At 48.1% G+C, this 57671-nt stretch carries 57 protein-coding genes and 1 other annotated feature (2 of these 58 cut by a window edge); of the genes, 48 read left to right on the top strand and 9 right to left on the bottom strand.

Annotated elements, in window-relative coordinates:
• From ytaF to thrS, 11 genes are all read left to right on the top strand, one after another.
• A protein-coding gene (gene ytaF / locus NSQ39_RS14125; protein WP_202049374.1) for a sporulation membrane protein YtaF crosses the window boundary here: on the top strand, positions 1-658 show its 3' portion. The gene continues 26 nt to the left of window position 1, outside the view; 658 of the gene's 684 nt are visible here — the last part of the coding sequence; its start codon lies off the left edge, out of view; its stop codon occupies positions 656-658.
• A gap of 17 nt (positions 659-675) precedes the next feature.
• On the top strand, positions 676-1281 hold the full coding sequence (gene coaE / locus NSQ39_RS14120; RefSeq protein WP_175076792.1) for a dephospho-CoA kinase: 606 nt from the start codon (positions 676-678) through the stop codon (positions 1279-1281).
• A 175-nt stretch (positions 1282-1456) separates the two neighbouring features.
• Positions 1457-2479 carry a glyceraldehyde-3-phosphate dehydrogenase gene (locus NSQ39_RS14115; protein WP_175076791.1) on the top strand — a complete coding sequence of 341 codons (1023 nt, stop codon included), beginning with the start codon at positions 1457-1459 and terminating at the stop codon, positions 2477-2479.
• A gap of 226 nt (positions 2480-2705) precedes the next feature.
• A complete protein-coding gene (gene speD / locus NSQ39_RS14110; RefSeq protein ID WP_046129648.1) occupies positions 2706-3092 on the top strand; it encodes an adenosylmethionine decarboxylase in 387 nt (128 codons plus the stop codon).
• 168 nt (positions 3093-3260) lie between these two features.
• Complete coding sequence (locus tag NSQ39_RS14105; RefSeq protein ID WP_046129647.1) at positions 3261-3644, top strand: hypothetical protein; 384 nt, start codon at positions 3261-3263, stop codon at positions 3642-3644.
• A gap of 25 nt (positions 3645-3669) precedes the next feature.
• Complete coding sequence (nrdR, locus tag NSQ39_RS14100; RefSeq protein ID WP_046129646.1) at positions 3670-4128, top strand: transcriptional regulator NrdR; 459 nt, start codon at positions 3670-3672, stop codon at positions 4126-4128.
• A gap of 118 nt (positions 4129-4246) precedes the next feature.
• Positions 4247-5653, top strand: coding sequence for a replication initiation and membrane attachment family protein (locus tag NSQ39_RS14095; RefSeq protein ID WP_175076790.1), 1407 nt, complete (start codon positions 4247-4249; stop codon positions 5651-5653).
• A 21-nt stretch (positions 5654-5674) separates the two neighbouring features.
• Complete coding sequence (gene dnaI / locus NSQ39_RS14090) at positions 5675-6607, top strand: primosomal protein DnaI (protein ID WP_046129644.1); 933 nt, start codon at positions 5675-5677, stop codon at positions 6605-6607.
• A gap of 27 nt (positions 6608-6634) precedes the next feature.
• Entirely contained in the window at positions 6635-7267 is a 633-nt protein-coding gene (locus NSQ39_RS14085; RefSeq protein WP_175076789.1) for a TVP38/TMEM64 family protein, read from the top strand.
• 77 nt (positions 7268-7344) lie between these two features.
• Positions 7345-8187, top strand: a complete 843-nt coding sequence (ytxC, locus tag NSQ39_RS14080; protein ID WP_046129643.1) for a putative sporulation protein YtxC — start codon at positions 7345-7347, stop codon at positions 8185-8187.
• A 338-nt stretch (positions 8188-8525) separates the two neighbouring features.
• Complete coding sequence (gene thrS, locus NSQ39_RS14075; protein WP_175076788.1) at positions 8526-10457, top strand: threonine--tRNA ligase; 1932 nt, start codon at positions 8526-8528, stop codon at positions 10455-10457.
• 29 nt (positions 10458-10486) lie between these two features.
• Here thrS and NSQ39_RS14070 read toward each other — a convergent pair whose 3' ends face one another.
• Positions 10487-11278, bottom strand: coding sequence for an HAD family hydrolase (locus NSQ39_RS14070; protein ID WP_175076787.1), 792 nt, complete (start codon positions 11276-11278; stop codon positions 10487-10489).
• 174 nt (positions 11279-11452) lie between these two features.
• Here NSQ39_RS14070 and NSQ39_RS14065 point away from each other — a divergent pair, with 174 nt between their 5' ends.
• A complete protein-coding gene (locus NSQ39_RS14065; RefSeq protein ID WP_175076786.1) occupies positions 11453-13228 on the top strand; it encodes a sensor histidine kinase in 1776 nt (591 codons plus the stop codon).
• Positions 13213-13935: a LytR/AlgR family response regulator transcription factor gene (locus NSQ39_RS14060; protein ID WP_046132156.1), complete on the top strand. Its 723-nt coding sequence runs from the start codon at positions 13213-13215 to the stop codon at positions 13933-13935. Before NSQ39_RS14065 ends, NSQ39_RS14060 begins: the two co-directional genes overlap by 16 nt.
• An 8-nt stretch (positions 13936-13943) precedes the next feature.
• On the opposite strand, the gene NSQ39_RS14055 is transcribed toward NSQ39_RS14060, so the two are convergent.
• Positions 13944-15503, bottom strand: coding sequence for an alkaline phosphatase D family protein (locus NSQ39_RS14055; protein WP_175076785.1), 1560 nt, complete (start codon positions 15501-15503; stop codon positions 13944-13946).
• Between the two features lie 243 nt (positions 15504-15746).
• Between NSQ39_RS14055 and lrgA the strand changes: the two genes are divergently transcribed.
• The 6 genes from lrgA to NSQ39_RS14025 all read left to right on the top strand — a co-directional run bounded on the left by lrgA (position 15747) and on the right by NSQ39_RS14025 (position 18653).
• Positions 15747-16166, top strand: a complete 420-nt coding sequence (lrgA, locus tag NSQ39_RS14050) for an antiholin-like murein hydrolase modulator LrgA (RefSeq protein WP_175076820.1) — start codon at positions 15747-15749, stop codon at positions 16164-16166.
• A 15-nt stretch (positions 16167-16181) separates the two neighbouring features.
• Positions 16182-16865: an antiholin-like protein LrgB gene (lrgB, locus tag NSQ39_RS14045; protein WP_048353891.1), complete on the top strand. Its 684-nt coding sequence runs from the start codon at positions 16182-16184 to the stop codon at positions 16863-16865.
• 136 nt (positions 16866-17001) lie between these two features.
• Positions 17002-17134, top strand: a sequence feature (ribosomal protein L20 leader region).
• 68 nt (positions 17135-17202) lie between these two features.
• Positions 17203-17721 carry a translation initiation factor IF-3 gene (gene infC / locus NSQ39_RS14040; protein WP_087962510.1) on the top strand — a complete coding sequence of 173 codons (519 nt, stop codon included), beginning with the start codon at positions 17203-17205 and terminating at the stop codon, positions 17719-17721.
• 17 nt (positions 17722-17738) lie between these two features.
• The gene (rpmI, locus tag NSQ39_RS14035; protein WP_003152493.1) at positions 17739-17939 is read left to right on the top strand and encodes a 50S ribosomal protein L35; all 201 of its coding nucleotides are present in this window, start codon (positions 17739-17741) and stop codon (positions 17937-17939) included.
• A gap of 32 nt (positions 17940-17971) precedes the next feature.
• Complete coding sequence (rplT, locus tag NSQ39_RS14030) at positions 17972-18331, top strand: 50S ribosomal protein L20 (protein WP_006637946.1); 360 nt, start codon at positions 17972-17974, stop codon at positions 18329-18331.
• A gap of 58 nt (positions 18332-18389) precedes the next feature.
• Positions 18390-18653 carry a DUF1294 domain-containing protein gene (locus NSQ39_RS14025; RefSeq protein WP_046132159.1) on the top strand — a complete coding sequence of 88 codons (264 nt, stop codon included), beginning with the start codon at positions 18390-18392 and terminating at the stop codon, positions 18651-18653.
• A 16-nt stretch (positions 18654-18669) separates the two neighbouring features.
• Here the strand turns inward: NSQ39_RS14025 and NSQ39_RS14020 are convergent, their stop codons facing one another.
• Positions 18670-19071, bottom strand: a complete 402-nt coding sequence (locus NSQ39_RS14020; protein WP_175076784.1) for a sigma-w pathway protein ysdB — start codon at positions 19069-19071, stop codon at positions 18670-18672.
• A gap of 166 nt (positions 19072-19237) precedes the next feature.
• Between NSQ39_RS14020 and NSQ39_RS14015 the strand changes: the two genes are divergently transcribed.
• The 12 genes from NSQ39_RS14015 to NSQ39_RS13960 all read left to right on the top strand — a co-directional run bounded on the left by NSQ39_RS14015 (position 19238) and on the right by NSQ39_RS13960 (position 33420).
• Complete coding sequence (locus NSQ39_RS14015; RefSeq protein WP_046132161.1) at positions 19238-20323, top strand: M42 family metallopeptidase; 1086 nt, start codon at positions 19238-19240, stop codon at positions 20321-20323.
• 128 nt (positions 20324-20451) lie between these two features.
• Entirely contained in the window at positions 20452-21408 is a 957-nt protein-coding gene (locus tag NSQ39_RS14010; protein WP_175076783.1) for a glycoside hydrolase family 43 protein, read from the top strand.
• 221 nt (positions 21409-21629) lie between these two features.
• Positions 21630-23111 (top strand): L-arabinose isomerase, encoded by a 1482-nt coding sequence (gene araA, locus NSQ39_RS14005; RefSeq protein ID WP_175076782.1) that lies wholly within the window; start codon positions 21630-21632, stop codon positions 23109-23111.
• 16 nt (positions 23112-23127) lie between these two features.
• Positions 23128-24807, top strand: a complete 1680-nt coding sequence (gene araB / locus NSQ39_RS14000; RefSeq protein WP_175076781.1) for a ribulokinase — start codon at positions 23128-23130, stop codon at positions 24805-24807.
• 28 nt (positions 24808-24835) lie between these two features.
• Positions 24836-25522: an L-ribulose-5-phosphate 4-epimerase gene (araD, locus tag NSQ39_RS13995; RefSeq protein ID WP_175076780.1), complete on the top strand. Its 687-nt coding sequence runs from the start codon at positions 24836-24838 to the stop codon at positions 25520-25522.
• Between the two features lie 18 nt (positions 25523-25540).
• Complete coding sequence (locus tag NSQ39_RS13990; RefSeq protein ID WP_046132166.1) at positions 25541-26737, top strand: sn-glycerol-1-phosphate dehydrogenase; 1197 nt, start codon at positions 25541-25543, stop codon at positions 26735-26737.
• Positions 26738-26740: 3 nt separating this feature from the next.
• Positions 26741-28048 carry an ABC transporter substrate-binding protein gene (locus NSQ39_RS13985; RefSeq protein WP_046132167.1) on the top strand — a complete coding sequence of 436 codons (1308 nt, stop codon included), beginning with the start codon at positions 26741-26743 and terminating at the stop codon, positions 28046-28048.
• 30 nt (positions 28049-28078) lie between these two features.
• On the top strand, positions 28079-29023 hold the full coding sequence (locus tag NSQ39_RS13980) for a carbohydrate ABC transporter permease (RefSeq protein WP_046132168.1): 945 nt from the start codon (positions 28079-28081) through the stop codon (positions 29021-29023).
• The gene (locus NSQ39_RS13975; protein ID WP_046132169.1) at positions 29023-29862 is read left to right on the top strand and encodes a carbohydrate ABC transporter permease; all 840 of its coding nucleotides are present in this window, start codon (positions 29023-29025) and stop codon (positions 29860-29862) included. Before NSQ39_RS13980 ends, NSQ39_RS13975 begins: the two co-directional genes overlap by 1 nt.
• Positions 29863-29897: 35 nt before the next feature.
• Entirely contained in the window at positions 29898-31412 is a 1515-nt protein-coding gene (gene arfA / locus NSQ39_RS13970) for an arabinosylfuranosidase ArfA (RefSeq protein WP_175076779.1), read from the top strand.
• A gap of 81 nt (positions 31413-31493) precedes the next feature.
• A protein-coding gene (locus NSQ39_RS13965; RefSeq protein ID WP_341014364.1) for an IS3 family transposase occupies positions 31494-33049 on the top strand; the annotation gives its coding sequence in 2 pieces (ribosomal slippage) (positions 31494-32151 and positions 32151-33049; 1557 coding nt in all).
• A 98-nt stretch (positions 33050-33147) separates the two neighbouring features.
• On the top strand, positions 33148-33420 hold the full coding sequence (locus NSQ39_RS13960; protein ID WP_046131918.1) for a hypothetical protein: 273 nt from the start codon (positions 33148-33150) through the stop codon (positions 33418-33420).
• A gap of 101 nt (positions 33421-33521) precedes the next feature.
• On the opposite strand, the gene NSQ39_RS13955 is transcribed toward NSQ39_RS13960, so the two are convergent.
• From NSQ39_RS13955 to NSQ39_RS13945, 3 genes are read right to left on the bottom strand one after another with little or no spacing between them, the layout of a single operon-like run.
• The gene (locus NSQ39_RS13955; protein WP_175075738.1) at positions 33522-34973 is read right to left on the bottom strand and encodes a PH domain-containing protein; all 1452 of its coding nucleotides are present in this window, start codon (positions 34971-34973) and stop codon (positions 33522-33524) included.
• Positions 34960-35439, bottom strand: coding sequence for a PH domain-containing protein (locus tag NSQ39_RS13950; RefSeq protein ID WP_175075737.1), 480 nt, complete (start codon positions 35437-35439; stop codon positions 34960-34962). Before NSQ39_RS13950 ends, NSQ39_RS13955 begins: the two co-directional genes overlap by 14 nt.
• A gap of 10 nt (positions 35440-35449) precedes the next feature.
• Positions 35450-36043 (bottom strand): TetR/AcrR family transcriptional regulator, encoded by a 594-nt coding sequence (locus NSQ39_RS13945; RefSeq protein ID WP_175075736.1) that lies wholly within the window; start codon positions 36041-36043, stop codon positions 35450-35452.
• A gap of 181 nt (positions 36044-36224) precedes the next feature.
• On the opposite strand from NSQ39_RS13945, the gene cstA reads away from it, so the two are divergent.
• Positions 36225-38021, top strand: a complete 1797-nt coding sequence (gene cstA / locus NSQ39_RS13940) for a carbon starvation protein CstA (RefSeq protein ID WP_175075735.1) — start codon at positions 36225-36227, stop codon at positions 38019-38021.
• A 34-nt stretch (positions 38022-38055) separates the two neighbouring features.
• On the opposite strand, the gene sspI is transcribed toward cstA, so the two are convergent.
• Positions 38056-38271 carry a small acid-soluble spore protein SspI gene (sspI, locus tag NSQ39_RS13935; RefSeq protein WP_046131922.1) on the bottom strand — a complete coding sequence of 72 codons (216 nt, stop codon included), beginning with the start codon at positions 38269-38271 and terminating at the stop codon, positions 38056-38058.
• Positions 38272-38385: 114 nt separating this feature from the next.
• Between sspI and NSQ39_RS13930 the strand changes: the two genes are divergently transcribed.
• The 3 genes from NSQ39_RS13930 (at position 38386) to pheT (ending at position 42951) form a co-directional block, all read left to right on the top strand.
• On the top strand, positions 38386-39132 hold the full coding sequence (locus NSQ39_RS13930) for a TrmH family RNA methyltransferase (RefSeq protein WP_046131923.1): 747 nt from the start codon (positions 38386-38388) through the stop codon (positions 39130-39132).
• Between the two features lie 354 nt (positions 39133-39486).
• Positions 39487-40521 carry a phenylalanine--tRNA ligase subunit alpha gene (pheS, locus tag NSQ39_RS13925; protein ID WP_046131925.1) on the top strand — a complete coding sequence of 345 codons (1035 nt, stop codon included), beginning with the start codon at positions 39487-39489 and terminating at the stop codon, positions 40519-40521.
• Positions 40522-40536: 15 nt separating this feature from the next.
• Positions 40537-42951, top strand: coding sequence for a phenylalanine--tRNA ligase subunit beta (pheT, locus tag NSQ39_RS13920; RefSeq protein ID WP_175075734.1), 2415 nt, complete (start codon positions 40537-40539; stop codon positions 42949-42951).
• 50 nt (positions 42952-43001) lie between these two features.
• Here pheT and NSQ39_RS13915 read toward each other — a convergent pair whose 3' ends face one another.
• Complete coding sequence (locus tag NSQ39_RS13915) at positions 43002-43805, bottom strand: zinc-dependent metalloprotease (RefSeq protein WP_175075733.1); 804 nt, start codon at positions 43803-43805, stop codon at positions 43002-43004.
• A gap of 511 nt (positions 43806-44316) precedes the next feature.
• On the opposite strand from NSQ39_RS13915, the gene NSQ39_RS13910 reads away from it, so the two are divergent.
• Positions 44317-44544: a hypothetical protein gene (locus NSQ39_RS13910; protein ID WP_053071197.1), complete on the top strand. Its 228-nt coding sequence runs from the start codon at positions 44317-44319 to the stop codon at positions 44542-44544.
• 600 nt (positions 44545-45144) lie between these two features.
• Here NSQ39_RS13910 and rnhC read toward each other — a convergent pair.
• Positions 45145-46086 (bottom strand): ribonuclease HIII, encoded by a 942-nt coding sequence (gene rnhC, locus NSQ39_RS13905; RefSeq protein WP_175075732.1) that lies wholly within the window; start codon positions 46084-46086, stop codon positions 45145-45147.
• A gap of 150 nt (positions 46087-46236) precedes the next feature.
• Between rnhC and zapA the strand changes: the two genes are divergently transcribed.
• The 12 genes from zapA to uvrC form a co-directional block, all read left to right on the top strand.
• Positions 46237-46494: a cell division protein ZapA gene (gene zapA / locus NSQ39_RS13900; protein WP_006637920.1), complete on the top strand. Its 258-nt coding sequence runs from the start codon at positions 46237-46239 to the stop codon at positions 46492-46494.
• An 8-nt stretch (positions 46495-46502) separates the two neighbouring features.
• On the top strand, positions 46503-47036 hold the full coding sequence (locus tag NSQ39_RS13895; protein ID WP_046131929.1) for a CvpA family protein: 534 nt from the start codon (positions 46503-46505) through the stop codon (positions 47034-47036).
• Between the two features lie 120 nt (positions 47037-47156).
• The gene (gene polX / locus NSQ39_RS13890; RefSeq protein WP_175075731.1) at positions 47157-48872 is read left to right on the top strand and encodes a DNA polymerase/3'-5' exonuclease PolX; all 1716 of its coding nucleotides are present in this window, start codon (positions 47157-47159) and stop codon (positions 48870-48872) included.
• A gap of 16 nt (positions 48873-48888) precedes the next feature.
• Complete coding sequence (locus tag NSQ39_RS13885; RefSeq protein WP_175075744.1) at positions 48889-51246, top strand: endonuclease MutS2; 2358 nt, start codon at positions 48889-48891, stop codon at positions 51244-51246.
• A gap of 17 nt (positions 51247-51263) precedes the next feature.
• Complete coding sequence (locus tag NSQ39_RS13880; protein ID WP_046131931.1) at positions 51264-51668, top strand: DUF350 domain-containing protein; 405 nt, start codon at positions 51264-51266, stop codon at positions 51666-51668.
• 222 nt (positions 51669-51890) lie between these two features.
• Positions 51891-53570 carry an AMP-binding protein gene (locus NSQ39_RS13875; RefSeq protein ID WP_175075730.1) on the top strand — a complete coding sequence of 560 codons (1680 nt, stop codon included), beginning with the start codon at positions 51891-51893 and terminating at the stop codon, positions 53568-53570.
• A gap of 137 nt (positions 53571-53707) precedes the next feature.
• Positions 53708-54304, top strand: a complete 597-nt coding sequence (locus NSQ39_RS13870; protein WP_175075729.1) for a TetR/AcrR family transcriptional regulator — start codon at positions 53708-53710, stop codon at positions 54302-54304.
• Positions 54305-54306: 2 nt separating this feature from the next.
• Positions 54307-55083, top strand: coding sequence for an enoyl-CoA hydratase (locus NSQ39_RS13865; RefSeq protein ID WP_175075728.1), 777 nt, complete (start codon positions 54307-54309; stop codon positions 55081-55083).
• Positions 55084-55114: 31 nt separating this feature from the next.
• Positions 55115-55888, top strand: a complete 774-nt coding sequence (locus NSQ39_RS13860; RefSeq protein WP_175075727.1) for an electron transfer flavoprotein subunit beta/FixA family protein — start codon at positions 55115-55117, stop codon at positions 55886-55888.
• 39 nt (positions 55889-55927) lie between these two features.
• A complete protein-coding gene (locus tag NSQ39_RS13855; RefSeq protein WP_216899127.1) occupies positions 55928-56905 on the top strand; it encodes an electron transfer flavoprotein subunit alpha/FixB family protein in 978 nt (325 codons plus the stop codon).
• A gap of 179 nt (positions 56906-57084) precedes the next feature.
• Positions 57085-57399: a thioredoxin gene (gene trxA, locus NSQ39_RS13850; protein ID WP_003184189.1), complete on the top strand. Its 315-nt coding sequence runs from the start codon at positions 57085-57087 to the stop codon at positions 57397-57399.
• 145 nt (positions 57400-57544) lie between these two features.
• Positions 57545-57671, top strand: the 5' end (the start) of a protein-coding gene (uvrC, locus tag NSQ39_RS13845; RefSeq protein WP_046131937.1) for an excinuclease ABC subunit UvrC. Its footprint extends 1646 nt past the window's final position; the window shows 127 of its 1773 coding nt (coding positions 1-127); it begins with the start codon at positions 57545-57547; its stop codon lies off the right edge, out of view.

The following is a 57671-nucleotide window of genomic DNA, read 5'->3' as shown; positions in this document are numbered from 1 at the left end:
CATCAACAGAAAGGAAGAACCGGATATGATGTTTGCATCTTTCTTGCTGCTGGCTATTGCTGTCAGCCTGGACAGTTTTTCAGTCGGATTTACTTACGGGTTAAGAAAGCTGAAGATTCCTTTCAAAGCGATTTTGATTATCGCCTGCTGCTCGGGAGCCGTCATGCTGGTCTCCATGATGATCGGCACCCTTTTGATGAAGCTGTTTCCCGTCGTTTTGACGGAAAGGCTCGGGGCCATTATTTTAATGGGGATCGGCGCTTGGGTGCTGTATCAGTTTTTCAGGCCGGAGAAAGACCAGGAACATTCTCTCTCAGAGAAAACGCTCGTGAATCTTGAATTGAAATCGCTCGGAATCGTCATCCATATATTAAGGACGCCGACGAGCGCGGACATCGATAAATCGGGCATCATCACAGGCATCGAGGCCTTCCTGCTCGGTTTTGCCCTCTCAATCGATGCCTTCGGTGCGGGAATCGGGGCAGCTGCGCTGGGATTTCCGCCCGCTCCGATGAGCGTGACGGTCTCCGTCATGAGCTCTTTGTTCGTATTTATGGGCATTCAGGCCGGGCGCTTTTTATCAAGGTGGAACTGGATGAATAAACTGACGTTTCTTCCCGGCATCATGCTGATTTTGATCGGAATTTGGAAACTGTAAAGAGGGGTGTGGGCCTAATGACTTTGGTCATCGGATTAACCGGCGGTATCGCCAGCGGAAAAAGCACTGTCGCGCACATGTTTCAGAAGCGCGGCATCACGGTTGTCGACGCGGACGTCATTGCGAAAGAAGCCGTCGAAAAGGGAATGCCGGCATATCGAAAAATCGCTGAAACATTCGGGGAGGGCGTGCTCCTTGACAACGGCGGGATCGACCGGAAAAAACTCGGAGAACTTGTATTTCAAAACGAAGACAAAAGGATGCAATTAAATGCGATCGTCCATCCCGAAGTAAGAAAAACGATGATCAAAGAGCGGGATGAGGCCATTCAGGCCGGAGAGCGTTTTGTCGTTCTCGATATTCCGCTTTTATACGAAAGCGGGCTTGAGCACCTGACAGACAAGGTGCTCGTCGTCTGGGTGCCAAAAGAGCTTCAGCTCGAGCGGCTGATGAAACGAAATTCACTAAGCGAAGAAGAGGCGCTGAATCGGATTCATGCCCAGCTTCCGCTTGATGAAAAAAGAAAAAAAGCAGACGCCGTCATCGATAACAGCGGCGGCCTGAACGATACCGAAAACCAGCTTCAGGAGCTGATTGAAGCATGGTCGCATCTGAAAAAGTGAGCGCGGGAATTCCCGTGCTCTCTTTTTTTAGCCCGTAAAACAGCTAATCCATAGTTTATCGTGCGCATTTTACCTGAAAAAGAATAAATGGTATAGCTAAAATCTTATAATGTGTTATACTTATTTTGAATAAAACATGATATGGAATGACATAAAAATAAGGGGTGTTTGTTTGATGAAGGTAAAAATTGCGATAAACGGATTCGGCCGCATCGGCAGAATGGTGTTTAGAAAAGCGATGCTTGATGATCAGATCGATATTGCGGTGATCAATGCGAGCTACCCTGCGGAAACGCTCGCTCATTTGATAAAGTATGACACAAATCACGGACGGTATGAGCCCGATGTGAAAGCTTGCGGCGATCATCTTTTGGTAAACGGCAAAAAGGTGCTGCTGACGAGCCAGAGGGATCCGAAGCTGCTTCCGTGGGCAGAGCATGAAATCGATATCGTCGTTGAAGCAACCGGGAAGTTTAACTCGAAAGAAAAAGCTGAAGCTCATATTGAAGCGGGAGCGAAAAAGGTGATTTTAACGGCGCCCGGAAAAAATGAGGACATTACGATCGTCATGGGCGTTAATGAAGGGGACTTTGATGCTGAGCGCCATGCGATCATCTCGAACGCGTCCTGTACGACGAATTGCCTGGCGCCCGTTGCAAAAGTGCTTGATGATGCGTTCGGAATTGAAAACGGCCTTGTCACGACCGTACACGCCTTTACAAACGATCAAAAAAATATCGATAATCCGCACAAAGACCTGCGGAGAGCGCGCGCCTGCGGTTCTTCGATCATTCCGACGACCACCGGAGCAGCAAAAGCGCTGTCGCTCGTCATGCCTCATTTAAAAGGACGAATGCACGGCCTTGCTTTGCGGGTGCCTGTTCCAAACGTTTCTCTCGTTGATCTTGTAGCGGATTTAAAAAGCGATGTAACCGCCGAGGACATCAATGAGGCGTTCCGTATGGCGGCAGCGGGTTCCATGGCCGGAATTATCGATGTATGCGATGAGCCGCTCGTGTCTTCGGACTTTAATACAAATCCGTTTTCTGCGGTCATTGACAGCCTGTCAACGATGGTGCTCGAAAACAGGAAAATGAAAGTGCTTGCATGGTATGACAATGAATGGGGATATTCGTGCAGGGTCGTCGATCTCATCAGATACGTTGCGTCGAGAATGAAACATCCATCAGCTGTATAAAATAAAAGCATGGACGGATAAAAATAAAAAACCCCTTAACCATCAAAACCGCCTTGCAAAAAATATTCAAACAAAGTATACTATTTTTCGTGAACTTCTAGTCGTGAGCGCTTCGGCATTACTTAAAGGGTTAGGACCTCTCCGGACTAACTTTCCCCCGTGGTAAATGACCGGTTTAGTTGCTTGGAAATTCACTTTTTAATTCTTGTTAAGGGGGGTCCATGCTATGGAAACAATGGGGCGTCACGTCATCTCCGAACTGTGGGGATGCGATTTTGATAAGCTGAATGACATGGATTTTATTGAAAAAACGTTCGTAAATGCTGCACTGAAATCAGGTGCTGAGGTGCGGGAGGTTGCGTTTCATAAGTTTGCGCCTCAAGGTGTAAGCGGGGTTGTCATTATTTCTGAATCTCATCTGACCATCCACAGCTTTCCTGAACACGGATATGCCAGCATTGATGTTTATACTTGCGGAGATTTAGATCCGAACATTGCTGCGGATTACATCGCAGAAGAATTAAGAGCGGAAACAAGAGAGAATATCGAAATACCAAGAGGCATGGGGCCTGTACAGATCAAGCAGGCAAAAGCCAAAGCACAGGCGCTTTAATGCCTTTTAAGAGGAGCCGGATGAAAAAGCGAAAACCGCTTTTTAGATCCGCTCCTTTTTCATTTCCTGCAAAATGTCGCCCGTATTCTTTTGCCATTTTGTTTTCTCTTGGAAATAGAGAGTTTTTTTAATAAAATATAGAGAAGAAAGGCAAAGGGGATATGGCGTATGAGCGTTTTCCAAAAGGTTCAGGGATTTTTTTCGACCCATGCCGAAACATCCGACCATCATCATTTGGACGAGCTGAGGAGCCGTTACTATAAAGCGACTGCAAAACAGGCCCTGGAAGCCGTAGCAGAAGTGCTGGACGGAATGGGCGGCTGCACCGTCACTTCGGTGTCGGAAGAAAGAGGGGAAATAAGCGCAGAGATTACAAAGCCGAAAAAGGCTTTTTTGGTGGCGACTGTCGTATCGATCCGCCCTTTTGAGACAGCGGTAGATTTTAATGTATCGACGGAAACGGTTATGCCGACTGATTTTGGATACAGCCGCAGCATGGTTTCGTCGGTTTATCGGGAATTGGACCGAAAGCTGGCTCCTGCTGTAAAATGAAACAACTGAATAGGGAGCTGAAAAAATGAAATGTCCAGCGTGTCAGCATAATGGGACGAGGGTTTTGGACTCCCGTCCCGTTGATGAAAGCAGATCGATTCGCAGAAGACGCGAATGCGAATCTTGCAGTTACAGGTTTACAACATTTGAAAAGGTGGAAGAAATTCCGCTGATCGTCGTTAAAAAAGAAGGAATCCGTGAAGAATTCAGCCGGGAGAAGATGCTCCGCGGCTTGATCAAAGCGTGCGAAAAGCGGCCTGTCGCTTTAAAGCAGCTTGAAGATATTTGCTTTGAAATCGAAAAAGAGCTTAGAAACCAAGGCGTTTCAGAAGTGAAAAGCGAGAATATCGGCGAAATGGTGATGGACCGCCTGGCGAAAATCGATGAGGTCGCATACGTCAGATTTGCGTCGGTATACCGCCAGTTTAAGGATATCAACGTATTTATCGAGGAACTGAAAGATTTAATAAAGAAAGAACGGTAAAGAGCTGAAAACTTGATCCAGCTCTTTTCTCATGACAAAAATCGCGGGCGGATGACATCCTGCCCGAAAAAAGGTGTAAAATGAGGACAAGAAACAAATTGGAAGGTTGACAATCGATATGAGTAATTACTGGAAAGATTTGCTTCCCGTTGATCCTTACGTCGTCAAGAGCCACGGGCTGCTTCAGGATTTGGACCGGCAAATTGTCACCCTTTTGTATCAGCCTTTGATCGGGTCTTTCTCGCTCAGCCTGTTTTTTACGCTCTGGGGAGAGCTTGAGCAAAACAGGATATGGGGGAACAGCTCGACCCACAGGCAGCTGATGGGGACGATGCAGGCCAGCCTGAAAACGATTCACGCCGAAAAAGAAAAACTTGAGGGAATCGGACTGCTGAAGACATATGTAAAAGAAACGGAGCAGGAACGCTTATTTATATACGAATTGATCGCGCCGCTCAGACCGGACGAGTTCTTTCAGGACGGAATGCTGAATGTGTTTTTGTACAACCGTGTCGGAAAAGCGCGGTTCCAGCAGCTGAAAGATTATTTTTCTCATCCGTCAGTGCCTGAAGAGGCGCGTGATGTCACGCGCTCGTTCAACGAAGTCTTTGCAGCCGTGCAGCCGAGCGAATGGAAGCTTTCGGATGATATGGCGGACGCTATGAAGCTTGCGGATGACCGGGAATATACAAAAGAGGGGCAAAGCAAACCGGTCACGGTGACAGACGACGCGTTTGATTTTCAGCTGTTTCTGGCAGGGCTGTCCGAAACGCTGATTCCAAGAAAGGCGCTGACCGGCCAAGTAAAAGAAACGATTAAAAAACTTGCTTTTCTCTACGGAATCGAGCCGCTCGATATGCAGAACGTCGTCATGTCAGCCGTTGACGAACATGATATGATCACGACAGAAGCGCTGAGGAAAGCGGCGAGCGACTGGTATCAGATCGAAAGAAACGGCCTGCTGCCCGAGCTTGTCGACAAGGTTCAGCCGCTCAGGCTGCGCGAGCATACGAATGAACAGCCGGCGTCAAAGGAAGAAACGTTGATCGCCCTTTTGGAACAGGTGTCCCCGAGAAAACTGCTTCAGGATATAGCCGGGGGGGCGGAGCCTTCCAAAGCCGATTTAAAAATCATCGAAGAAATCATGCTTGACCAAAAGCTTGAGCCGGGCGTCATCAATGTCCTGATTTATTATGTCATGCTCCGGACCGATATGAAGCTTTCGAAAAACTACATTCAAAAAATCGCTTCCCACTGGGCAAGAAAAAAAGTGAAGACGGTAAGGGAAGCGATGAAGCTCGCAAAAGAAGAAAACCGTCAATATCTCGAATGGGCGCAAGGAAAGAAAAAGCAGGGGAATAAAAAAGTCATCAGGGAAGAGAAGCTGCCGGATTGGCTGCAAAACGAGGCGGCCGAAGCACTGCCTAAGGATGAGCAGACTGCGGCAAGCAAGGAAGATTTTGAATTGCAAAAGCAAAAGCTGCTCGAAGAAGTAAAGAAACTGAGAAACCATTCCGCCCTTTAAAAAGTGAGGTGAACAAGAGGTATGGAGCCGATTAAACGAGCTTTACAAGGCGTGACGACAAGGCCTGATTTCCAAAAGCGCCTTGAGGATATGAAGAAAAAAGTCCTTTCCGACCATGATGTTCAGGAATTTCTGAAAACGCACCGGACGGAAGTGGACGAAGGAATGATTGAGAGAAGCTTGAACAAGCTGTATGAATTTACGCAGCAAAGCAAAGCATGCAGCGGCTGTCCAAGCCTGAAAGAATGCAAAAACCTGATTCAGGGGTTTTATCCAAAGCTTGTGCTGAACGGAAAAACGATTGACGTTCAGTATGACACATGCCCTGAAAAGCGAAAAGCCGATGAAAGGGAAAGACAGCGTTCATTGATCAAAAGCATCTACATTCAAAAGGATCTATTGGAAGCTACATTTGCGGATATTGACGGAGACGATCCGAGCAGGCTGAAAGTTCTTCAGCTTGCGACTGAATTCTTCCACGACTATAATGAGACGGGAAAGGGAAAAGGAATTTATATCCATGGGAGATTCGGCGTCGGAAAAACCTTTATGCTGGCGGCCATCGCCAATGAGCTTGCTTCAAAGGACCATCCGTCGATTCTCGTTTATGTTCCCGAGTTTGTCAGGGAGCTGAAAAACGCGATTCACGACCAATCATTGGAGGAAAAGCTGGATATGGTGAAATCAACGCCTGTCCTCTTGCTGGATGATATCGGAGCAGAGTCCATGTCAAGCTGGGTCAGGGATGAAGTGATCGGCACGATTCTTCAGCACAGAATGGCCCAGCAGCTGCCGACGTTTTTCTCTTCAAACTTTGACCCGGATGAGCTGAAGCATCATTTTACGTATTCCCAAAGAGGGGAAAAAGAAGATGTAAAGGCGGCAAGGCTGATGGAGCGGGTGCTGTACCTGGCTACGCCCATCCGTCTTGATGGAAAGAACCGCCGTCAATAATTCCCTTTCATACCAGGAGATGAGGATATGCCGAAAAAAGCCCTCGCAAAGTGGGCGGCGGTGCTGGCGATAGCGGCTGCCGGATTGTGGTTTAACGCAAAGTACTTCAATCTGAATCCAAGCCATATCAGGGAAGGTGTTCTATCCTTCGGCGTTTTTGCCCCGCTCATGTATATCGGATTATTAATGGTCAGGCCGTTTTTGCTTCTGCCCGCCTCCGTTTTTGCCGTAGGCGGCGGACTCGCATTCGGCTCGGTCTATGGATCTCTGTATTCTTTTATAGGAGCCGCCGGCGGAGCGTTTTTATCGTTTGCCGTTGCATACAAGCTCGGCGGAAACATGAAAAACATGCCTTTGAAGCTTGATGCGTTCCGCGCTTTTTTGCAAAAGAACGGTTTTTTCAGCATTTTGCTTTTACGGCTTGCACCGATCCACTTTGATGCGGTCAGCTATGCGGCCGGCGTATCAAAAGTAAAACCGCTGTCGTATTTGGCGGCCACGGCTGCGGGCATTATCCCCGGAACCGTTATTTTAAACGCGCTCGGATCGAGCATCATGTCCGGTGACCTCCTGGCGATTTCGGTCATGGCCGTAATCTACCTCCTTTTTATCACCGTTCCGCTCTTGTTCAGAAAAAAAGTGCAGGAGCTGCTTGATTAAAGGCTTATCCTTTTTTTACGTCTATTTTAGTTGTCCCGCCCATATACATGTACCAGATGTTGTTAGGGGGGACAAACATGCTCGAAATTACATTTGAAGATGATTATGATACAGCCGCGTTTTTGCATCTCCTTCGCAATGCGGATGAAAACCGGCATATCAAGATTCACGAGGCGCCAGGGAAGATCGGAATTGAAAAGACCCATTCCTCTGTCAGTATTCAGGAATACATCCAGCCGATTTTGACGAGATTTTTTACGGAGTGCAAAGAAGACGAATACATGCTTTCGGTCATTGAAGGAGATTACTATTTTTTGGACCGGGATGAGCAGCAGCAGATTCTGCAGCTGGCCCACAGTATCATGGAGGGGGAGCTCGAAGGTCTTCCGCTAAATCATGATGATACCCCTCGCGAATATTTCATCGAGCAGGAGCTCAAGACGATCTGTCTTGAAGAAAACGTCTTTTCGATTCGCTCCTTCATGACGTTCCGGCTCGGAAAATATTATGAGCGATTAAAAGGGTATGTCGAGGCGGCGATCGATGAATACAAAATGGAACAGGAATACCAGACGTTCATTCAATCGCTGAGAGACTACGTGACGAGGAAAGAGCCGGTGCTCGATCATGTGCGCATCGTGCATGACGGCCATTTTGTACTGTGGGAATTGAAATATATTTCAGAGCGGGAACAAAAAAAATACATAGACAGGCGGTTCGTGAGAGAACACCCGATGTATATCGATTCCCATCTGCTCGCTCCGCTCGTGTCGATCGCTCCGAAAAAAATCGACCTGTATACGAAAAACAGCGAGCATGCCATGGTACAGACGATCCAAAATATTTTTCAGGAACGGGTCCGGATTTTTTCTCTTGAATCCTTTCATCCGCAGGAAAACATTTTGGAAGAGCGTTCTTGATTTTGCTTGCAAAACGATTTATAATACATTGTAAACTTTACATTCCATGTATTGATAAGGACACGAAAAAATGAACACCGGTTGGCAGAGAGGGAGACCAAGGCTGCGAGTCTCTTAACCAAGGATCATTTTTTTACCACCTTTGAACATCAGTTGTGAACGGCGTATTGTCAAGTAATGACTGACGGGGCTTCCCGTTACAGAACCGAGAGCCGAAAAAGGCAGGCGATTTTCTGCGTTTTCGGGAAAAAGGGTGGAACCACGAATTCCGTTTATTAATCCTCGTCCCTTTCTTAGGGGGCGGGGTTTTTATTTTGCATAAAAAAGGAGTGACTAGGATGTCAGATATGGTAAAAATCACATTTCCTGACAGAGCGGTTAAGGAGTTTGCAAAAGGGACGACAACAGAAGATATCGCGGCATCGATCAGTCCCGGCTTAAAGAAAAAGGCCATCGCCGGAAAATTAAACAGCAAAGAAATCGATCTGCGCACACCGATCCATGAGGACGGCGCGATTGAGATCATTACGGAAGGCAGCGACGAAGCGCTTGAAATCATGCGCCACAGCACTGCACACTTAATGGCCCAGGCGATTAAGCGGCTTTATCAAAACGTCAAGCTCGGCGTCGGCCCTGTGATCGAAAACGGCTTCTACTATGATGTTGACCTGGAAGAAGCGCTCACACCGGAAGATCTCCCGAAAATCGAGAAAGAGATGAAAAAAATCATCGGAGAAAATCTGCCGATCGTCAGAAAAGAGGTCAGCCGCGAAGAAGCGAAAGCAAGGTTCGCCGAAATCGGCGACGACTTGAAACTGGAGCTGCTTGATGCGATTCCTGAAGGAGAGACGGTATCGATCTATGAGCAAGGCGAGTTCTTCGATTTGTGCCGCGGCGTCCACGTTCCGTCGACGGGAAAAATCAAGGAGTTCAAGCTGCTCAGCCTTGCCGGCGCATACTGGCGCGGCGACAGCAACAATAAGATGCTGCAGCGCATCTACGGTACGGTGTTCTTCAAAAAAGCCGACCTTGAAGAGCATCTGCGCCTGCTTGAAGAAGCGAAAGAACGCGATCACAGAAAGCTCGGAAAAGAATTAAAATTATTCGCGATTTCGCAAAAAGTCGGCCAGGGGCTGCCGCTTTGGCTTCCGAAGGGCGCGACGATCAGACGCGTCATCGAGCGCTATATCGTCGATAAAGAAATCGCCCTCGGCTATGAGCATGTTTATACGCCTGTGCTCGGAAGCAAGGAGCTTTACGAAACATCGGGCCACTGGGATCATTATCAGGATACGATGTTCCCGCCGATGGAAATGGACAATGAAACATTGACGCTTCGTCCGATGAACTGCCCGCATCACATGATGATTTATAAAAACGACATTCACAGCTACCGCGAGCTGCCGATCCGGATCGCAGAGCTCGGAACGATGCACCGCTACGAAATGTCCGGTGCGCTTTCAGGACTCCAGCGCGTCCGCGGCATGACGCTGAATGACGCACATATTTTCGTCCGTCCGGATCAGATCAAGGAAGAATTCATCCGCACCGTCCGCTTGATTCAAGACGTGTACAAAGACTTCGGATTAAACAACTATACATTCCGCCTGTCTTACCGCGATCCGGAGGATACCGAGAAATATTATGATGATGACGAAATGTGGAATAAAGCGCAATCGATGCTGAAAGCAGCGATGGATGAGATGGGGCACGACTACTATGAGGCGGAAGGAGAAGCGGCGTTCTACGGACCGAAGCTCGACGTTCAAGTCAAAACAGCGATCGGCAAAGAAGAAACGCTGTCAACCGTTCAGCTTGACTTCCTGCTTCCTGAAAGATTTGACCTGACATATGTCGGCGAAGACGGCAAACCGCACCGTCCTGTCGTTATTCACAGGGGCGTCGTATCGACAATGGAGCGCTTTGTGGCGTTCTTAATTGAAGAGCATAAAGGCGCGCTTCCGACATGGCTTGCGCCGGTGCAGTTCCAGGTGATCCCTGTATCGCCGTCCGCGCACCTTGACTACGCAAAACAAGTCCAGGAACGGTTGCAGCGCGAAGGATTGCGCGTTGAAGTCGACAGCCGCGATGAAAAGATCGGCTATAAAATTCGTGAAGCGCAAATGCAAAAGATTCCGTACATGCTCGTCGTGGGCGACCAGGAAGCCGAAAACGAAGCGGTCAATGTCCGCAAATACGGAGAGCAAAAATCAGAAACGGTTTCGCTTGAAGATTTCGTAAAAAAAGCCGTTGCTGAAGCAAGAAAATAAAACGAAAAAAAGCATGATTCCATTCGGAGTCATGCTTTTTTTGCGGCCAGAATATCGAACAGTTCGCTTAAATGACGGATTTCGTGGTCGGGTTTTACTTCGGTTTCGTTCACATTGCCTTTGCGGTTGACCCAGACGGTCTGAATGCCTGCTCTGGATGCGCCGAGAATATCTGTGTTCAAATTATCCCCGACCATCACGGCGTCTTCTTTCGCAATGCCGAGAAGATGAAGACAGTGTTCAAAAATGCTCGGGTCAGGCTTCCCTTTTCCGAAATTTCCGGAAATGACGATTTCCTTGAAATAAGGGGCAAGCTCAGGCACGCCGGCCAATTTTTCTCTTTGCAGGCTCGGATCACCGTTTGTCAGCAATAACAGCTCGAATTTTCCTTTTAATTCATCCAAAACGGCAAATGTTTCTTCATAGACGAAAGGGCTCTTCCGGCGCACGGCCGCAAAATATTCGCCCAGCTCTTCCCCGAAAGCGGGATCATCGATTCCGGATGCTTTCAGCCCGTTTGTCCATGCGTTTTTTCTGTATTCAGGGACGATTTTGTTCAGCTTTTGAAATCCTTCGCTGATCGGGTCGCTGAAATTCGACCAAAGCCCTTCAAACGGATTGATGCCGATCATCACGGTGTAGGGATACGTTTCATAAGATGTGTAAAGATCGCGCGCTGCCCGGCGTACAGCGGCTTCGAATTCATCCGAGCCGATCCCGTATTTTTTTTCGGCTTTCATACACGTTTCGGCAAATGCCGTACTGACGCTTTTTTCATCCCAGAGCAATGTGTCGTCTAAATCAAAAAATACGGCTTTCATGATCGTCTCCTCTGTCATGGATTTATCAATGTCTCATTTATTTTACAATAGATCAATAGGATGATAAAGCAGAGATTTTAAGAATGTGATGTGATAAAGCGCGAAAGTTTGAATGGCGATAGATATGATAAAATGAGGGCGGACTCAAAATTTGTGAGAAAGCAAGGGGATAACATGATCCATTTAATGATCATGATGCTGGAAAGAGTGGGGATCATCGTGATCCTTGGTTTTATTCTCGCCCATATGAAGGTGTTCCGGCAGCACCTTCAGCATCCGGAAGGATATAAGGGGAAGGCCGTTCTCATTTGTATCTTTTCACTTTTCAGCATTATCAGCAACTATACGGGAATTGAGATTCGAGATCACGAGATTTTAAACAATGATTGGATTTTTGCGATCGACCCGTCGAGCTCGATCGCCAATACGAGAATTCTCGGAGTCGAAATCGGCGGCTTGATCGGGGGGCCCTTCGTTGGCGCCGGGGTCGGGATTCTTGCGGGAATTCACCGTTTTTCGCTTGGAGGAAGTACGGCTTTAAGCTGTGCGGTTTCTTCCGTGTTGGCGGGGGTTATATCGGGTTATATCGGGCGTTTTTTCCGGAAGAGGCACCAAATGGTGACGCCGCGGGTCGCGGCTCTTGCAGGCATTTCAATGGAAGCGCTGCAAATGATGATGATCATCATGCTTGCTGCGCCGCGGTCAGACGCTGTAGCGCTCGTTCAGATGATCGGCATCCCGATGGTCATCGTCAATGGGACAGGCAGTTTTATCTTTCTGTCGATCATTCAATCGATTATCCGTAAAGAAGAACAGGCAAAAGCCATGCAGACGCACAAGGTGTTTTCGATTGCCGATCAGACGCTGCCGTTTTTCCGCCAGGGGCTGAATGAGACATCGTGCAAAAGCGCGGCCCTGATTATTCATCAGATGACAGGCACGGATGCCGTGTCGATTACAGACAGGGAAACGATTCTCGCGCATGTCGGCGAAGGGGCTGATCACCATATTCCTTCGAGAAGCCTGATCACCGGTTTATCGAAAAAAGTCATCAAAACGGGGAAAGTCATGAAGGTGAAATCGCGCGACGAAATCGAGTGCACCCATCACTCTTGCCCGCTTCAGGCCGCGATTGTGCTGCCCCTGATCTCCAACCGGAAGACGATCGGCACTCTGAAGCTGTACTTCAAGAATCCGGCGGGGCTAAACCGCGTGGCAGAAGAGCTTGCCGAAGGCCTTGCGATGCTTTTTTCAACACAGCTTGAGCTCGGGGAAGCGGAGCTGCAAAAGAAGCTATTGAAAGATGCCGAAATCAAAGCGCTGCAAGCTCAGGTCAATCCGCATTTTTTATTCAATGCGATTCATACGATCTCAGCATTGTGCCGGACAGACGCCGAAAAAACGAGAAAGCTCCTGCTTCAGCTCAGCGTCTATTTCCGCTCAAACCTGCAGGGGGCGAGGCAGCTATTGATTCCGCTCTCAAAGGAGCTGAACCATCTTGAAGCATATTTATCCTTGGAGCAGGCGCGTTTTCCGGGAAAATATACAATCGATTTTCACATTGAGGACGGGCTTGAACATATGGAAATACCGCCATTTATTTTGCAGATGCTTGTGGAAAACGCGCTGCGCCACGCTTTTCCGAAAAAACAGAAGACGTGCAGGGTGACCGTTTGCGTCCGTTCGGAGCAAGGCGGCGTCCTCATGAAGGTGTCAGACAATGGCAGGGGAATCGAGCCCGGGATGCTGGAGCAATTGGGAAAAACGCCGTCGTCTTCAAAGGAAGGAAACGGGACGGCGCTTTACAATCTGAACCAGCGGCTGACGGGCCTGTTCGGACAGCAGGCCGCTTTAAAACTGTCCAGTGAACGCGATAAAGGAACTGAAGTGTCTTTCAAAATTCCTTTTAAATCGCAAAGGGAGGATGAAGATCGATGCTTAAGGTATTAATCGTTGACGATGAAATGTTTGCCCGCGACGAATTGAGATATTTGCTGGAGCGGACGAAAGAAGTGGGTACGATAGACGAAGCTGAACATATCGAAGAAGCATTTGACAAAATGGCGGACCAAAAGCCGGATATTCTTTTTTTAGACATCGATTTGTCAGGGGAAAACGGATTCGACATCGCCAAGCGCCTGAAAAAAATGTCGGCGCCGCCGGCTGTCGTGTTTGCCACGGCATATGACGAATATGCGCTGAAAGCATTTGAAGTCGATGCGATCGACTATTTGACAAAGCCCTTTGATGAAGAGCGCATCAGACAAACGATCAAAAAATACAGACGAATGCACCCGGAAAACAACGAGGAAAAGCCGCCGTCCGGCCATCAAAGGCTTGCTCTCAACGTTGACGAGTCGATCGTGATCCTCGACGCTGCTGAAATCGTCTATGCCGGATTGAAAGACGGCCGGGTCATCGTCAAAACCTTTGATACGTCGTATGCAGTCCACGATACGCTGGTCGTGCTTGAGCAAAAGCTTCCGCAATCTTTGTTTATCAGGGTTCACAGAAGCTTTTTGGCCAACATGGGCCATATGAAAGAGGTAAAGCCTTGGTTCAACTCGACGTATAATCTGCTGATGAAAGACGGCTCAACGATTCCTGTCAGCCGTACATATGCAAAAGAACTGAAAAAACTGCTTCATTTGATGTGAAGCAGTTTTTAATGAATCCTTTGCAGTCCCGGACGGCCAGCTTCAATGACAAAGCCCGCATATGTCGAGACAGGAGCTCCCGGGCGGGTAATGTAAGGAAGAACCTGAAAGTCGGCTTTGAGCTGTTTGGGAGTCATCGTACAGCGGACGTAGCCGCGCTGTGCATTGTACAGCTTGACATGGGGATTTCCCAGCCAGATCGGTGCCAGCGAATCGGTTTCTGACCCATCGCCGTCTGAGGAGATGGATGTGGTAATCAGCTCTGTGCCGATCGTTTTTGACTGAGGATCATTGAAATCTGCTTTCAGATCCGCAGCGGCGTGTCGATGGATGTCCCCCGTCAGAACGACGGGATTTTGGATGCCGCATGTTTGATATGCGGAGAAAAGCCTGTCGCGCGTAGCGGGATAGCCGTCCCACTGATCGACGCTGTACGCCGTTCCCGGTCCGGTGTCGCGGTCGATTTGCGCCAAAACGACCTGCTGCGTGAGCATATTCCAAATTGCATTCGACCTGCTCAGCCCGCGGAACAGCCACTGCTCCTGGGCTTTTCCGAGTATGGACCGGGACGGATCGAGCCGTTCCCGCTCGTTTGCCGGATATTTGCTGCGGTACTGCCGGGTGTCAAGGACGTTGAATTCAGCCAGGTTTCCATAGCGGAAACGCCGGTACATGAGCATATCCGGCCCCTTTGGAATCGAGGCGCTTCTGACCGGAATGTTTTCATAAAAAGCTTGATAGGCGGCTGCGCGCTGCTTGAGAAACTCTTCGACAGAAGGGTTATATTGCGAATACACGCCGGCATAATTGTTTTCCACTTCATGGTCATCCATGGTCACGATCCAAGGCGCTAATGCGTGGATCGCCTGGAGGTCAGGATCGGTCTTGAAAAGGGAGTACCGCAGACGATATTGGCTGAGGGTGACAGTCTTTGCATTGTGCACATCGGACAGCTTGACATCCCGGTAAAGATTGTTTTCATTAATGGGATATTCGTAAATATAGTCGCCAAGGAAAAACACGACGTCGGGATGGTCCGCGGCCATGTGGCGATAAGCGGTGAAATAGCCGTGGTACCAGGCCTGGCACGATGCAAGGGAAAATGACATCCCGGCAAGATCGGCATACGGAGGAGGCGCGGTTTTCGTGCGGCCGACCCGGCTGATCTCATCACCCGCTTTGAATCTGTACCAATAATATCTTGCCGGCTTCAGTCCGTTCACTTCGACATGGACCGAGTGGGCAAGCTCCGGGAGGGCTGATGCCGTTCCGCGCCTGACGATTTTGCGAAAATGCTCATCTTCGGCGATCTCCCACCTGACCGGCACACTCCTGTCCGGCATTCCGCCCAAACCGTCTTCAGCAAGCGGGTCCGGTGCAAGTCTCGTCCATAATACAAATCCGTCCGGGAGCGGTTCGCCCGAGGCCACTCCCAGCTTAAACGGGTCGTCCGTAAACACCGGTGATTCTGCGGCGAGGGAATCGTCTTCAGGTTCCAATCCCCGGTTGATCAAGGATGCAAGTTCTAAGCGCCGTCCGGGCATGCCGGTCTGTTTTCCGGTATGCATATTTTTCTTTAGGCCCCCTTTCTTTTTTCACGTTACTAACTATACGATGGATGCTTGCCAATTAGCACAAATTGGAATGGATATATTGTGAAAATCGGCAAGCGCCCATACCGGGGAAGATCTGTATTTCACCGCCCGATTTCTGCAACTGATCTTCGATATCCGGCGAGTTTTAATGAAAGCGCTTTTTCTCCGGGCTTTGTTTTATATAATGATGCCAACAAAGCCAAAGAGGTGATCGACATGAGTGCGAAAAAGGTATACGGCTTTTTAACACAGGCATGTATTTTCGCTGTCATTATGCTTGTTTCAAACGGAATCGCCGGTTTGCTGCCCATTCCGATTCCGGCATCAGTCATTGGGCTGGTTCTTTTATTCACGCTGTTATGCATGAAGGTAGTCAAGCTTGAGCAGGTCGAATCGCTCGGCGCGGCATTAACCTCTCTCATCGGATTTTTATTCGTTCCTTCGGGGATTTCCGTCATGAATTCGCTCGGTGTCATGGAAAAATACGGATTGTTGATCGTGTTCGTTATTCTTCTGGCTACCGTCATTTTGCTTGGCGCAACCGGACTGTTTTCTCAGATAATTCTGTCCGCCGGCGGCAAAAAGCGGGAAGCCGGGACGCTTGAAACAGAAACAGCCAAAAAAACAGCTTCTTAAAGGGGGTTTTCAGGTATGTCACCGTATTTCGGCATCGTCGTATCGCTTGCCGCTTTCGGGATCGGCACTTATCTTTTTAAAAAAACAAACGGATTTTTCTTGTTTACGCCTTTGTTCGTCGCCATGGTGCTCGGCATCGCATTCCTTAAAATCGGTGGTTTTTCGTATGAGGATTACAAAAGCGGGGGAGATATCATTAAGTTCTTTTTAGAGCCCGCAACGATCGCGTTTGCGATTCCTTTATACAAGCAGGCGGCTACATTGAAGAAGTATTGGTGGCAGATTCTCTCGGCCATCGTTGCCGGCTCCGTCTGTTCGGTCGCCGTCGTTTATCTCATTGCAAAAGGAATCCACCTTGACGACGCCGTCATGAAGAGCATGCTGCCGCAGGCTGCCACAACGGCGATCGCTCTGCCGTTATCAAAAGGCATCGGCGGCATCACGGACATTACGGCATTTGCGGTTATTTTTAACGCTGTCATCGTCTATGCGCTTGGGGCGCTCTTCTTAAAACTCTTTCGCGTAAAGAATCCGATCGCAAAAGGCTTGGCGCTTGGTACGTCAGGACATGCCCTCGGCGTGGCTGTCGGGATCGAAATGGGGGAAGTCGAAGCCGCCATGGCAAGCATTGCAGTCGTTGTCGTCGGCGTTGTGACCGTGTTCGTCATTCCGGTGTTCATTCAGATCGTCGGCGGATAAGAGGCTCGAAAAAAGAAAAATAAAATCAGCGTTGCGATTTTAAATACGACCTGTTATAATAACGAATGTTGCAATAAATTTTATATCTTGACTTGAAAGATTTATTTATGTAAGATGGATAATGAATTGAATATATATCAACAAGCAGAAGCACCCGCTTCTCACCTGATTGACACATTCTTGTAGTTGGCAGGTTAAACGTACATTCTTATTTTTTCATGCAGATGTTCGCAGTGTGGGTGTTTTTATGCCCGCACTTTTTGTTTGCCTGTGAAAATGCAATGAAGCGGTCAAAATGAGTTGTGAAATCAATTCAAAGATTCTATGGAGGTGGCTCATTATTAGCAAAGATCAATTGGTTAATGAGGGTATCCGTGCGCGTGAGGTTCGTTTGATCGGACAAAATGGCGACCAGCTTGGGATCAAATCCCGCCAGGAAGCACTTGAAATTGCCGGTCGCGCCAATCTTGACCTTGTGTTAGTTGCAGCAAATGCAAAACCGCCTGTCTGCCGGATTATGGACTACGGAAAGTACAGATTCGAGCAGCAGAAAAAGGAAAAAGAAGCACGCAAAAATCAAAAAATCATTAACTTAAAAGAAGTGCGGCTGAGCCCTGGTATTGAAGAGCACGACTTTAATACAAAGCTTCGCAACGCCATCAAGTTTCTGCAAAAAGGGGACAAAGTGAAAGCATCCATCCGCTTTAAAGGCCGCGCGATCACGCATAAAGAAATCGGACAGCGCGTGCTTGACCGTTTTTCGGAAGCATGCGCGGAAGTTGCGACCGTTGAAACGAAGCCGAAAATGGACGGCCGCAGCATGTTCCTGGTGCTTGCACCTAAAAATGAAAAGTAATTAAGGAGGAAACATCCATGCCAAAAATGAAAACTCACCGCGGATCTGCGAAACGTTTTAAAAAGACAGGTTCCGGGAAACTGAAACGTTCTCATGCATATACAAGCCACTTGTTCGCAAATAAATCTCAAAAACAAAAACGCAAGCTTCGCAAAGGCGCGATCGTCAGCGCAGGCGATTTCAAACGCATCAAGCAGCAGCTTGCTAACATTAAGTAATTCGGAAAAGGGATAATTAGGAGGGAAATCTAATGCCAAGAGTAAAAGGCGGAACTGTTACACGCAAACGTCGTAAAAAGGTTCTTAAATTAGCAAAAGGTTATTTTGGTTCAAAACATACATTATATAAAGTAGCTAACCAGCAAGTGATGAAATCCGGAAACTACGCTTTCCGTGACCGTCGTCAGAAAAAACGCGACTTCCGCAAACTGTGGATCACTCGTATCAATGCCGCAGCTCGTATGAACGGCCTTTCTTACAGCCGTTTAATGCACGGTCTGAAACTTTCCGGCATCGAAGTAAACCGCAAAATGCTTGCCGATCTTGCTGTAAACGATCTTTCTGCATTCAATCAGCTTGCTGACGCTGCTAAAGCTCAATTAAACAAATAATGAAAAGGGCCGCGTTTAAGCGGCCCTTTTCATTTAAGGGCAAGGGGAGAAACACCGAATGCATCTGATGCTGATATTCTTTATGATCATTAACGGATACGGCTTTTTCATGATGAGAGCAGACAAACGAAGAGCCGTCCAACACAAATGGAGGGTGCCTGAACGCCGCATCTGGCTTACTGCGGCTGCATTCGGTTCCGCGGGTGTCTGGCTCGGCATGATCCTTTTCAGACATAAAACGAAGCACTTGTCCTTTCGGCTCGGAATCCCCTTCCTCTTCGTGATTCAAGCCGCATTGGCGGGCTTTTATTTCATGAACTGAAAAAGCAGAAGAGGCGCTAATGCTCTTCTGCTTTTTTATGTTTCCATTTTTTAATCGATGAATCCCAATCGATTTTGCAATCGGGGTAGCGGGTTTTGATTTTGTTTTCCAATTCGCTGAAATCCTCATTTGTGAAAGTCCTGAGCTTTTCTTCTGAAGCATCCATCCACACGAAGATCGTATGGATAAACAGAGGGTGGTCTTTGGAAGGAATGTGTTTTTCCCCTTCGAACAGTACGCCTTTGAACGTTAGCTTGAAATTTTTGCGCGTGTTTTTTTGTTCGTCCAAAAAATAAAAACCTTTTTTTGCCTGCGCCGATTTCAGTCTGCGTTTCGGATCACCGAAAAACTGAACAACTTTGAATACGACATAGAGCAACAGCGCAAGCAAAACGATTCTCAGAATGATAACAGCCATTTTTAAATGAACCTCCCGTAAAAGAAATTCAGGTATATCTGAATATATACGAACGGCACAGCGGAAGGTTTCATTTTTTTATCCAAAAAAGCGGCTTGATCGTATTGAATAGGATTGTTTTTGTATAATAGTAATTGAGGGTTAATTAAAGGAGGCTGTAAGAGAAATGGCAAAGCTAGATGAAACGCTTACGATGCTGAAAGAACTAACAGATGCAAAAGGAATTCCAGCGAATGAAAAAGAACCCAGACAAGTCATGAAATCATACATAGAGCCGTATGCCGACGAGGTTACGACAGACAGACTCGGCAGTTTGATCGCCAAAAAGACCGGACAGACAGACGGGCCGAAGATCATGATTGCCGGCCACCTTGATGAAGTCGGTTTTATGGTGACGCGCATTGATGACAGGGGCTATCTTCGCTTTCAAACGGTCGGGGGCTGGTGGTCACAGGTCATGCTGGCGCAGCGTGTAACGGTCGTAACCAAAAAAGGGGACATCACAGGCGTGATCGGTTCCAAACCCCCTCATGTCCTGTCGCCTGAAGCGCGCAAAAAACCGGTTGAGATCAAAGACATGTTCATTGACATCGGGGCTTCAAACAGGGAGGAAGCGATGGAATGGGGCGTTCTTCCCGGAGATCAGGTTGTCCCGTACTTTGAATTCACAGTCATGAACAATGAAAAAATGCTGCTTGCAAAAGCGTGGGACAACCGTATCGGCTGCGCCATTGCGATAGACGTTTTGAAAAACTTAAAAGGCTCTGACCATCCGAATGTTGTGTACGGCGTCGGGACGGTTCAGGAAGAAGTCGGATTGCGCGGCGCCAAAACCGCCGCACATACGATCAAGCCTGACATCGCATTCGGGGTCGACGTCGGAATTGCCGGAGATACGCCGGGAATTTCTGAAAAAGAATCGACGAGCAAGATGGGGAAAGGCCCGCAAATCATTCTGTATGATGCTTCAATGGTTTCCCATAAAGGGCTCCGCGATTTCGTCACAAAAGTTGCAGATGAAGCCGGGATTCCATACCAATATGATGCCCTTTCAGGAGGAGGAACCGATTCAGGCTCGATCCACCTGACCGCAAACGGGGTGCCGGCTCTTTCGATTACGATCGCAACCCGCTACATCCATACGCATGCGGCGATGCTTCATCGCGATGATTATGAAAATGCCGTCAAATTAATTACCGAAGTTATCAAGCGATTGGATAACGAAACGGTCGAGCAGATTACATTTGATTGATGAAATAAGCTGACAGCTGCTAACATGCTGTCAGCTTATTTTTTTTGGAATATCATAGAAAGCGCTTACATATATTCCGGAATGACTTCTGAAAGAGGTTACAATACATCGGATGGGAGAGTGGTTTTGTGAAGCGCAAATTGCGGAGAATTTGTACCGCGGGGGCATTGATCATCGGTCTGGTGCTGGCGTCTGAATCGGCTTCAGCTGCATTTTGGGATACGAAGGGAGACAACGTCATTCATGATCCTTCCATGATCAAAGAAGGAAATACGTGGTATACCTTTGGAACGGGGATTGGAAATGGACTGCGCGTCATCAAATCGAATGACGGAATTACGTGGAGTGCGGCGCCGAGTATTTTTCCAGCGCCGTTGGCATGGTGGAAAACGTACGTACCAAATCATGAAAAGAATCAGTGGGCGCCGGATATCAGTTATTATAACGGGCGGTACTGGCTTTATTATTCAATCTCTTCGTTCGGATCAAATACTTCGGCGATCGGGCTCGCTTCGACAGACAGTCTCGCTTCACGGAAATGGCGCGATGACGGGCTTGTGGTCAGGACGACTTCAGCTGACAATTATAATGCGATCGACGGAGATTTAGTGATTGACAAAGACGGAAACCCGTGGCTTTCTTTCGGCTCTTTTTGGAGCGGCATCAAGCTGACAAAGCTCGATAAAAAAACGATGAAGCCGACGGGAACGCTTTATTCCATCGCCGCAAGGCCGAATAACGGCGGGGCTGTTGAAGCGCCGAATATTACGTATAAAGACGGCTACTATTATTTGTTCGTTTCATTTGACAGATGCTGCCTCGGGGTGAACAGCACGTACAAAATCGCTTACGGCCGTTCAAAAAATATCACAGGTCCTTACTATGATAAAAACAGCAAGAATATGCTCGAGGGAGGAGGAACGATATTAGACGCCGGAAATGACCGCTGGAAAGGGCCGGGGCATCAGGATGTAGTCGACAATTCCATCATTGTCAGACACAGCTATGATGCGCTTGACAACGGAGTCTCCAAATTACTGATCAATGATTTGTACTGGGATTCCGCGGGCTGGCCGTCGTATTAGCGATTGCAGCAAGCTAAGCAGATGTTTTGCTTGGCTTTTTTCTTTTTTTGTTCAAAAAAATGCCTGAAATGTAATTGACAGTATGTGGTGTAAAGAATATAATGAACTCGTTCGTACAAATATATAGCATGATTTTAGATGTCCGTACGTATTAAGAGGTTTTTGTAAGCGCTTCATTTTGGTAGTTTCATAATGTATGCCGGAGCAAAGGAGGAAAAATCTTGTTTCAATCAAAAGCGTACGAATTTTGGTTTGTTGCGGGGAGCCAGCATTTATACGGAGAAGAAGCTGTCAGAGAAGTAGAAGAGCATGCAAACATCATGTGCAGGGGATTAAACGACGGTTCAATGAGGTACAGCGTCAAATATAAAGCGGTTGCCACCTCGCCTGACGGGGTCAGAAAACTGATCAGAGAAGCGAATTGCGATGATGCATGCGCCGGCGTCATCACTTGGATGCACACGTTTTCACCGGCGAAAATGTGGATTCCGGGACTGGCGGAACTGAAAAAGCCGCTGCTTCACTTTCATACTCAATTTAACAGAGACATTCCGTGGGAAACGATCGATATGGATTTTATGAATATCAACCAGTCTGCACACGGAGACCGCGAATACGGATTTGTCGGAACGAGATTGGGGCTGAATCGAAAAGTCATCGTCGGCCATTGGGAAGACGCCGGAGTAAAAAAGGAGATCGACCGGTGGATGAGCGCTGCTGTGGCCTCAATTGAAAACCGCCATATCAAAGTGGCCCGCTTTGGTGACAACATGCGCAATGTGGCGGTCACGGAAGGGGACAAAATCGAAGCTCAAATTCAGCTCGGCTGGTCTGTCGACGGATATGGGATCGGTGACCTCGTCCGGGAGATCAAAGCGGTATCGAAAGAAAGCGTAAATGAACTGATTGCCGAATATGAAGAGCTTTACGAGTGCCCCGAAGACGGTGCGGCCCGTGAATCCGTAAAAGAGCAGGCCCGCATTGAGCTTGGCTTAAAGCGCTTTCTTTCGGACGGAGGCTATACCGCCTTTACGACGACCTTTGAAGACTTGCACGGTATGAAGCAGCTTCCGGGGTTGGCCGTTCAGCGCCTGATGGCTGAAGGCTACGGCTTCGGCGGAGAGGGAGACTGGAAAACGGCTGCGCTTGTCAGGATGATGAAAGTGATGGCAGACGGAAAAGAAACGTCGTTCATGGAAGATTACACATACCATTTTGAACCGGGCAACGAAATGATTCTCGGGTCGCACATGCTTGAAGTGTGCCCGTCGATTGCCGAAACGAAGCCGCGAATCGAAGTGCATCCTTTGTCGATCGGCGGAAAGGACGATCCGGCCCGTTTGGTCTTTGACGGAATGGCGGGTCCTGCTGTCAACGTTTCTTTAGTCGATATGGGCGGGCGTTTCCGGCTTGTCATCAATGAGGTCGATGCTGAAAGGGTCCAGCATGAGATGCCGAACCTTCCGGTGGCGCGCGTCCTTTGGAAGCCGCAGCCGTCCCTCAAAACGTCTGCAGAGGCGTGGATATTGGCGGGGGGAGCCCATCACACGTGCCTTTCCTATCGGCTTACCGCAGAACAAATGCTGGATTGGGCTGACATGACGGGCATTGAAGCGGTGCTGATCAACCGTGACACAAAGATAGCAAACCTTCGCAACGAACTCAAATGGAGTGAAGCAGCATACCGGCTTTACAAGTTTTAAGGAGGCGCGCAAGCTTATGGCATTTGCAATCGGAGTTGATTTCGGAACATTGTCGGGAAGAGCCGTCCTGGTCAACGTCCAGACGGGAGAGGAAATTGCGACAGCAGTAAAAGAATATACGCACGGCGTGATTGACCGCGAATTGCCGGGGACAAAGAAAAAGCTCCCGAGGGACTGGGCGCTTCAGCATCCTGCTGATTACATCGAAGTGCTGGAAGGGACGATTCCGAGCCTTTTGCGGCAGTCGAAAGTCGATCCAAAAGAGATCATCGGTATCGGCATCGATTTTACGGCATGTACGATTCTGCCTGTAGATAAGGACAGAACCCCGCTTTGCATGAGGGAGGAATACGCGGAAGAGCCCCACAGCTATGTGAAGCTTTGGAAGCATCACGCCGCACAGGAGCAGGCAAACAGGCTGAATCAACTGGCAGAGAAACGAAACGAAGCGTTTCTGAAAACGTACGGCGGAAAAATTTCCTCCGAATGGCTCGTGCCGAAAGTGATGCAAATCGCAGAAGAAGCACCGCATATATACGATGCCGCCGCCGAGATCATGGAGGCTGCGGACTGGATCGTATACAGGCTGTGCGGAAAGATGAAACGAAACAATTGTACGGCGGGCTATAAGGCGATCTGGAATCGTATGGACGGCTATCCTTCGGAAGATTTTTTCGCAGCTTTGCATCCGAAGCTGAAACATGTCGTTCAGGAAAAATTGACAGAAGACATTTATCCGATAGGGGAGAAAGCCGGCGGTTTAACTGATGAAATGGCAGCTAAAACGGGGCTTTTGCCGGGTACAGCGGTCGCGGTTGCCAATGTCGATGCCCATGTGTCAGTTCCGGCGGTCGGCATTACAGAGCCGGGGAAAATGCTGATGATCATGGGGACATCCACTTGCCACATGCTGCTCGGCGAGGACGTCCGAATGGTGCCGGGAATGTGCGGAGTCGTGGAAAACGGCATTCTGCCGGGTTATGTCGGCTATGAAGCGGGCCAATCGTGCGTCGGCGATCATTTTCATTGGCTGATCGAGCACTTCGTGCCGGAAAGCTATGCGAAAGAAGCTGAAGCAGTGGGGATATCGATTTACGAGCTGCTGTCCCGAAAGGCGGACAGATTGGGAGTCGGCGAAAGCGGTCTGCTTGCATTGGATTGGTGGAACGGAAACCGTTCGACGCTCGTCGATGCGGATTTGACCGGGATGATGCTCGGGATGACCTTATCAACGAAGCCTGAGGAGATATTCCGTGCGTTGGTTGAAGCAACCGCATTCGGGACGAGAAAGATCATCGAAACGTTCCGGCAGAGCGGCGTGCCGATCGAAGAGCTGTATGCCGCCGGGGGAATTGCCGAAAAAAACCCGTTTATCATGCAGATATATGCTGATGTGACAAATATGGAAATTAAAATTTCCGGTTCTCCGCAAGCCCCGGCATTAGGTTCGGCGATATTCGGAGCGGTTGCGGCCGGAAGCGAAAACGGCGGATATGATCAGATCGAAGAGGCTGTCATGCATATGGGAAAAGTAAAAGATCACACGTATAAGCCGATTCCGGAAAACGTGACATTGTACGATCAGCTTTACGCAGACTACAAGGAGCTTTACGAATTCTTCGGAAAACAAAACAATGTCATGAAACGCCTTAAAAAGCTGAAAAACATCCAGTCCGTCAGCGCCGCCGTCCGGTAAATCGCAAAATCAAAAGGAGGAGAACCTTGTGCTGGAGGCTTTAAAGGAACAAGTGTTAAAAGCGAATTTACAGCTTGTGGAGCACCGGCTCGTCACGTTTACATGGGGAAATGTCAGCGGGATCGACCGTGATAAAAACTTGATCGTCATCAAGCCGAGCGGCGTGAAATACAGCGAATTAAAAGCGGAAGATTTAGCCGTGCTGAACCTGGACGGAGAGATTGTCGAGGGAAAGCTGAAGCCGTCTTCGGATACGCCGACGCACATTTACCTTTACAAAGAGTTTCAAACGATAGGCGGAATCGTCCACACCCATTCCCCGTGGGCGACGAGCTGGGCGCAGTCAGGCAGGGACATCCCTTCATTGGGAACGACTCACGCGGATTACTATCACGGCGATATTCCCTGTACGAGGGAAATGCGTGCTGATGAAATCGCGGAACAATACGAATTAAATACCGGAAAAGTCATCAGGGAGACGTTTCAGCACCTTGATCCGCGCGACATTCCAGGCGTTCTCGTCAACAATCACGGTCCGTTTTGCTGGGGGGAAGATGCCTTGACGGCCGTGCACAACGCCGTTGTCCTGGAAGAGGTCGCAAAAATGGCCTATCATTCGCTCATGCTGAATCCGTCGCTACATCCGATCAGCGGTGTCTTGCTCGATAAGCACTTTTTCCGGAAGCACGGGGCTGACGCGTATTACGGCCAATAGGAGGAGTGAGGGATAATCATGAATGACTTGATCTCTTATATGAAAAAGACGTTGGGCGACTGCGGGTGCGGAGCCGTCCATTTCCCGCTTACGGTTGAAAAAATCGCGATTGGCGAACATGCTGTCGAAAACGAAATGCCTGCCTTTATAAAAGCCGCTTCATTTCAAAACATTGCTATCGTTTGTGATGAAACGACCGGCCGAATCGCGGGAGAACGGCTGGCGTCTCTCCTTCAGGAAACGGCGGAGGTATCCCTTGTCAAGCTTGAGGCGAATGCGGCAGGGGATGTCATAGCAGATGAGAAAACGATGGTCAAGGCATTGATCGATGCGCCGATCGATGCGGATGCGCTCATTGCCGCAGGTGCGGGGACGATCCATGATATCGTCAGGTTTTGCGCCTATCAGCGAGGCATTCCGTTTATTTCGGTGCCTACTGCACCGTCGGTTGACGGTTTTACATCGGCCGGAGCTCCGCTCATTATAAACGGTACAAAGCAGACGATTCAAACGACGGCGCCTGTTGCGCTATTTGCAGATATCGAGCTTTTGCGGAATGCGCCGCAAAACATGATCGCCGCGGGATTCGGCGATATGCTCGGCAAAATAACGTCGCTCGCCGACTGGGAGATCTCCCGTTCGCTTGCTGATGAACCATACTGTCCGACCGCTTGCGCCATCACGAGAAAAGCGCTTGATCAGTGTCTGTCCAGGATCGATGACATCGCGGCAAAATCGCGGGAGGGCATCGAAAAATTGATGGAATCGCTGATCGTTTCAGGCCTTGTCATGCTGATGCTCGACCATTCAAGACCTGCTTCCGGAGGTGAGCACCACCTCTCCCATTACCTTGAGATGAAAGCGCTCGAAAACAGCAAGCGGCAGATTCTCCACGGGGCAAAAGTAGGCTGCGCTTCCATCATGCTTGCGGATGTTTACCGTTCTCTTAAAGACCGGGATTTCGGCGATGAACACGTCGCAAAAACGGTTCGTTCCGCCTATGAAAAGCTTCCCGGCGGAGAGGAGATGGCGGAATGGATGAGAAAAGTCGGCGGGCCGGTATCATTTACAGACCTCGATATTGACGAGCCTTTGCTTATGGAGGCGATGGCCCGGGCCCACAACCTCAGGGACCGGTACACGGGTCTTGCCATCATGAATCAATACGGACTTTTGCCTGACATCAGGCAGCATGTCAAACATGAAAGGGGTTAAAACGTGAAAAGGTTCCTTTCATTTTTCCTTATGATCATCATGGCTTTTAGCTTGCTTTTGACAGGGTGCAGGGCGAGTCCCGCCGCCGGCAAAGATGACGATGCCACAGAGCTGACGTTTTGGACGTTCAACGGCCTTCATGAACAGTTTTATGCGGAAATGGTGAAAGAATGGAATAAAGCATATCCGGACCGTAAGATCAAATTAAATACCGTCGTTTATCCGTACGGACAGATGCACGACAATCTTTCGATATCGCTTTTGGCGGGAAAAGGGGTTCCGGATATTGCCGATGTTGAGCTCGCCCGCTTCTCCAATTTTTTGAAAGGCTCTGACATTCCTTTAACAGACCTGACCTCCCTTGTCGAAGATGAGCGCGACAAGTTTGTGGAAGCGCGGCTTACCCTGTACAGCAAAAACGGCAGACTGTACGGGCTTGACACCCACGTCGGAACGACGGTGATGTACTATAATATGGATATTTTACACAAAGCGGGAGTCGATCCGGATGATATTAAAACATGGGAAGATTACAGAAAAGCGGGCAAAAAGGTCGCAGAGGCTACAGGCAAGCCGATGACGACAATCGAAACGGCAGACCCGAATTCGTTTTTGCCGCTGATTTCCCAGCAGGGCTCAGGCTACTTTGATGAAAAGGGCCGTCTGACTTTAAATAATGAAACAAATGTCAAAACGCTCGGATTTTTGAAAACCTTGATCGAAAAGGACAAAATTGCGGTCACAGCGCCTGGAGGCTTTCACCACAGCGAAGAATATTACGGCTTCATGAATCAAGGCGGGGCAGCATCCGTTTTGATGCCGATCTGGTATATGGGAAGATTTTTGGATTATATGCCTGATTTAAAAGGGAAGATTGCGATCAGGCCGCTTCCGGCATGGAAAGAAGGCGGAGACCGATCGGCAGGGATGGGCGGCACAGCGACCGTTATTCCAAAACAAGCGAAGGAAGCCGGACTGGCCAAGGACTTTTTATCGTTTGCCAAAGTGTCAAAAGAAGGAAACATCAAGCTATGGACCGTCCTCGGGTTTGACCCGCTCAGATGGGATGTGTGGGATTCGGAAGAACTGAAGAAACCGAATCAATATACAGAATATTTTCAAAACGGCAGCGGGATTTTTTCGATGCTTCTCGAGGTGAAAGATGAGATCAATCCGCTTTATTTAACAGAGGATTATGCAAAAACATCCGATCTGGTCAACAAAAACGTTTTATACGAAGCTCTTAAAACGAAAAGCAAAACACCGAAGGAAGCCCTGGACAAAGCAGCCGCCGAGGTAAAGGGACAATAGTCTTTCATTACTGTAAAGCGAGGCGATAACTTGAAGACTGTCAAAACGGATACAGTGCATTCGTTTCCGCCGGTGAGCAGAAAAAGAAAGATAACCCGCCTATTATATTCAGCAAAAGCCGCACCTTACTTTTTTACAGCACCTTTCGTACTCTCATTTTGCATCTTTTTCCTTTATCCGCTTATCAGCGTCATCATCATGAGCTTTCAAAGCATTCTCCCGGGGGAGATCCGCTTCGTCGGGGCGGAAAACTATAAAGCTTTAAATAATCCCACTTTTTATACCGCATTATTCAATACAATCAAATACACTTTTTGGACATTGCTTATTTTAATACCGGTTCCTCTTATTCTTGCAGTCTTTTTGGATTCAAAGCTTGTAAAGTTTAAAAATGTGTTTAAATCGGCCCTTTTTATCCCTGCCTTGACATCCACGATCGTGGCGGGCATCATTTTCAGGCTGATTTTCGGCGAAATGGAAACATCGCTTGCAAACTCGATTTTGCTGAAGCTCGGAGCCGCGCCGCAAAACTGGCTGAACAATGAGCATACGGGAATGTTTTTAATGGTCATGCTCGCATCATGGCGGTGGATGGGCATTAATGTGCTGTATTTCTTGGCCGGCCTGCAAAATGTTCCGAAAGAATTGTACGAAGCGGCCGAAATTGACGGCGCCGGCACACTGAAGAAATTTTTCTATATTACGCTTCCGTTTTTAAAGCCCGTCACCGTCTACGTGCTGACGATCAGCATCATCGGCGGCTTTCGGATGTTTGAAGAAAGCTATGTGCTGTGGCAAAACAATTCCCCGGGCAATATCGGCCTGACAATGGTCGGATACATTTATCAGCAGGGGCTTGCCTACAACAATATGGGATACGGTTCCGCGCTCGGCATTGTGCTGCTCGTGATTATTTTCATCGCAAGCCTCATATCGCTAAAGCTGTCAGGCTCATTTAAAAAGGAGGGCTATTAATGCATGCCAGAGGCTCAAACATTGCGAAAACAGCGACGTTTTTCCTGTTTGCGATCTTAAGTTTTTTGTTTGTGTTTCCGCTGTTTTGTCTTGTGCTCGGCTCGCTGAAGCCGTCTTCAGAATTGCTGAGGTTCGGGCTTAATTTAAGGTTGAGCCCCGAATTGTTGAGCCTTGACAACTATGCCTATTTGTTTAACGGAGGAAGCATTTATTTTAAATGGTTCTCGAACAGCCTGATTCTTGTCGTCATATCGACCGTTTTAACGCTTTTGTTTTCATCGATGGTCGGTTACGGGCTTGCCGTTTATCAGTTTAAGGGGAAAAATCTCCTGTTTGTATTTGTGCTCTTGATCATGATGGTGCCGATTGAAGTTTTGATGCTGCCTTTATTTAAAATGACGGTCGCGCTGCATATCGTCGACACGTATGCCGGGGTGATCCTTCCGTTTATCGTATCGCCCGTCGCCGTCTTTTTCTTCCGGCAGTATGCGCTCGGCCTGCCGAAAGATTTGCTCGACTCGGCGAGAATGGACGGATGCACCGAATTCGGCATTTACTTCCGGATTATGGCCCCGCTCATGAAGCCGGCTTTCGGAGCGATGATCATCCTCCAGTCATTAAACAGCTGGAATAATTTTTTATGGCCGCTGATTGTGCTGCGGTCGAAGGAAATGTTTACGCTTCCGATCGGATTGTCGGCGTTGCTCAGTCCTTACGGCAACAACTACGACATGCTGATCTCAGGTTCAGTGCTGGCGATTCTGCCTGTCATTCTGATTTTCTTGTTCTTCCAAAAGTACTTTGTGTCAGGTTTGACAGCAGGCGGGATTAAAGGCTGATCATAAAATATTCTCTGGGAAGGAATGATTGTAAAATGACTGCAAAACAAGCGGAAATGACGATCGACAAGGGATATAAGGTTGCAGAGGTTGACAAGCGGATCTTCGGCTCGTTCGTCGAGCATCTCGGAAGAGCCGTCTATGAAGGCATTTATGAACCGGATCATCCGGAGGCGGATGAATCGGGCTTTCGAAAAGACGTCATCAAACTCGTCAAAGAGCTGAAGGTGCCGTTTATCAGATATCCCGGCGGCAACTTTGTATCGGGATATAACTGGGAGGACGGAGTCGGCCCTGTCGGAGAGCGGCCGACAAGGCTTGATCTGGCATGGGCGACGACTGAACCGAATTTGATCGGCACCAATGAATTCATGGACTGGGCGAAGCTTGTCGGCGCGGAAGTGAATATGGCCGTCAACCTTGGCACGAGAGGCATTGACGCAGCCCGCAATCTCGTCGAATACTGCAACCATCCGTCAGATTCATACTACAGCGATCTCAGAAAATCGCACGGCTATAAAGAGCCGCATAAGATCAAAACGTGGTGCCTCGGCAATGAGATGGACGGTCCATGGCAGATCGGCCATAAAACGGCCGCCGAGTACGGAAGGATCGCCGCTGAAGCTGCAAAGCTCATGAAATGGACCGACCCTTCCATCGAGCTTGTCGCCTGCGGAAGCTCAGGAAGCGGAATGCAGACGTTTATCGACTGGGAAACGACCGTGCTCGACCATACGTATGAACACGTCGAGTATATCTCGCTTCATTCGTATTACGGAAACCGCGACAACGACCTTCCGAACTATTTGGCGAGATCGCTTGATATGGACCACTTTATCAATACGGTGATCGCCGTCTGCGACTATATGAAAGCGAAAAAGCGCAGCAAAAAAACGATCCACCTTTCCTACGATGAATGGAACGTCTGGTATCATTCGAATGAAAAAGACAAACTGGTCGAGCGCTGGGAAAGAGCGCCTCACCTTCTTGAAGACATTTACAACTTCGAGGATGCCCTTCTTGTCGGCTGTATGCTGATCACGCTCTTGAAACATGCCGACCGCGTCAAAATCGCCTGTCTCGCACAGCTTGTCAACGTGATCGCGCCGATCATGACGGAAAAAGGCGGAGAAGCCTGGCGGCAGACGACATTCTATCCGTTCATGCACGCTTCTGTCTACGGACGGGGAACGGTATTGCAAACGGCCGTTTCATCGCCAAAGTATGACAGCAAAGACTTTACAGATGTTCCGTATTTAGAGTCTGTCGCCGTTTTCAATGAAGAAGCCGAAGAATTAACGGTATTCGCCGTCAACCGCGATACGAACGGCGGCCTGCAACTCGAAGCCGATATCAGAAGCTTTGACGGCTATGCCGTCTGCGAACACATCGTGCTTGAACACGAAGACAACAAAGCGACGAACGAAAAAGACCGAAACAACGTCGTTCCGCACAGCGGCGGAGACGCCAAAGTGTGCGACGGCAGGCTGACGGCGCGTCTCCCTAAGCTTTCCTGGAATGTGATCAGGCTAAAAAAACAATCAATGTAAAAAAACCGGCCATTGTGATATGCTCCCCTAAAGGTAGACAGATGAAATAAAAAAATCTGTTTGCCTTGGGGGATTTTTTTCATGGCTGGAAAATGGTTTTCAAAAGAAGAAAAATTGAATATTCTATCAGAATGTGATCAGGGCAATAATTCGGTGAAGGAGATCGCAGAAAAATATGGCATTCATGCCGAAACGATTCGTGAATGGAGAACATCGCATGATATGGCGGGTGTGGAGAGTTTGGAACGTTCAAAGCGCCATAAGTTCTATCCCGCAGAATTAAAATACAATGCCGTGAAAGACTTCTTATCCGGACGCTACTCTCAAAGAGAAATCTCGAGAAAATATAAGATTTCCAGTAAATCCGTACTCATGAAGTGGGTTGAGCTTTATAATGGTCATAAAACGTTAAAAGACAGCGGGAGAGGAAGGAATCGTTTGATGACCAAACGGAAGAACGTTTCATTGGAAGAACGGATTGAGATTGCGAAGGATTGTCTAGCTCATGGAAAGGACTACGCCAGATCAATGGAGATTCATCAAGTCTCCTACCAACAGGTGTATCAATGGGTGAAAAAGTATCAAGAAGGTGGAGAAGAAGCCTTAAAAGATACACGGGGAAAACGCAAAACCGAAGAAGAACTGACACCTGAAGAAAAAATTCAACGGGAAAACAAACGGCTGGAACAGGAAAATGAGCGTTTGCGCGCAGAGAATGCGTTCTTAAAAAAGTTGGAAGAGATCAAAAGGAGGCGGTTCTAAGTCAGGTTCGGTACGAAGATCGATATCTCGCCATTTTAGAGCTGAATCGAAAAGAAGGCTTTTCTGTCCAAATGTTATGTGAGATTGCCGAAGTTTCGCGCCAGGGGTATTACAAATGGAGGAGCCGAGTACCTTCAGCGAGAGAAAAACAGAATGAAAAGATTATCGCCAAAATGGCGCTACTTCACGAACAAATTGGCGGTATCTACGGATACCGCAGAATGACCTTAAACATGAACCGCCGCTTTAAAGAGCGCCTCAATCATAAGCGCATCTATCGGCTGATGAAAATTGCCAAGCTGGAGTGTGTCATTCGGCGGAAGAAAAAACGTTACGGCAAAGCGACGCCTCAACATGTGTCCGAAAATATCCTGAATCGAGAGTTTAAAGCGGACAAACCAAATCAAAAATGGGTGACTGATGTGACAGAGCTAAAATACGGCCATCGGAAAGCGTACCTCAGTGCCATTTTAGATCTTCATGAGGGAATGGTCGTGTCTTATGTGCTGGGGAAATCCAATAATAACGCCCTTGTGTTTAAAACCTTGAACCAAGCGCTTGAGGCAGCCCCAAACGCACGTCCTCTCCTTCACAGCGACAGAGGTTTTCAATACACGTCCCACCAGTTTAGAAGGATGATTGAAAACGCAAATATGACACAGAGTATGTCCCGCGTCGGCCGCTGTATTGATAACGGCCCCATTGAGTCGTTTTGGGGGAAATTAAAATGCGAGAAATACAGACGGAATTCGTACGAGACATTTGAGGCACTTCAAAGCGCAATTGATGAATATATCCACTTTTACAACCACGATCGTCTACAAGAAAAACTAAACGGCCTCAGCCCAGTGGAATACAGGGCTAAAGCCGTCTAGTGTGTTTTAGTTATTTCCACTGTCTACTTGACAGGGTGCAGATCATTGTGCCGGTTTTTTATGTGTGGGTAGAATAATTTAAAACAGGGGGGAGACATATGAAATTTTTTTCTGCTGCGTATTGGTGTTTGATGTACGGGTTTTTGGCATACCTTTGGCTTTTGTTTATATCGGAAATCATTGAGAGAACACAGTCTTTTAACAGCTCATTTTTAACGGGAGCCGTCATATTGACCGGCACCGTGTTGTTTTGGACGCTGGCTCATCATATCACCGCTTCGGCTGAAAACAAGCATGCCAATAGAATCGCAGGATCAGCATCATTTTGCCTTGTGATCCTCATTCATTTTTATGTCATTCCGCTTTGCTGAAACAAAAAAGGCGGGCATCCTGTGATTCCCGCCAATTATGCCTTGAAAAGGCAGCAGATGAAGCATGTGATCATTTTAATCTTATTATTCTGATTAGTCAACTAGGTTTTTGGTATTTTGATGGCATGTTGATAAATTTCTGTCGCACTCTCTATCGGAATATGGTTTAACGAAAACTTTACGTTTTCTTTTCCGGAAGCAACGGCTACCTTAATGGATGCCAAGTTCTTCCTCTCTTGCATAACTGTTTGGCCCAACACTGCCCACTGAATGCGGCCGTGTTTAATGATGGCCGTTCGCCGGGCAAAAGTTCCGTACTGCAAAGTTAAAAATCGGCTGCTTTGATTCCAGCGAGTCCTTCGATACCCCATCCATCCTGCCCATAATAATGCAAGCGGCAGAATGGCAGTCAGATAATGAAAGGGATGGGGAAGAAGCATCCATATCGGTATTGATAGAAGACAGCCTGCTGTAAATGGCAGAACCATATAATGAAGTCTGGCTTCTTTTGTCAGCATGCGCAAATTGCGGTTCCTCCGGTAACCGGTAAACGGTTCAAGCATGGAATGGGCTTTTTCTTTTTTAACAAAGGGAAGAATCGTAATCGTTTTTTGGCTTTGTTCATTTGGACTGTTACGTATAACGACAGCTTTAATTGAGACGAATCCCAAGAGGCGGTGAATCGGCGGCTCTATGATGAGAATCGCCTGTATCCGGTTTGGGTCAATCGTTCGCTTTTTCTTCTCAAACAGGCCTTGTTCGATTTCAAGTTCTCCTTTGGCATTCTTGCTTAATGTGAAATGATAGTCGGTTGCAAATGTCAGCAATAATGAAAGTGCAAATGATAAAACCACCAGCATGACCACCGTGATCATGATCCAGTTGGAACCGAACCAGCCGGATAGGCAGGTGAACAAAGTGTCCCGGTCAGTGTCTTTCGTTATATCCCGATATTTTAGCCATCCCAGTGATAAAAGCGTAAGCACAATCCCAAATTTAGGCGAGAGAAGGCTGTGCAATATGAGATCATTTTTATATAGTTGAAACATTGACTCTACAGAATGATTGATCAGCCTGCTGTTTGATTCTGCTTTTAAAACCGTTCGAATGCGCTGTTCTTCTTCTTTTGAAATGCAGCTGAGAATGATGCTGGATTCATCACCTCCGGCAAGTTCAATCGTTAACGTTCGTGTAGAGAATAAATGGTCATATACACGGACAGTAGAATCGACGGATTGAATGCGGTCCGGCTGCACCCATCTTTTCTTTGTCACAAACAAACCAGATTCAATATATATGGCTTTCTCGTGTATCTGGTAGGAAAATGCCCGCCATCTCAATACACCAATTATGAAAAACGCGATAATAAGCAAAGAACTTAAAGCAATAATGATGATGAAAGCGGGGATGTGGCTGCCCAGTTTATGAATAAATAGTACGAGCAGCGGAACCAGCCATATGAAGGACAACGATTCCTTGATCGCTATCATGACAAAATAAAGGATCGAAACAGGATGGAGACGATGTTTTATCAATGTTTCAGACTTGTTCATCGCTTAACCTCGCATAAGCTTCAATATCTTGCCGGAGAGATTCGGCGGTTCCTTCGGATAATCCCAGAATTTCATGGCTCCCGGCTGCTGTCGATAAAGTAATCGTATATAAATTGTACTTTTTTAAAATAGGGCCTTGTTTTGCTTCGACATGCTGGACTTTCCCCATGGGAATTAATACTTTCCGCTTAAAAAAGATCCCTTTATGGATTTGGATGCTTAATTCACTGATCCGATATCGCCATAAACGATACTTCCACCTTGGCAAAAGATAAAGTTCAAATGGTACAGAGGCAATAGCCAAACACGATGCTCCGGCCAATATCCATTTTGGCCAGCCGAATGTTAAAGTGCAGTATAGCAAGACAAGGATAACGCAGGTATACACGCATAACGTGATCACACCTTCAAGCTTCCTTGCGGCAACAATTTTTTTGTCTAATTTCTGCAATTCGCCAGTTCTCACGATAGTCCCCCTATTTAGTTGTTTTTCTCGTTGCATAATCGAACGTATCAACAATTTCAGAGATCGTGCTCTCCATGTCTGATATATCATGATTTGCGATTTTTGGTCCCAATGAATCGATTACGCTTCGCACGGTTCTGGCCATAATGAGCGGGGAAAACTCCCTGAAACTCCCTTCCATTTCCTGTCCCCACTTAAAAATATCAATCAGCGGTTCATATATTGATTCATCTTCACCCTTATAATACAGCTCACCGCTTTCTGTTCGTAGGTTGGAAACTACTTCAATGATTGCGGTAACGTATTTGGGGTGTTCAAACATAAATCTGAGATTTGATTCAATATAGGCACGGAGTGTAGCCGGTGCACTGTCTAAACCGTCCATGAACTTTTCCATATAAGGCGCTGCAAGTCCGTAGGAATGCTCCACAACAGCCTTCATTAGCTGCATTTTATTCGGAAAATGATACGTGACAACTCCTTTGCTAATTCCCCCCTTTTTTGCGATATTGCCGATAGAGGCATTTGCATAGCCTTCTTCCGCAAGCACTTGAATGGCGTCTTCAATAATTTGCAGTCTTCGCTTTTGTGTTTTTGTATTCATGGCTTCATTTTAGTACGATCGTGCTAAAGTGTCAATCTAAAAATGATTCTATATGAAACGGAATCTAAAAGCCGCTGAAATACAGAAACAAAAAGTAAGGAAAGGTTTTTTTGAAAATGATGATTGCGCTTACATAAAAGATAGGCTATGTTAAAAGGGAAACAAAGGGGGAGGGATTGGGATGAATGCAATTACGATTGTGATCGCTTCTATCTGCATATTGGCGATCGCCTACCGTTTGTACGGAACATTTATGATGGCGAAAGTGCTGAAGGTGAATGACGACAAACCGACTCCTGCCCATCTTCAAAAAGACGGCAAAGATTACGTGCCGACAAATAAATGGGTGTCGTTCGGCCATCATTTTGCGGCCATCGCGGCTGCGGGGCCGCTTGTCGGACCGATTTTGGCTGCGCAGTTCGGCTATTTGCCGGGCTTATTATGGCTGTTGATCGGAGCGGTTATCGGGGGAGCCGTTCATGACATCGTCGTTTTATTTGCGTCGATGCGGAGGAATGGAAAATCGCTTTCTGAAGTCGCCAAAGAAGAGCTCGGACCGGTTGCCGGATTTTGCACCGGGCTTGCAATGCTGTTTATTATTACGATCACAATGGCAGGGCTTTCGATGGTGGTGCTCCATGCGCTTGAACGCAATCCGTGGGGGACGTTTGCCGTGGCCATTACGATTCCGATTGCGATGGGAGTCGGTTTATTTTATAAAAAAACGGGCAACTTAAAGCTCGCATCAACCGGCGGGTTCATTTTGCTCATGGCCGGTGTGTTCATCGGTCCGTCTGTCGCGAATACGCCGCTCGGCGAAGCGCTGACGCTTGATGTGAAAACGCTCGCGATCGCGCTTCCGGTCTATGCGTTTTTTGCGGCGGCGCTCCCTGTCTGGCTGCTGCTTGCGCCGCGCGATTATTTGAGCAGTTTTATGAAGATCGGCGTGTTTATCGCGTTGATTGCGGGCGTTTTTGTCGTGAATCCGGCGATTCCGTTTCCGGCGTTTACCGAATTTACGAAAGGCGGCGGCCCGGTCTCGCCAGGCCCGGTTTGGCCGTTTATTTCGATCACGATCGCCTGCGGGGCGATTTCCGGATTCCACGCGTTTGTCGGTTCCGGAACGACGCCGAAAATGCTCGACAAATGGAGCGATATGAAATTCGTCGGCTTCGGCGCCATGCTGGTCGAGTGCCTTGTCGGGATTATGGCATTGATTGCGGCGACGGCCTTGCAGCCGGGCGATTATTTTGCGATCAACAGCGCCCCTGAAGTATTTCGGACGCTTGGCATGGACACCGTCCACTTGCCTGAGCTCAGCCGCGAAATCGGCCTTGATCTGGAGGGAAGGACGGGCGGAGCCGTGACGCTTGCCGTAGGCATGGCTTATATTTTTACGGATATTCCGTTTTTCAGCCACTTGGCCTCATATTTCTTCCAATTTGTCATCATGTTTGAAGCGGTCTTTATCTTAACGGCGATCGACGCCGGAACGAGGGTGGCCCGCTACTTGATTCAAGACTTTTTCGGCGAAGTGTACAAACCGCTCAAAAAAACGGATTGGCTTCCGGGGTCGGTCTTCGCAAGCGCGCTCGCCTGTTTAATGTGGGGCTACCTCTTGTATTCGGGCGATATCAGTTCCATTTGGGCGCTTTTTGGCGTCTCGAATCAGCTGATGGCATCCGTCGGCTTGATCATCGGGGCGACCGTTGTCTTAAAAATCGCCGACAAAAGGCGGTATATGCTGACATGCCTCATTCCGCTCGCTTATTTATATGCAACGGTCAATTATGCGGGATATTGGATGATCAGACACGTGTATTTTAATGCCGAAGCCGCCGGCTACAGCGTATTAAACGGCATTTTGTCGATCATCATGCTCATTCTGGGGCTGGTGATTATGGTGACGGCCATTAAGAAGTGGATGGTGCTTTGGCGTGATCCTGCGCTGAGAATGGAGCCGTCGATTCCAGGCTGAAAAAATAAACCGGGGGCTTTTGCAGCCTCCGGTTTTATTGCTTCGGTTTCAATCCTTGCTCCAGCGTCTCAAGCATTTCATTTTTGTCTGATTCTGAAGCGTTCTGCCAAATCACTTCAAACAAAACGCCCAGTCCAGGCAGCATTTTTTCTTCTCCGCTTTGGATTGCATCGACGATCGTGTGTTCAAGCTCCTCCTGAGTGTTTCCTGTTACATTGGCGATAACCGCGTGTCGCAGATTCAAATCCACTTTTTTCACTCCATTTCCTTATCTGATTTTCTATATTCTGTCTCGTTTCCGGGTTTATTATGTATCATTCATGAGATATAATGTGACTATTGCCAGACAAAGGAGTCAAACGATTTGAAACGAATTGAATCAGCCAAAAATCAAAAAGTGAAGGATTGGAAAAAACTTCATACGAAAAAAGAACGGATGAAAACCAATACATTTTTAATAGAAGGCGAACATCTTGTGGAGGAGGCGCTAAAAAGCCCCGGTATTGTAAAAGAAATCATGGTCAAGGATGAAGCGGACATCCCGTCTGGACTGGATGCGTCTGTTCCGTGCTATATCCTGAGCGATGACGCTTTTTCTCAAGTAACGGAAACGGAAACGCCGCAGGCAGTCGCGGCTGTATGCCGCATCCCTGAACAAGGGCCCATTCAATACGAAAAGCTGCTTCTGGCAGATGCCGTCCAGGACCCCGGCAATTTGGGAACGATCATTCGGACCGCTGATGCCGCAGGAATCGATGCCGTTGTCGTCGGACACGGGACGGTTGATCCGTACAACGCCAAAACGCTCAGGTCAGCCCAAGGCTCGCATTTCCATATCCCGATCGTAAAAGCGGAGCTTTCCGGGCTGATCGAAGAGCTTAAAGAAAAACGGATTCCGGTTTACGGCACCGCGCTGCAAAATGCCGTGCCATTCAAGGAAGCACCGCCGTCGAAGTCGTTTGCCCTTCTGATCGGAAATGAAGGAGCAGGCGTTGATCCCGATCTGCTCGGCCGGACGGACAGGAACCTGTACGTTCCCATTTACGGCAAAGCCGAGTCTTTGAATGTGGCCGCCGCTGCGGCGGTCCTGCTTTACCATCTGCGCGGATAACCGCTTGCACACGATGATGGAATTCACTATAATGAATGTAATATGTTGAAAAACAGTGACAGAGGACGGTTTTTTTAAGCGCCGCCATTCAGGGAGAAAATGCCCCGGACTGAAAGCATTTTTATGGCAGGCTAAAAAAACGTTTCACCTCTTGAGTTGTCGCCGGGACCGCATGATATGCGTAAAGGCGAACCGGAGCCAATCCGTTATGTCAATGAAGCGAGAAACAAAGCTTGTTTTGCTTTGTTTAAAAAGGGTGGTACCGCGGGCCACGATTCGTCCCTTTCAATAAGAAAGGGGCTTTTTTATTTGTCATTCATCGGTTTGTCCAGATAAAAGGAGGAATTGCTAAACATGCAGGAACAGCTGAAACAGCTTGAAAAAGAAGCGGTAGCCAAAGTTGAAGCCGCACAGTCATTAAAAGAAGTCAACGATGTCCGTGTCGCGTATCTAGGCAAAAAAGGACCAATTACAGAAGTGCTCAGGGGAATGGGGAAGCTTTCCGCAGAAGAAAGGCCGAAAATGGGCGCATTGGCAAACGAAGTCAGAGAGACGATTGCCGCCGCGATTGCTGAAAAAAACGCACGTCTTGAAGAAGAAGAGGTCAAAAGAAAGCTCAAAAGTCAAACGATCGATGTTACGCTTCCGGGAAATCCCGTCAAAACGGGCGCAAAGCATCCGCTGACCATCGTGATCGAGGACATTGAAGACCTGTTTATCAGCATGGGATATTCTGTAGAAGAAGGCCCAGAAGTGGAAACGGATTACTACAATTTCGAAGCATTGAACCTTCCGAAGGATCATCCGGCGCGCGATATGCAGGACAGCTTCTACATCACCGAAGACACGCTGATGAGAACACAAACATCAGGGGTTCAAACGCGTACGATGGAAAAGTATAAAGGAAAAGGCCCGGTGAAAATCATCTGCCCGGGAAAAGTGTACCGCCGTGACAACGACGATGCAACGCACTCTCACCAGTTTATGCAGATCGAAGGGCTTTGCGTCGATCATAACATCAGCATGAGCGATTTGAAAGGCACGCTTGAAACCGTCGCGAAAAAGATGTTCGGCGAAGATCGCGAAATCAGACTGCGTCCAAGCTTCTTCCCGTTCACAGAACCATCTGTTGAAGTTGACGTTTCCTGTTTCAAATGCGGAGGAAAAGGCTGCTCCGTTTGTAAACAAACAGGCTGGATCGAAATTCTCGGTGCAGGAATGGTCCATCCGAACGTGCTTGAAATGGCGGGATTTGATTCCAAACAGTATCAGGGCTTTGCGTTTGGAATGGGTGTCGAACGCATCGCGATGCTGAAATACGGCATTGACGATATCCGTCATTTCTATACGAACGATGTCAGATTTTTATCTCAATTTAAACAGGCTTAAAGAGGAGGACGCGTGATGTTTGTTTCATATAAATGGTTGGAAGAGTACGTGAATTTAGACGGAATGACGCCTGAGATGCTTGCGGAAAAGATTACAAGAAGCGGGATCGAAGTAGAAGGCGTTGAATACAAAGGCGAGGGCATCAAAGGGGTTGTCATCGGACATGTTCTTGAGCGGGAGCAGCATCCGAACGCAGACAAATTAAACAAGTGTCTCGTCGATATCGGCGCTGATGAGCCAGTTCAAATCATTTGCGGCGCCCCGAACGTCGATAAAGGGCAAAAAGTAGCCGTTGCAACGGTCGGCGCCGTACTGCCGGGCAATTTTAAAATCAAGAGAGCGAAGCTCCGCGGCGAAGAGTCAAACGGTATGATCTGCTCGCTTCAGGAGCTCGGCATTCAAGGCAAGCTCGTGCCTAAGGAATACGCGGAAGGCATTTTCGTATTCCCGGGCGATGCCGAAACCGGAACGGACGCGCTGAAGAGCCTTGCGCTCGATGATGCGGTGCTGGAGCTCGGACTCACGCCGAACCGCGCCGATGCGATGAATATGCTCGGCGTCGCCTACGAGGTGGCGGCGATTCTCGGACGCGATGTGAAGTTTCCTGAACCGTCATATCAGCCGGGTGCTGAAAAAGCGGAAGATTACATTTCGGTTCAAATCGAAGACCGGGAAGCAAATCCTATGTATGCGGCAAAAATCATTAAGGATGTCAATATCGGTCCGTCTCCGCTCTGGATGCAGACGAAGCTGATGAATGCAGGAATCAGACCGCACAACAATGTCGTCGATATTACAAACTTTGTCCTGCTCGAATACGGCCAGCCTCTGCATGCTTTTGACTATGACCGCTTCGGCTCAAAAGAGGTCGTCATCCGCAAAGCGAAAGAAAACGAAACGATTGTGACGCTCGATGAGCAGGAAAGAACGTTGTCAGCCGATCACCTTGTCATCACAAACGGCTCTATTCCGCAGGCAGTAGCAGGCGTGATGGGCGGAGCAGATTCTGAAGTCCGCGAAGATACGAAGACGATTTTGCTTGAAGCGGCATATTTCAGCGGAAAAGTCGTACGCAAAGCTTCAAAAGACCTCGGGCTTCGAAGCGAATCAAGCATCCGCTTCGAAAAAGGAATCGATCCTGCGCGGGTGAGCCTCGCCGCAGAACGGGCCGCAGACCTGATCAGCCGCTATGCAGGCGGAACCGTGCTGGAGGGCACTGTGGAAGAAAATCACCTCGATATCGAGCCAAAAGTCATCAGCCTGTCCGCTGATAAAGTGACGAAAGTGCTCGGCATGTCCATCAGCAAAGAGGAAATGGCCGATATTTTCAAGAAGCTCGGCTTTTCCGTAGAAGAAGCTGACGGCAAGCTCACCGTAACCGTTCCGACGAGAAGGGGCGACATTACGATCGAAGAGGACCTGATCGAAGAGGTCGCACGATTGTACGGCTATGACAATATCCCGTCTACGCTTCCTGAGGTGGCAGGCTTTACCGGCGGTCTCACCCCGTATCAGGAAAAGCGGAGAAAGGTCAGACGCTTTTTGGAAGGCGCGGGGCTTTCACAGGCGATCACGTACTCGCTGACAAACGATAAAAAAGCGACCGCATTCGCCCTTGAAAAGTCGTTCAAAACGATCCTTTCACTGCCGATGAGTGAAGAAAGAAGCGTATTAAGGCACAGCCTGCTTCCGAACCTGCTCGACTCTGTCGCCTATAACCTGGCGCGGCAGACCGATTCAGCAGCCTTTTACGAAATCGGCTCGGTTTTCTTAAAAGTCGAAGAACAGACAAAACCGGTCGAAAAAGAGCATGTCGCCGGAGCCGTGACAGGACTGTGGCACAAAAACCTTTGGCAGGGCGAGAAAAAGCCGGTTGACTTCTTCGTCGCCAAAGGCATCGTCGAAGGCCTTTTAGAAAAGCTCGGAGTGCAGGAAGGCATCGAATTCGTTCAATCTGAAAGAAAAGAGCTTCATCCGGGACGGACGGCCAATATTTTGCACAACGGCAGCCTAATCGGTTTCATCGGCCAGCTCCACCCATCAGTCGAAAAAGAGCTTGATCTGAAAGAAACGTATGTATTCGAGCTTGACTTGCACGCACTTTTCGCTCTGGACGTTCCGGCCATCACGTATACGGCCATTCCGAAATACCCATCCGTCACACGCGACATCGCGCTTGTCGTAAACAAAGACATCGCAAGCGGCCAGCTTGAAGACGTCATCAAAAAAGCCGGAGGGAAATTATTGAAGGAAGTGCACGTTTTTGACGTCTACGAAGGCGAGCACATGGAAGAAGGCAAAAAATCGGTCGCTTTCAGCCTCCAATATTTAAATCCGGAACAAACGCTGACAGAAGAAGAAGTGACAAAAGTTCACGACAAAGTGCTGAAAGCCCTGGAGGAAACGTATCACGCTGTGTTAAGAGGATAAAACTTAAAAACATAACCGGTTCCCATGTATCAGGAACCGGTTATGTTTTGTTATTGATACCAAACTTTATTTTTCTCGATGAGCTCGTTGTGAGCCTCATCCCAGACATCGACTGTGTATGCGTAGTCATAGTTCATAATGCAGCGGATTCCGCTTCCTTGCGGATCATGTTCCACGCCGAAGTTATGGGAAAATTCGTGTCTTGCCGCTTTTGCCGAATTTTCCGTTCCCATGTCGAGCGTGACGCTGAAGGCGGGACCGTCCGGCTTAACAGGATATTGAAAAGCGATGCCGCCCGCTTCAAAGTTGTCGTTGGCTGTAAAGCCGGCTACAAATTTATAAGGCTGGCCCTCGAATTTGGCCGCAAGGTTGTCAAGAATGTCAGAGGCGTTCTTACCGGAAGAATTCCAAGGGGCAAAGGCTTCCACGACAAAGTCAATATCATGGTCGCGGTTAAACATTTCGTCCGCCTCCTCAACAATTTGGACGATTCTTGTTTTCCAATCCTTATATTTCGTCCGAAATTGCTTATCAGCCACTGCCAATACGTTTACCTTTTGTTTGCCCGTGCTGGCTTGAGTCGAAAATGTGCCGGTGTTTACATTCTTGTTAAATGTCATCGTACCGGTTGTGTTTCCTTTTTCATCCAACACCTTTGTTTTCGTTGTTTTTTCAATGTGAACTTTGCCGGTTAAATCTTTAAAACCTTCCTTAGGTTTAGGCAATGCTTCCTTATGAATCCCTTTCGCTTCATGAACATGCTCATGATGACCGCCCGTTTCCGCGACTCCCGCCGCCCCGGGTATTAAACTTGCAGAAAGCAATAAAGTAAAGAATAAAGACCGTTTTTTCATTTAAAAAATTCCCTCCTTAGTTTTTAACAGACTAAAGATTCGTCTAGTTAACTAGAAATCCCTTTTTTGTCCAAAAAGAGGAAAATATACATGGATTCTTATGACAAACCTTTCAATGTAACTACAAAGTTCGTTGAAATTCGACAAAAAATCTGCCGTTTGACAGGGCTTTTCAAACAGATCTATAGGCCTTTTATTTGCTAATCTTCTGATAAATTGTAATAATCTCAAGCAAAAAGATCGAAATTCAGCAAAGGTTGCGCCGCTTTGTGTTTCCTGCGGGAATAGAAGCACGAGAAAGGCGCTGCCTGGCCATATCATTGTTGTTTCGCATAAACGATGGACAAGCCTTCCTCCTCTATGAACCTTATTTTGTACCTCATTCTTTCTCTCAATAAATTTTAACCAAATCGCTTTCCTCTGGATCGCTGGAAAAAACTATTTCATATTTCTTTTTTTTAGTATAAAATCATTAATAGTGCAAAATAACCATTCAGAAAGGATCGGGACTATGACGAAAAACCCAAGCAATAATACTCAAACATTTATCATTTTAGGCTGGATATGTACCGGTATATCACTGCTGCTTATTCCGATTTTATTTGGTGCAGGAGGAGTTATTTTTGGATATCTAGTAAGAAGTAATGGGAAAGTACAACACGGCACAATTATGATGATCGCAGCTATCGCTTGTGGTTTATTTGGTGTTGTATTAGGAATGGCTACGGCCGGATATTAAATTCATTCCAAGCGATAACGGGAATCGGGGACAGTCAGTATACATAAAAAAAGCAGGCGGGGTGGTCTGCTTTTTTACTTGATTATGATGCCGGGATGCCAATGGACCGTGATCTCAGGACGTACCTTTTGCTGCCCCTGTTTTTCAATGCTCTTTAAGAAGGGTTATGATAATGGGCTTGATTTATGTGGAATATCTCAGTGATTCCAATATAACTAAGTACATACCATAATAAAGCAAAGCTTAATCAGGAGAACCTGTTATAGAAGGTGACTGCCGTGACACCGAAGAATAGAAATATTTGTAGAATGGTTACTCTTATTGGGAGCTAGCATAAAAAATTAATGAAAATGACAGAGAAATAATCCTTATGATCATGAAGATCATTATGTCTTGCCAAGACGATACACCCATTCCGTTTCGAATATTTACTGTAAATGGATCGATGATAAGAATATTGTCAGTTTCATCGTGAAAAGCCGGGATTAATGCAGGATATAGCCGCGAGCAGAAATACTCCCCGGAACCCCGGGAATTTGTGCTTCCTGCCAAAACCGCCGGGAACCCCTGCAAGTCAGAAGTTCCCGCTGTTTGGCACATTCAGATTTTCGACGCCAGCCGCTTTGCTTTCTCCGTATTCGCAAAGTGGCGTTTCGTGAAATGGCCGAGCGCTGCTTCGCCGTGTTTCTTGATCAGCTTTGCGGCCGCTTCATCGACGAGCGGTCCCGCTCCTTTCGGAAGCGTCATGCCGGCTTCTTTTGAAAGCTTGTTCATTTCCATTAAAAATGAATAGCGCGCGATGATCGAAGCGGCGGCGACGGACAGGTGAATGCCTTCCGCTTTTGTGCTGAAATATGTACGTTCTTTGATCGCGTTTCTGCCGGCCAAGTGTTTAAAATAAACGGCCGGTTCTGCGAACTGGTCGATTAAAATTGCTTCAGGCCGGGTTCCGTCAAGTTTATTCAGAAGGTTTGTGATCGCCTGGTTGTGCAGGAGGGCTTTCATTTTCCCTTGGCTCATGCCTTTTTCCTGCAATTCATTGTATTTTTCGTTTTTTAACACGAGCAGGCTGTATGGGACCGTCTTGATGAGGTCGCGGGCGATTTCGACGATTTGCGGATCTTTTAAATGTTTGGAATCCTTGACGCCGAGCTCTTGCAGAAGCGGAAGCTTTGTTTTATCCGCGTACACGCATGCGACTGTCATCGGACCGAAGTAATCTCCGGTGCCGACTTCGTCCGAGCCGATGACAGACATTGAGCCGATGCCTTCAGGCGGCTGATAAAGAGAAGCGGTACGCGGTTTGGCAGCGGATTTTGCTGCTGCTGGTGCTTCGGCAGAAGCCGCCCACCGTCCGGCTTCTGTTTCGGCGTTTTTTCCCTGAAACAGCACCTTTCCGGATTTATATGCCGTAATGGTGCAGCCTTGGGGCTTCGCCTGAAAAACCGCTCCCTGCACAGAAAGGGAGGTGATGTCGGAACGGTAATGGCTTTTCATGCGTTCAATAACAGACTGGGGAAGTTTTAAAACTGAATGTGACACGGTTTAATCTCCTTTTTTAGCCGGTAAAACAGGCTTTTTCACACGTTTTTATAAGTGTATCATAACAGCGGAGGGCTCGTCTTTCCATTCAATCTCTAAACATGTTATGATAGAGTCTAGGATTCTCGTTGCAGGAATGGAGGAGAAACGTTGTCTGATGGTCGAAAAACGAAAACAACAGTTGACATCTACGGTCAGCAATTCACAATTGTCGGCGATGAAACGAAAAGCCATATGAGGCACGTTGCCTCAATTGTCGATGATAAAATGAGAGAAATCAATGAAAAAAATCCGTATCTTGACATAAATAAACTCGCCGTTTTGACGGCGGTAAATGTTGTGCATGATTATTTGAAGCTGAAGGAAGAATTTGAGAGATTGAAAGGACAAATTAAAGAAAAGGATTGAACATCAAGATGCTAGATATCATCATTATTGTTTTGCTTTTGTCCGGTTTGTTTATCGGTCTGAAAAGAGGATTTATCCGCCAGTTTATCCGTTTGGTGACGTTTATCGCAGCGATTGCCGTGGCGGGGATCTATTACCGCGACCTTGCGCCGAAGCTGAGCTGGATTCCGTCGCCGGATTTCACGGGCGGGCAGTCCGCGCTTACATTTATCAACGGAAGCATTGAAAATGCCTACTATAATATGATTGCGTTTCTGATTCTCTTTTTCCTGACGATTATCCTATTGAGAATTGCGGCATCATTTTTGGATGCTGTCGCGCAAATCCCGGTTCTTAAACAAATCAACCAAATTCTCGGAGCTGTGCTCGGTTTTGCGGAGATTTACCTGTTCATTTTCATCGTCCTGTTCGTCGGATCGCTGCTGCCGATCGACGTTCTGCAAAACATGATGGCCCACTCCGTATTGGCTGATATGATTGTAAATAAAACCCCGTATTTATCAAACTTGTTAAAGAATCTGCCGGTTCAGTACGGATCTTAAAAACTTCTCTTTTCGGAGAAGTTTTTTTTTCCGGCTGCAATTTGTCGAATGATTGTAGGATCAGCCAAAAATTTGTATGATGGAATCAGGTGAACACGGGGAAATAAGAGGTGAAACATATTGCATAAAAAAGATGTCATCAGATTGCTTGAAACGATTGCGATTTACATGGAGCTAAAAGGGGACAACCCGTTTAAAATATCCGCTTTCAGAAAAGCCGCCGCGGCGCTTGAACAAGATGACCGCAGCCTTTCCGAAATCGATGATATGATGTCGCTTTCCGGGATCGGCAAAGGGACGTATGCCGTCATTAAGGAATATATGGATCACGGGGCATCGAGCACGCTTGAACGTTTAAAAGAGGAGGTTCCGGAAGGGCTTGTTCCGCTTTTGAAGCTGCCCGGTCTCGGCGGCAAAAAAATCGCCAAGCTCTACCAGGAATTGGGCGTCTGTGACGCGGAATCATTAAAAGAGGCCTGTGAGCAGCAAAAGGTTCAGGGGCTGGCCGGATTCGGCAAAAAAACGGAGGAAAAAATCCTTCAGGCTCTCGGAGAAGCCGGAAAACGTCCTGAACGGTATCCGATCGCGGCGGCGCTCGCCGTTGCCGAGGTGATTGAAGGGCAGCTTGAAGGGATCCCGGGACTGATCAAGTTTTCGCGCGCCGGAAGCCTCAGACGGGCCAAAGAAACCGTGAAAGATCTGGACTATATCATGGCCGTCACAGATCCGGCCCTGGTCCGCGAGGGGCTCCTGAAGCTGTCAAACATTAAAGAGGTCATTGCCAGCGGTGATACGAAAGTATCGCTGACATTTGCGTTTGAATACGAAATCAGCGCCGATTTCAGGCTTGTGACCGAAGAGCAGTTTCCGACGACGCTCCACCATTTTACAGGATCAAAAGATCATAATATTAAAATGCGCCAGCTCGCCAAAGAAAGAGGCGAAAGAATCAGCGAGTACGGAGTCGAGACGGTTGAAACGGGAGATATTCAAACGTTCTCAAGCGAAAAAGAGTTTTTCGCCCACTTCGGATTGCCCTTTATTCCGCCTGAGCTGAGGGAGACCGGCAAAGAAGTCGATGAGTACAGAGACGATATCGGACTGATTACCTCAGATGATATCAAAGGGGATCTCCATATGCACTCGGCATGGAGCGACGGCGCGTTTTCGATCAGGGAAATGGCCGAAGCCTGCATGGCAAAAGGATACAAATATATGGCGGTCACCGATCATTCGCAATATTTAAAAGTCGCAGGCGGCTTAACGCCGGAAAGGCTGCGCATGCAAGCGAAGGAAATTGACGAACTGAACAAAGAATTTACCGATTTTCACATATTCAAAGGCGTTGAGATGGATATACTGCCTGACGGATCACTCGATTATGACGATGAGCTGCTGGCGGAAATGGATCTTGTGATCGCTTCCATCCATTCAAGCTTTTCACAGCCGGAGCACGTCATCATGAAACGGCTCGAAAACGCGCTGAAAAATCAGCACGTCGATATTATCGCCCACCCAACCGGCAGGCTCATCGGAAGACGGGCCGGCTATGAAGTCGATATCGACCGGCTGATCGAACTCGCCAAAGAAACGAATACGGCGTTGGAGCTGAACGCCAACCCCGCGAGGCTCGATCTCAGAATGGAGCATTTGCTCAAAGCGAATGCCGCAGGGGTGACGCTTGTCATTAATACGGACGCCCACAACACGTCGATGCTAGACGATATGGAAACGGGCGTTACGGCAGCGAGAAAAGGATGGACCCCGAAAGCGAACGTACTGAATGCCCGTTCGCTTGACGAAGTCCGCGCGTTTTTGTCTCGCCGCCGATCTTAAGGAGGTTTAATTGATTTTGCAGCAAAAAGCGCTATCAGCACTCGAATTTCATAAAGTAAAAGAGCAGCTTGCAGAGCATGCGGCATCTTCTTTAGGGAAGGAGATGCTCTTTGACCTGAAGCCTTCCCGCTCATTTGAGGAGGTCAAAAAGCTCCTGGAAGAAGTCGATGAGGCGGGGACTGTCCTGCGCCTGAAAGGCAGCGCCCCTTTCGGCGGGCTGTCGGACATCAGAAAAGCGGTCAGAAGAGCCGAAATCGGCAGCATCTTAAGCCCGGCCGAGTTTACGGAAATATCAGGTCTGTTATACGCCGCCAAACAGATGAAGCATTTTCTCGAAAGTTTGTTTGAAGACGGCGTTGAGATTCCTCACCTTCATCAGTATGCGGAACAGCTGATTCCGCTGTCAGACTTGGAGAAAGACATTAACTCGTGCATCGATGACCACGGAGAGGTCCTTGACCATGCATCAGAGACCCTAAGGGGAATCAGAACGCAGCTGAGGACGCTCGAATCAAGAATCAGAGACCGTCTGGAAGCGATGCTCCGGTCCTCTTCAGCGCAAAAAATGCTTTCAGACACGATCATTACGATTCGAAACGACCGTTTCGTCATCCCCGTTAAACAGGAATACAGGTCAAGCTACGGGGGGATTGTGCATGACCAGTCATCTTCCGGGGCTACGCTGTTTATCGAGCCCCAGGTCATCGTCGATATGAACAATTCGCTCCGCCAGGCGAAAGTAAACGAAAAGCAGGAGGTCGAACGGATTTTGCGCGTGCTGACGGAAAAAACGGCGGAGCACACGGATGAACTGTTACACAATGTAAAGATCCTGCAAACCCTCGATTTTATTTTTGCAAAAGCGAAATATGCGAAGGCGACGAAGGCAGTCAAGCCGGCCGTCAATAGAGACGGCTATGTCCGCTTCATCCGGGCGCGCCATCCGCTTTTGCCCGCCGATCAGGTCGTTCCGAACGATATCGAGCTCGGCGGTGATTATACAACGATCGTGATCACGGGCCCGAATACGGGCGGAAAAACGGTTACGCTGAAAACGCTCGGCCTTTTGACCTTAATGGCCCAGTCCGGACTTCACGTTCCGGCTGAGGAAGGCTCGGAAACCGCGGTGTTTGATCAAGTATTTGCGGACATCGGGGACGAACAGTCGATCGAGCAAAGCTTGAGTACGTTCTCATCACACATGGTGAACATCGTCGACATTTTAAAGGACATGACGCCAAACAGCCTGGTACTGTTTGACGAACTCGGTGCCGGAACGGATCCGCAGGAAGGAGCGGCGCTTGCGATCAGCATCCTTGACGAAGTGTGCCAGACCGGCGCCCGCGTCATTGCGACGACCCACTACCCGGAGCTGAAAGCGTACGGCTATAACCGTGAAAATGTCATTAATGCAAGCGTCGAATTTGACATCGAAACATTGTCTCCAACGTATAAGCTGCTGATCGGGGTGCCGGGGCGAAGCAATGCGTTTGAAATATCGAAGCGACTCGGCTTGCCTGAGCGCTTGATCGGCCGCGCGAAAGCCGAAATGACGGCTGAGCACAATGAGGTCGATACGATGATTGCCTCGCTTGAAGACAGCAAAAAGCGCGCGGAAACGGAGCTGGCTGAAACCGAAGCGATCCGTGCGGAAGCGGAAGCCCTTCACCGCGATCTGAAAAAACAGATCAGCGAGTGGCAGGAGAAAAAAGACAGGCTCTATGAGGAAGCGGAGCAGAAAGCTGCCGAAAAGGTCAAGGAAGCGATGAAGGAAGCCGAAGACATTATCCAGTCGCTCAGAATGATAAAAGACGAGCAGAAAACGTTTAAAGACCACGAATTGATCGAGGCGAAAAAGCGCCTTGAAGAAGCGGTGCCTTCTTTTGAAAAAACAAAAAAGCCCGTTCAGAAAAAAACGGACAAGCGTACGTTGAATCCGGGCGACGAGGTCAAGGTTCTCACCTTTGGCCAAAAAGGAACGCTGCTTGAAAAAACAGGTGCTGACGAATGGAACGTGCAAATCGGCATCCTGAAGATGAAAGTGAAAGAAAAGGATCTTGAATTTTTGAAATCGGCGCCAGAACCCGAAAAGCAGCAATCGATCGCCAAAGTCAAAGGCAAGGATTATCACGTATCGCTTGAGCTCGACCTCAGGGGAGAACGCTATGAAAACGCGCTCCACCGGGTTGAAAAATATCTGGACGATGCGGTTCTCGCCGGATATCCGCGGGTATCGATCATTCACGGAAAAGGAACGGGCGCTCTCAGGAAAGGCGTTCAGGACCTCTTGAAAAACCACCGCAGCGTGAAAAACTCCCGGTTCGGCGAAGCGGGAGAGGGAGGATCAGGAGTTACGATTGTCGAACTAAAATAAAAAGGGAGTCTGGAAACATGAAAGAGTTTTGGGAAAATGATCTCGTGGAAATCGCCGCCTACTACAGCGTTTCCGTTCTTTGCCTGGTCATCTTCTTGACCGTATTCGAACTCGTCACCACGTATAAAAACTGGGAGGAGATTCAAAAAGGAAACATGGCGGTGGCGATGGCCACGGGCGGGAAAATTTTAGGCATCGCCAACGTTCTGCAAAAGTCGATCAGCCAGCACAATTCCCTTCTGCAAATGATGGGGTGGGGATTGTTCGGCTTCATGCTGCTTTTGATCGGCTATTTCATTTTCGAATTCCTGACGCCTCGATTCAGAATTGACAAGGAAATCGAAAACGACAACCGAGCCGTCGGTTTCATTTCATTTGTGATCTCCGTCGGCCTGTCATTCGTCGTGGCCGCCGGAATCTAAAGGGGACAGACATGGAGAAATTAGCGAAAATCCTGTTTTGCGCTGCCGGGGTATTTGTAATCATCGGTCTCATTTATATGTTGTTTTACGCTTAAGAAAAAAGACGCTTTCAGAGGCTGGTACCTTTGGCGTCTTTTTCTTTATTTAAAAAAATCATTACGTTCTGAAAATTGTTTTGATATACTGAAATCGAGACTATATTTTGTTTAAAGGGGGGATCTTATGCCGACTGAAAAGCCGTGGCTGCTTCACTATCCAGAACAAATTCCTCATGACCTCCAGTTTGAAGATCAGACACTGCACTCCATCCTGCAACAATCCGCCCGACAGTTTTCTGAAAAAACAGCGATTCATTTTCTCGGAAAGAAACGAACGTATCAGCAAGTATATGAAGAAGCGTTAAAAATGGCAGATTATTTATTGATGCTCGGCATGAAAAAAGGAGACAGGGTATCAATCATGCTGCCGAACTGTCCTCAGGCCGTCATCGCGTACTACGGCGTACTCTTCTCCGGCGGGATCGTCGTCCAGACGAATCCTCTCTACACGGAAAGAGAGCTTGAACATTTGCTGAAAGACAGCGGAGCTGAAATGATCATTACCCTTGATGTGCTGTACCCGGCGGCTTTCAAAATGAAAGCGTTAACAAACGTGAAGCATATTATTGCAACGGGAATTAAAGATTACCTGCCTTTTCCGAAAAATTTGCTGTATCCGTTTGTCCAAAAAAAGCAGCAGCGGTTTTCGATCGAAATCGCGGAAAACGAAACGACGCATCTGTTTCGGACGATCATGAAGCGCCCCGTCCCTCCGCATCCGCCGGAAATCGGCATTGATCCCGCTCACGACATCGCGGTTTTGCAATATACTGGAGGCACGACAGGAACTCCGAAAGGCGTCATGCTCTCCCACCGAAATATTTTAGCCAATTTGGAAATGTGTGCGGCATGGTTTTACCGATTAAAAAAAGGAAACGAGAAAGTGCTCGGCATCGTTCCGTTTTTTCACGTATACGGGATGACGGCAGTCCTCAACTTTACGATCAGGCAAGGGTATGAAATGGTCCTTTTGCCGAGATTCGATGCAGAAACCGCCTTGAAGACGATCGATAAAGAAAAGCCGACCATATTTCCCGGCGCGCCCACCATTTATATCGCCCTGTTGAACCATCCTGATCTCAAGCGGTATGATCTGTCGTCCATCAAAAGCTGTTTAAGCGGATCGGCAGCATTGCCCGTCGAGGTCAAGCAGCAGTTCGAAAACATTACCGGAGGCAAGCTTGTTGAAGGTTACGGACTGTCTGAAGCGGCGCCCATCACCCATGCCAATTTTATTTGGGACAAAAATAAAGCGGGAAGCATAGGCTGTCCGTGGCCCGGCACAGACGCCGCCATCTTTTCGGAAGACACGTGCGGTTTTCTGGAGCCTTATGAGCACGGAGAAATCGTTGTGAAAGGCCCGCAGGTCATGAAAGGGTACTGGAACAACTGTGAGGAAACGGCAGCCGTTCTCCGTGACGGCTGGCTTTTTACCGGGGATATCGGATACATGGATAAGGACGGCTTCTTTTACATCGTCGACAGAAAGAAAGACATGATCATTGCCGGCGGCTACAACATTTACCCACGCGAAATCGAAGAGGTGCTTTACGAGCACGAAGCGGTGCAGGAGGCGGTCGTAGCGGGAATTCCCGACGAATACAGGGGAGAGACCGTGAAAGCCTTTGTCGTTTTAAAAGAACATGTTACAATTACGGAAAAGGAATTGGACGAATATGCCAGATCGCGCCTTGCTCCTTACAAAGTTCCGAAGGTCTATGAGTTCAGGGACGAACTTCCGAAAACGGCGGTCGGCAAGATTTTAAGAAGGGCGCTCGTTCAAGACGAAAAGGCGAACGTATAATATCCTGATCAGCCGTCTGCCGCCGGCGGCGGATCGGGAAGAAGTTCTTTTCTAGCGCTTGACAAAGCGCGTCATTTTATTTACGATTAAGTCATGAATGAATACTCATTCATTTAAGCGGAAAGGAACGAAACCAATTGAAACAAAAGCGACCAAAGTATATGCAGATCATCGACGCAGCTGTTATTGTGATTGCAGAAAACGGATACCATCAGGCACAGGTTTCAAAGATCGCGAAGCAGGCCGGCGTGGCGGACGGGACCATTTATCTTTATTTTAAAAATAAAGAAGATATTCTCATTTCGTTATTCAAAGAGAAAATGGGCCAGTTTATCGAGCAGATGAATGAAGAGATGAAAGCGAAGCACTCGGCGACCGAGAAGCTTGCGCTGTTCATCAAGAAGCACTTTGAGCTGCTCAGCGGCGACAGGCACCTGGCGATTGTGACCCAGCTTGAGCTGAGGCAGTCGCACCGGGAGCTGCGCCTGAAAATCAATGAAATTCTAAAAGGTTATTTAATGATTCTGGAGGACATCATCACCGAGGGAAAAGAAGCTGGCGAATTTCAAGATAAGCTTGATGTGCGGCTGGCGAAACAGATGATTTTCGGGACCGTCGATGAGACTGTCACGACCTGGGTGATGAATGATCAAAAATACGATCTGCCGCAGCTGGCAGACAGCATTCACGAATTGCTGATACACGGTTTCAGCAGGAAGAAGGAGGAGAAATAATCATGAGGACAATAACTGTTGCGACAGACGGCCATGTTGCCGTCATCACGATTCAGCATCCGCCTGCAAATGCGCTTTCCACAAAGGTCCTTGACGATCTGTCAGCATGTCTTGATCAGCTTGCCTCAGACAACAATGTCAGAAGCATTATCATTCACGGTGAAGGAAGATTTTTCTCAGCGGGTGCGGATATTAAGGAATTTACCGAATTGATGGACGGATCGGATTACTCGGCCCTTGCCGACAAAGGACAGCAGATGTTTGAAAAGGTCGAATCGTTTCCAAAGCCGATCATCGCCGCCATTCACGGCGCAGCGCTTGGCGGCGGGCTTGAGCTGGCGATGGCCTGCCATATCCGGATCGCTGAGGAACAGGCAAAGCTCGGCCTTCCAGAGCTGAATCTCGGCATCATTCCGGGGTTTGCCGGAACACAGCGCCTTCCGAAATACGTAGGCACTGCCAAAGCGCTCGAAATGATCGGAACGTCTGAACCGATTTCCGGAAAGGAAGCGTTTGAATACGGCCTTGTCACCATCCTGGCGAAAGATGAAACCGAAGTGCTTGAGAAGGCAAAAGAGCTGGCCCGTAAATTTGCTGAGAAAAGCCCGAAAACATTGGCTTATGTCATCGAGCTGCTCCATTCAAACAAGGTGTATTCGTATGAAGGAAGCCTGAAGCTTGAAGGAAAGCACTTTGGCGACGTATTCCGTTCAGAAGATGCAAAAGAAGGGATCCAGGCCTTTTTAGAGAAGCGCAAGCCGCATTTCAAAGGGGAGTAACAAGCGCGAAAACAAGGGGGATAAAGCGAATATGAACATTTATGTCTTAATGAAGCGCACGTTTGATACGGAAGAAAAAATTCACATTGAACAAGGGGAAATCAGCCGGGACGGAGCGGAATTTATCATCAATCCGTACGATGAATACGCGATTGAAGAGGCGCTCCAATTAAAGGAGAAGCACGGCGGCGAGATCACGGCCGTCACCGTCGGTGAAGAGGAAGCTGAAAAGGAACTCAGGACGGCTCTGGCGATGGGGTGCGACAAAGCCGTTTTGATCAACATTGAAGACGATTTGGAGGAAGCTGATCAATATACGGCGTCAGCCATCCTTTATCATTATTTAAAAGACCGCGATTATGACATCATTCTCGGCGGAAATGTGGCGATTGACGGCGGATCCGGACAGGTCGCGCCGCGGCTGGCCGAGCTGCTCGGCATTCCGTGCGTCACGACCATTACAAAGCTTGAGGTAAACGGCAGCGATGTTGAAGCAGAACGCGACGCAGAGGGAGACCTTGAAGTCGTGCAAACGTCTCTTCCGCTTGTTGCGACCGCTCAGCAAGGGCTAAATGAACCGCGCTATCCTTCGCTTCCCGGTATCATGAAGGCGAAGAAAAAGCCTCTTGAAGAGCTTGAGCTCGATGACCTCGATCTTAATGAAGAAGACGTAGCCGCGAAAACAAAGGCGATTGAGCGCTTTCTGCCTCCGAAAAAAGAAGCCGGCAAAATCATTGAAGGTGAGCCGGAAGAGCAGGCAAGAGAGCTCGTGTCACTGCTCAGAAGCGAAGCCAAAGTGATTTAAGGGAGAAACACGGTCATCAAAATACAGGGGGAAACGGATATGAGCAAAAAAGTTATCGTATTGGGAGAATGCCGGGACGGCGCATTAAGAAATGTCACCTTTGAAGCCATAGCCGCGGGAAAAACGATCGCCGAAGGGGGAGAGGTGGTCGCGGTTCTGATCGGAGAAGACGTTTCAGATTATGCAGGCGAACTGATCCATTACGGCGCTGACAAAGTGCTGACGGCCGAGGACCCGCTCCTGAAAAACTATACATCTGACGGTTTCGTGCAAGCGTTTATGCCGATATTGGAAAAAGAAGAGCCGGATGCAATCATTGCCGGGCACACATCAGTGGGAAAGGATTTTACGCCGAAAGTTGCTGCCCGCCTTGGTACAGGGCTGATCTCAGATGCGATCGACGTCAGTGTGGCAGGCGGAAATGTCGTCTTTACGCGGCCGATTTATTCGGGGAAAGCGTTTGAGCGGATCGTTTCTGACGATGATACGATTTTTGCGACGATCAGACCGAACAACATCTCGCCGCTCGCCAAAGATGAAAGCCGGACGGGACAAGTCGAAAGCGTTCCGGTCAAGGTTGCCGATATCAGAACGATCATCAGGGATGTCGTCAAGAAAACGTCTGAAGGCGTTGATTTGTCAGAGGCGAAAATTATCGTCGCCGGCGGACGCGGCGTGAAAAGCGAAGACGGCTTTAAGCCGCTTAAGGAGCTTGCCGATGTGCTTGGAGGCGCGGTCGGAGCCTCGCGCGGGGCGTGTGATGCAGATTACTGCGACTATTCCCTGCAGATCGGGCAAACCGGAAAAGTCGTCACGCCCGATCTTTACATCGCCTGCGGCATCTCGGGAGCAATTCAGCATCTCGCCGGCATGTCAAACAGCAAAATCATCGTCGCGATCAACAAAGATCCCGAAGCCGATATTTTCAAGGTTGCGGACTACGGCATTGTCGGAGATTTGTTTGAAATCGTCCCGCTTTTGACGGAGGAATTTAAAAAGCTCATCGTCAGCGCATAACGGGCCGGCCTATACGGGCCGGCTTTTTATATAGGCACATTCCGCCCCGGGTGAAAATAACATAGGATAGGTGTAAAACTTTGCAGATAGGGAAACGTAAACTCAAGCAATATGTTAGCGTGAACCAAAGGGAGATGCTATACTAAAAAGCATAATTTCACAATTGGAGGAATGAAAGAATGGCTATCGTAAAAGCAACTGACCAAACATTTTCATCTGAAACAAGCGAAGGCGTCGTACTTGCCGACTTCTGGGCACCTTGGTGCGGACCTTGTAAAATGATTGCGCCTGTACTTGAAGAGCTTGACCAAGAAATGGGAGACAAACTGAAAATCGTAAAAATCGATGTTGACGAAAACCAGGAAACAGCCGGCAAATACGGCGTCATGAGCATCCCGACTCTGCTTGTGCTGAAAGACGGCGAAGTTGTCGAAACATCTGTCGGCTTCAAGCCGAAAGAAGCGCTTGAAGAGCTTGTCAACAAACATTTGTAATATAAAACGAGAAAAAGGCGATTCCCAAGGGGATCGCTTTTTTCATACGATCCCGCTTTCTTAAGGACCTCTAATTGTGGAGAACGTGTGGTCGCCCGTGGTAAACTAAAAGCAAGTAAAACGCCGAAACAAGGAAGGATTTTTGATGAATAAAACGATCAAAGAAAAGCTTGCCCTTCTTCCTGATCAGCCGGGCTGCTACCTGATGAAGGACAGACAGCAGACCGTGATCTACGTCGGGAAAGCGAAAATATTAAAAAACAGGGTCCGCT

The sequence above is a fragment of the Bacillus sp. FSL W8-0848 genome (assembly GCF_038007805.1).
GTDB classification, from domain to species: Bacteria; Bacillota; Bacilli; order Bacillales; family Bacillaceae; genus Bacillus; species Bacillus glycinifermentans.
Note: the sequence above shows the minus strand (reverse complement) of the source record. Positions and strands in the feature narration are given on the sequence as shown.

Excerpts from the sequence above, each read along its gene's own strand:
- coaE (WP_175076792.1), top strand. The coding sequence starts at position 676 with ATGACTTTGGTCATCGGATTAACCGGCGGTATCGCCAGCGGAAAAAGC.
- NSQ39_RS14115 (WP_175076791.1), top strand. The coding sequence starts at position 1,457 with ATGAAGGTAAAAATTGCGATAAACGGATTCGGCCGCATCGGCAGAATG.
- speD (WP_046129648.1), top strand. The coding sequence starts at position 2,706 with ATGGAAACAATGGGGCGTCACGTCATCTCCGAACTGTGGGGATGCGAT.
- NSQ39_RS14105 (WP_046129647.1), top strand. The coding sequence starts at position 3,261 with ATGAGCGTTTTCCAAAAGGTTCAGGGATTTTTTTCGACCCATGCCGAA.
- nrdR (WP_046129646.1), top strand. The coding sequence starts at position 3,670 with ATGAAATGTCCAGCGTGTCAGCATAATGGGACGAGGGTTTTGGACTCC.
- NSQ39_RS14095 (WP_175076790.1), top strand. The coding sequence starts at position 4,247 with ATGAGTAATTACTGGAAAGATTTGCTTCCCGTTGATCCTTACGTCGTC.
- dnaI (WP_046129644.1), top strand. The coding sequence starts at position 5,675 with ATGGAGCCGATTAAACGAGCTTTACAAGGCGTGACGACAAGGCCTGAT.
- NSQ39_RS14085 (WP_175076789.1), top strand. The coding sequence starts at position 6,635 with ATGCCGAAAAAAGCCCTCGCAAAGTGGGCGGCGGTGCTGGCGATAGCG.
- ytxC (WP_046129643.1), top strand. The coding sequence starts at position 7,345 with ATGCTCGAAATTACATTTGAAGATGATTATGATACAGCCGCGTTTTTG.
- thrS (WP_175076788.1), top strand. The coding sequence starts at position 8,526 with ATGTCAGATATGGTAAAAATCACATTTCCTGACAGAGCGGTTAAGGAG.
- NSQ39_RS14070 (WP_175076787.1), bottom strand. The coding sequence starts at position 11,278 with ATGAAAGCCGTATTTTTTGATTTAGACGACACATTGCTCTGGGATGAA.
- NSQ39_RS14065 (WP_175076786.1), top strand. The coding sequence starts at position 11,453 with ATGATCCATTTAATGATCATGATGCTGGAAAGAGTGGGGATCATCGTG.
- NSQ39_RS14060 (WP_046132156.1), top strand. The coding sequence starts at position 13,213 with ATGCTTAAGGTATTAATCGTTGACGATGAAATGTTTGCCCGCGACGAA.
- NSQ39_RS14055 (WP_175076785.1), bottom strand. The coding sequence starts at position 15,503 with ATGCATACCGGAAAACAGACCGGCATGCCCGGACGGCGCTTAGAACTT.
- lrgA (WP_175076820.1), top strand. The coding sequence starts at position 15,747 with ATGAGTGCGAAAAAGGTATACGGCTTTTTAACACAGGCATGTATTTTC.
- lrgB (WP_048353891.1), top strand. The coding sequence starts at position 16,182 with ATGTCACCGTATTTCGGCATCGTCGTATCGCTTGCCGCTTTCGGGATC.
- rpmI (WP_003152493.1), top strand. The coding sequence starts at position 17,739 with ATGCCAAAAATGAAAACTCACCGCGGATCTGCGAAACGTTTTAAAAAG.
- rplT (WP_006637946.1), top strand. The coding sequence starts at position 17,972 with ATGCCAAGAGTAAAAGGCGGAACTGTTACACGCAAACGTCGTAAAAAG.
- NSQ39_RS14025 (WP_046132159.1), top strand. The coding sequence starts at position 18,390 with ATGCATCTGATGCTGATATTCTTTATGATCATTAACGGATACGGCTTT.
- NSQ39_RS14020 (WP_175076784.1), bottom strand. The coding sequence starts at position 19,071 with ATGGCTGTTATCATTCTGAGAATCGTTTTGCTTGCGCTGTTGCTCTAT.
- NSQ39_RS14015 (WP_046132161.1), top strand. The coding sequence starts at position 19,238 with ATGGCAAAGCTAGATGAAACGCTTACGATGCTGAAAGAACTAACAGAT.
- araB (WP_175076781.1), top strand. The coding sequence starts at position 23,128 with ATGGCATTTGCAATCGGAGTTGATTTCGGAACATTGTCGGGAAGAGCC.
- NSQ39_RS13990 (WP_046132166.1), top strand. The coding sequence starts at position 25,541 with ATGAATGACTTGATCTCTTATATGAAAAAGACGTTGGGCGACTGCGGG.
- NSQ39_RS13975 (WP_046132169.1), top strand. The coding sequence starts at position 29,023 with ATGCATGCCAGAGGCTCAAACATTGCGAAAACAGCGACGTTTTTCCTG.
- arfA (WP_175076779.1), top strand. The coding sequence starts at position 29,898 with ATGACTGCAAAACAAGCGGAAATGACGATCGACAAGGGATATAAGGTT.
- NSQ39_RS13960 (WP_046131918.1), top strand. The coding sequence starts at position 33,148 with ATGAAATTTTTTTCTGCTGCGTATTGGTGTTTGATGTACGGGTTTTTG.
- NSQ39_RS13955 (WP_175075738.1), bottom strand. The coding sequence starts at position 34,973 with ATGAACAAGTCTGAAACATTGATAAAACATCGTCTCCATCCTGTTTCG.
- NSQ39_RS13945 (WP_175075736.1), bottom strand. The coding sequence starts at position 36,043 with ATGAATACAAAAACACAAAAGCGAAGACTGCAAATTATTGAAGACGCC.
- cstA (WP_175075735.1), top strand. The coding sequence starts at position 36,225 with ATGAATGCAATTACGATTGTGATCGCTTCTATCTGCATATTGGCGATC.
- pheS (WP_046131925.1), top strand. The coding sequence starts at position 39,487 with ATGCAGGAACAGCTGAAACAGCTTGAAAAAGAAGCGGTAGCCAAAGTT.
- pheT (WP_175075734.1), top strand. The coding sequence starts at position 40,537 with ATGTTTGTTTCATATAAATGGTTGGAAGAGTACGTGAATTTAGACGGA.
- NSQ39_RS13915 (WP_175075733.1), bottom strand. The coding sequence starts at position 43,805 with ATGAAAAAACGGTCTTTATTCTTTACTTTATTGCTTTCTGCAAGTTTA.
- NSQ39_RS13910 (WP_053071197.1), top strand. The coding sequence starts at position 44,317 with ATGACGAAAAACCCAAGCAATAATACTCAAACATTTATCATTTTAGGC.
- NSQ39_RS13895 (WP_046131929.1), top strand. The coding sequence starts at position 46,503 with ATGCTAGATATCATCATTATTGTTTTGCTTTTGTCCGGTTTGTTTATC.
- NSQ39_RS13880 (WP_046131931.1), top strand. The coding sequence starts at position 51,264 with ATGAAAGAGTTTTGGGAAAATGATCTCGTGGAAATCGCCGCCTACTAC.
- NSQ39_RS13875 (WP_175075730.1), top strand. The coding sequence starts at position 51,891 with ATGCCGACTGAAAAGCCGTGGCTGCTTCACTATCCAGAACAAATTCCT.
- NSQ39_RS13865 (WP_175075728.1), top strand. The coding sequence starts at position 54,307 with ATGAGGACAATAACTGTTGCGACAGACGGCCATGTTGCCGTCATCACG.
- NSQ39_RS13860 (WP_175075727.1), top strand. The coding sequence starts at position 55,115 with ATGAACATTTATGTCTTAATGAAGCGCACGTTTGATACGGAAGAAAAA.
- NSQ39_RS13855 (WP_216899127.1), top strand. The coding sequence starts at position 55,928 with ATGAGCAAAAAAGTTATCGTATTGGGAGAATGCCGGGACGGCGCATTA.
- trxA (WP_003184189.1), top strand. The coding sequence starts at position 57,085 with ATGGCTATCGTAAAAGCAACTGACCAAACATTTTCATCTGAAACAAGC.